The organism is Citrobacter sp. C6_1, assembly GCF_014596835.2.
Classification (GTDB): domain Bacteria; phylum Pseudomonadota; class Gammaproteobacteria; order Enterobacterales; family Enterobacteriaceae; genus Citrobacter; species Citrobacter pasteurii.
This window is the reverse complement of record NZ_CP115031.1, coordinates 2,933,289-2,990,959: the sequence shown is the minus strand read 5'-3', so window position 1 is coordinate 2,990,959 and position 57,671 is coordinate 2,933,289. Positions and strand designations below refer to the sequence as shown.

Genomic DNA, 57,671 nt, shown 5'->3' with positions numbered 1-57,671 from the left:
AAGCCTTCGAATTCGTAGCTTACAGAACCGCCAACACCGTCACCATTAGAGCGACGAACGTCATCACGCTCGTTTTTACCCAGGTACTGAACAGCGAAGTTCAGGCCTTCAACCAGACCGAAGAAGTTGGAGTTACGGTAGGTCGCGAGGCCACCGTTACGCTGAGAGAAGAACTGGTCGGAAGCCGCAGTATCGCCACCGAATTCTGGCAGCATATCGGTGTAACCCAGTGCATCGTATACGACGCCGTAGTTACGACCGTAATCGAAGGAGCCTGCGTCACCGAATTTCAGACCGGCAAACGCCAGACGGGTTTTGTTCCCATTCTGAGAGTCGTCACCGCCTTCGGAGTTATTGCCGCTGAACTGATATTCCCACTGGCCGTAACCGGTCAGTTGGTCGTTAATCTGAGTTTCCCCTTTGAAACCAAGACGGGCGTAAGTTTGATCGCCATTAGGTGCGTAGGCGTTGTCACCGTTGTGCTTGGAAAAATAGTGCAGACCTACAGCTTTACCGTAGATGTCTACTTTATTGCCATCTTTGTTATAAACTTCTGCAGCGTTAGCTGCCCCGGCTACCAGCAGAGCAGGGATAACCACTGCAAGAATATTGCGCTTCATCATTATTTATTACCCTCATCGGTTTTTATATGACACCTGCCACTGCCGCCAATAAATTCCGTCAATAAAAATTTACGGAACTATTGATGAGAGTTTGGTGTCTTTATGTGTCTGCAGGCATCTTTCCATTCAAACTACCGTTTCGCTACTCTCAAAGTGCTACAAATATAAAGATTTAGTTTCAAAAAGAAAAAATGTGTAACAAAATGTTATTTTTATGCAACTTTGTGAACGACTTCAAATTTCAGCTGTCCCTGCGATTGAATTTTGCTCAGTTTTATCTATTTATATGATTTTCTTATACTTAATTTTGCTAACGACATTTTTATCTAACCCCGCAAAAAAGAGCCATTTTTACAAATGCCTATTTTAGCCGTCCAGAATGCCGTGCGAATGGGGGATAAATGCTCTATTTGATCATGAAATGCTAATCCACAATAAAAATAGTGATTATTTTTTGTTCTCAAATGTTGCAGTGAAACATTGCGTAACAGGAAGGGGGAATTTACGGGTTGAGTTTAGTGCGGGATGAGAATTCATCTAAGGCGACAAATGCAGCAATGCGCTGAACGAAAAAAGGCCAGCAGTGCTGGCCTTTAAGGTTAAAGCGACAACGTTAGAAGCTGGCGTTACGCGGTGTACGCGGGAACGGAATAACATCGCGGACGTTCTGTACGCCGGTGACGTAAGCAATCAGACGCTCAAAGCCCAAACCAAAACCGGAATGCGGAACGGTACCGTAGCGACGCAGATCGCGATACCACCAGTAATCTTCTTTGTTCAGACCCATCTCCAGCATACGGGCATCCAGCACGTCCAGACGCTCTTCACGCTGAGAACCACCGATGATTTCACCGATTCCCGGTGCCAGCACGTCCATTGCCGCAACGGTTTTACCGTCTTCGTTAAGGCGCATATAAAACGCCTTAATATCTTTCGGATAGTTTTTAACAACCACCGGCGCTTTAAAGTGTTCTTCGGCAAGATAGCGTTCGTGCTCAGAAGACAGATCGACACCCCAGTAAACCGGGTTTTCGAACTGTTTGCCGCATTTTTCCAGAATGCTTACCGCATCGGTGTAATCCACCTGCGCGAAGTCAGCATCAATAAAACGTTCCAGGCGTGATACCGCGTCTTTGTCGACACGTTCGGCGAAGAACTTCATATCATCCGCACGCTCTGCCAGTACGGCTTTGAACGCGTATTTCAGCATCGCTTCAGCCAGACCTGCAACATCGTTCAGATCGGCAAAAGCGACTTCCGGCTCAAGCATCCAAAACTCTGCGAGGTGACGGCTGGTGTTGGAGTTTTCCGCACGGAAAGTCGGTCCAAATGTATAAATTTTGGACAGTGCGCAGGCATAGGTTTCGCCGTTCAACTGACCGGAAACCGTCAGGAAGGCTTCTTTACCAAAGAAGTCTTTATCGAAATCGACTTTACCCTGATCGTTGCGTGGCAGGTTTTCCAGATCCAGCGTTGATACGCGGAACATTTCACCGGCACCTTCGGTATCGGAAGCGGTGATCAGTGGAGTAGAAACCCAAAAGAAACCCTGCTCGTGGAAGAAGCGATGCAGCGCTTGCGCCAGCGTATGACGTACGCGCGCTACCGCACCAATCATATTGGTGCGCGGACGCATGTGCGCCACTTCACGCAGGTACTCAATACTGTGACGCTTTGCTGCCATGGGATAGGTGTCAGGATCTTCAACCCAGCCCGCGACTTCAACTTCAGTGGCCTGAATTTCAAAGCTCTGTCCTTGTCCTGGTGACGCAACGACTTTACCCGTCACGATAACCGAACAACCCGTCGTCAGGCGCAGCACGTCCTGATTGTAATTGGGCAGAGAATTATTGATGACGGCCTGTACAGGATCAAAGCAGGAACCGTCATAAACGGCAAGGAAGGAGATGCCAGCTTTTGAATCTCGGCGGGTACGCACCCATCCGCGCACGGTGACTTCGCTGTCAACGGCTACGCGGCCCTGGAGTACGTCGGCTACAGGCACAACGCTCATAATATTCTCTCTGTTAATAGTCGGATATATAAACACATGTCCACCCGTAATGGGGGGATACCTATGTTACCTGGCATCTGCAATCAGACAAGCAGAATTCGTAGCTGGAGTGAAAGATTTCGGAAATAAACGTGAAAAGGGAACCAAAGTGGCTCCCTGAAAGGACTAGCTGGCTTTTTTAATATGCGGAAGATCGAAAGCTTTACGCAGCGCACGAACAAATGCTTTATCGTGGCAAATGGTTTTACCTGGACTATCTGACAACTTGGCTACCGGCTTACCGTTACATTCGACCAGCTTGATAACGATATTCAGCGGCTTAACCTGGGGGATATTACACGTCAGGCGTGTCCCGATACCAAAGCTCAGTTGCACGCGAGAAGAGAAATGACGGTAGAGTTCAATCGCTTTATTCAGATCGAGGTTATCTGAAAACACCAGCGTTTTGCTTTGCGGGTCAATACCCAGTTTTTCATAATGGGCGATGGCTTTCTCACCCCATTCAACCGGATCGCCAGAGTCGTGGCGCAACCCCTGGTAGCGGGTTGCAAACTCAACGCCAAAGTCGCGCAAAAACGCGTCCATGGTGATGCAATCGGTCAGGGCGATGCCGAGCTGGTCGGGATATTCGTTCAGCCAGGCGGCCAGGGCAACGCGCTGGCTGGTAGCAAGCTCAGGGCTGATTTGCTGGTGTGCCTGGAACCATTCATGTGCCTGGGTTCCCATCGGCGTTAATGACAAACGACGGGCAAGATCGTAGTTGCTGGTGCCAACAAACCACGGTTCCTGCTGCAGACGCTGAACAATAGCTTGCTGCACTTCGCGTGAAAAACGACGACGCGTGCCGAAATCCATCAGATGGAAGCGGGACATATCGACATCTTTCGTTAATGTAGTGAATTCTGCTAATTTGTTTTCCAGCTCAGCCAGTGCCTGCGGCACGCCAGATTCTGGCGAACGGTAACGGTGCACCAGCTCACTAATTACCGCCAGCAGCGGAACTTCCCACATGATGACTTCACGCCATGGACCGGTTAAGCGGATGTTCAGCTTACCGTTATCATTGGTGACGCGAACCTGTTCCGGGTTGTAGCGGAAATCACGTAACCAGGTGAGGTAATCAGCTTTAAAGAAAGGCAGGCCGGAGAGCCACTGGTACTCGTCCTCATGAAGTCGCAGGTACTGCATAGCGTTAACCTGCTCACGAATAGTGTCGGCGTAAATACCGAGCAGGTCATCGCCACGGCAACGAAATTCAGCCGCTACTTGTACATCATAGTAGTGGTGAAAAACGGCTTGCTGCATATGCAACTTATAAGCGTCTGTATCCAGCAGCGAGTGCAGAACAGGAGAAGCGAATTGTGTCATAGGTGCGCAGTAGCATCCTCTCGCGGGAGCGTTTAGTACAATAAACAACTAAGAAAACCGCTGGAGTATACCCTGTTTAGCGATTTATTGAACCCCGATCACACCATAAGCTGTCTTTCTGGTCGAGGGCATTTCGTGCCGCGTGTTATTAAAATGTAGCAAAAAGGGTGTTTGTGCCTGAAAAGATGAACATTCTGCGTAGCGCGATTTACGCAACAGGAATAGACTGAAGCCGAGACTCTACCAAAGATGCTAAAGGTTTTTTATGACACAACAGCCACAAGCCAAATACCGTCACGACTATCGTGCACCGGATTACCAGATTACTGATATTGACTTGACCTTTGACCTGGATGCTGAAAAAACCGTGGTCACCGCAGTGAGCCAGGCTGTCCGTCATGGTGCGTCTGATGCTCCCCTTCGCCTGAATGGTGAAGATCTGACCCTGGTGTCAATCCACGTGAACGATGACCCGTGGACAGAGTATAAAGAAGAAGAAGGTGCTCTGGTCATCAGCCAACTGCCGGAACGTTTTACGCTGCGTATCGTGAATGAAATCAGCCCAGCGGCGAATACCGCGCTGGAAGGGCTGTATCAGTCCGGCGATGCGCTCTGTACCCAGTGCGAAGCGGAAGGGTTTCGCCATATTACCTGGTATCTCGACAGGCCGGACGTGCTGGCGCGTTTTACGACCAAAATTATTGCCGATAAAACCAGATATCCATTCCTGCTTTCCAACGGCAACCGTGTCGCGCAGGGCGAACTGGAAAACGGTCGCCACTGGGTGCAGTGGCAGGATCCATTCCCGAAACCGTGCTATCTGTTTGCGCTGGTCGCCGGTGATTTCGATGTGCTGAGCGATACCTTTACGACCCGATCCGGGCGTGAAGTCGCGTTGGAGTTGTACGTTGATCGCGGCAACCTGGACCGTGCGCCGTGGGCGATGACGTCGCTGAAAAATTCCATGAAATGGGATGAAGAGCGTTTTGGTCTGGAGTATGACCTCGATATCTACATGATTGTCGCCGTGGACTTCTTTAATATGGGGGCGATGGAGAATAAAGGTCTGAACATCTTTAACTCCAAATACGTGCTGGCGCGTACCGATACCGCCACCGACAAAGACTATCTCGATATTGAGCGCGTTATCGGCCACGAATATTTCCATAACTGGACCGGCAACCGTGTCACCTGCCGTGACTGGTTCCAGTTAAGCCTGAAAGAAGGTCTAACCGTATTTCGTGATCAGGAATTTAGCTCCGATCTTGGTTCTCGCGCGGTAAACCGTATTAGCAACGTGCGTACCATGCGCGGCTTGCAGTTTGCCGAAGACGCCAGCCCGATGGCCCATCCAATTCGTCCGGATATGGTCATTGAGATGAACAACTTCTACACCCTGACCGTGTACGAAAAGGGCGCTGAAGTGATTCGTATGATCCACACCCTACTGGGTGAGGCGAATTTCCAGAAGGGAATGCAGCTTTACTTTGAACGTCACGATGGTAGCGCCGCGACCTGTGATGATTTCGTGCAGGCAATGGAAGATGCGTCGAACGTTGACCTTTCACATTTCCGCCGCTGGTACAGCCAGTCCGGTACGCCGATTTTGACCGTGCGAGATGACTACAATCCAGCGACGGAACAGTACATGCTGACTATCAGCCAGCGTACGCCAGCCACGCCGGATCAGGCTGAAAAACAACCGCTGCATATTCCTTTCGCCCTCGAGTTGTATGACAACGAAGGGAAAGTGATCCCGCTACAAAAAGGCGGTCACCCGGTGAATTCCGTACTCAACGTGACCCAGGCAGAGCAGACGTTTGTTTTCGATAACGTCTACTTCCAGCCGGTTCCGGCACTGCTGTGTGAGTTTTCAGCGCCGGTGAAACTGGAATATAAATGGAGCGACCAGCAACTGACCTTCCTGATGCGTCATGCTCGCAATGATTTCTCCCGTTGGGATGCGGCGCAAAGCCTGTTGGCGACCTATATTAAACTGAATGTTGCCCGACATCAGCAGGGACTGCCGCTGTCACTGCCGGTACACGTTGCTGACGCATTCCGGGCGATTCTGCTCGATGAGAAAATCGATCCGGCACTGGCGGCAGAGATCCTGACGCTGCCTTCCGTCAACGAGATTGCTGAGCTGTTTGAGATTATCGATCCAGTTGCGATCGCCGAGGTTCGTGAAGCGTTAACCCGCACGCTGGCTGCTGAACTGGCAGATGAATTCCTGGCGATTTATAACGCCAATCATCTCGATGAGTATCGCGTTGAGCATGCTGATATCGGCAAACGTACGCTGCGCAACGCCTGCCTGCGCTTCCTGGCATTTGGCGAAGCCCATCTGGCTGACACGCTGGTAAGCAAGCAGTACCGTGAAGCGAATAACATGACTGATGCGCTGGCAGCGCTGTCTGCGGCGGTCGCAGCACAGTTGCCGTGTCGTGACGCGCTGATGCAGGAATACGACGACAAATGGCATCACGACGGTCTGGTGATGGATAAATGGTTTATCCTGCAATCTACCAGCCCGGCAGATAACGTGTTGGAGACGGTACGCGGCCTGTTGAAGCATCGCTCCTTCAGTATGAGTAACCCGAACCGCATCCGTTCGCTGATCGGTGCCTTTGCGGGCAGCAACCCGGCGGCATTCCATGCGGAAGATGGTAGCGGCTATCAGTTCCTGGTCGACATGTTGACCGAACTGAACAGCCGAAATCCACAGGTGGCATCTCGTTTGATTGAGCCGCTGATTCGTTTAAAACGCTATGATGCCAAACGTCAGGCGAAGATGCGTGCGGCGCTGGAACAGTTGAAAGGTCTGGAGAATCTGTCAGGCGATCTGTTCGAGAAGATAACTAAAGCATTAGCCTGATAATGTCGCCGGATGGGTCCGGCCTACCATTCACGTGTAGGCCGGATGGGTCCGGCCTACCATTCACGTGTAGGCCGGATAAGCGGTAGCGCCATCCGGCATTTTTAACCATGCCTTCGTAGCTGAACTTCATTTTCGCCGCGTTGCATCACCCGGTTCAACACCTCGGCTTCCAGTTCTGCCAGACGCACCGAACCAATCCGACGCGGTCGTGCAATATCCACCGTTAAATCCAGCCCGATTTTTCCATCCTCAATCAGCAAGACGCGATCGGCCATTGCCACCGCTTCGCTGACATCATGGGTGACCAGAAGTACGGTAAAGCCGTGCTCTTGCCATAAAGAGACGATCAGCTCCTGCATTTCAAGGCGGGTTAAGGCATCCAGTGCGCCGAGGGGTTCATCCAGCAGCAGCAGACCAGGGCGATGAATTAATGCCCGGGCAAGGGCCACGCGCTGTTTTTGTCCGCCAGAAAGCGCTGCGGGCCACTCCTGAGCACGATTCTCCAGTCCAACGGCGGCCAGCGCATCTCGGGCCGCATTGCGCCAGTGACCTTTCAGACCCAGACCGACGTTATCGATAACCGTCTTCCAGGGCAGCAGACGCGCATCCTGAAACATCATACGCGTATCATCCTGAATTTCCGCCAGTGGGGTGGTTCCGGCAAGTAATGCGCCTGAGGTGGGCGACTCCAACCCTGCCAGCAGACGCAGCAACGTGCTTTTACCACCACCGCTGCGGCCAACCACGGCAACGAATTGCCCGGCCTGTATATGCAAATCTAACTGATTGAGCACCGTATTGGCGGCGTATTGTTTCGTCACTGCGCTCAGCACAAGCGGAGTGCCCTGGTTCAGGCGAGCGGTGTTCATACAGTAGCCTCCTTCACATGGTAAGCCGGGTTCCAGCGTAGCCAGATTCGCTCCAGCAGTTGGGCACTGACATCGGCAAGTTTACCCAGCAGGGCGTAGAGAATAATGGCCACCACGACCACATCGGTTTGTAGAAATTCGCGAGCGTTCATCGCCAGGTAGCCAATACCGGCATTGGCTGAAATGGTTTCCGCCACAATGAGCGTCAGCCACATCAGTCCGAGAGCAAAACGCACTCCAACCATAATCGAGGGCAGGGCGCCGGGGAGGATCACATGAATAAACAGTGAAAAACCAGACAACCCATAGCTGCGCGCCATCTCAACCAGCCCGCGGTCAATATTACGGATGCCATGCCAGGTGTTGATGTAAATCGGGAACAGCGTGCCCAGCGCGACGAGAAAGATCTTGGCGGACTCATCAATACCGAACCACAAAATGACCAGTGGGATCAGCGCCAGATGCGGGACGTTACGCAGCATCTGCACCGACGTATCCAGCAGGCGTTCTCCCCAACGCGAAAGGCCGCTTATCAGTCCCAACGTCAGGCCAATCGATCCGCCGATGGAGAATCCGATCAGCGCCCGCCAGGCGCTGATCGCCAGATGCTGCCAAAGTTCGCCGCTGGCGGAAAGCGTCCAGAAAGCTTCGACCACGCCTTCCGGAGAGGGCAGGATGCGGGTGGAGAGCCAGCCCACTGATGATGCGAGCTGCCAGAGCGCCACCAGACCTACCGGTAAAAACCAGGGTGCGAGGCGCAATAACCATCTGTTTTTCGGCGTTGCCATTAGCCGCTCCTTAGCTTTGAGCGACTTTGCGCGGGATGAATTCGTTCGCAACCGCTTCGCCTTGCTGTTGCAGGCGCTGTGGTTGCGGAATTTCGGGTATCGCGACATCCAGATGCGGGAACAGCAGTTCACCAACCTTGTACGCCTCTTCCAGATGCGGATACCCGGATAGCACAAAGCTGTCTATTCCCAGCGCGGCATACTCGTTAATACGCGCTGCGACCGTAGGACCATCTCCGACCAGTGCGGTCCCTGCGCCACCGCGCACCAATCCTACCCCTGCCCACAGGTTCGGGCTAATTTCTAGTTTGTCGCGTTTACCGTTGTGCAGTGCAGCCATTCGCTGCTGACCGACCGAATCCGTTTTTGAGAAGGCGGCCTGGGCTTTGGCGATGGTGTCGTCATCCAGATGGGCTATCAGACGACCTGCGGCCTGCCACGCCTCTTGCGTTGTCTCCCGTACGATCACATGCAGACGAATACCAAAGCGGATCTTGCGGCCGAGCGCCGCCGCTTTGGCTCGTACTTGTTCAATCTTCTGCTTCACCTGTTCAGGCGGTTCACCCCAGGTCAGATAGAGATCAACCTGCCCGGCAGCCAGATCTTGTGCGACGTCAGACGAGCCGCCGAAATAGAGTGGAGGATGCGGCTGCTGGATCGGCGGGAAGAACAGTTTTGCCCCGCGAACATGAATATGTTTGCCGTTGAAATCCACGGTTTCACCTTGCAGTAAGCGTCGCCAGACCTGAGTAAATTCGCCAGAGGCTTCATAGCGCTCGGTGTGATCGAGGAACACGCCGTCACCAGCCAATTCCTGCGGATCGCTGCCGGTCACCAGGTTAAATAACGCCCGACCGTTAGAAAGTCTGTCGAGCGTTGCTGCCTGGCGCGCGGCAACCGTCGGCGAGGTTACACCTGGACGCAGCGCGACCAGAAATTTTAATCGCTGGGTGACCGGGATCATCGAGGCGGCGACCAGCCAGGCATCTTCGCAGGAGCGCCCGGTTGGGATCAACACACCGGTAAATCCCAGACGATCGGCCGTTTGCGCAATTTGTTGCAGATATCCGTGATCGACCGGGCGCGAACCTTCTTCCGTTCCAAGATAATGACCGTCACCGTGGGTGGGTAAAAACCAGAACATGTTCAGACTCATCATTTTTCTCCTGCCTGCTGAGTGGGTTGCCAGATACGCTGGCGAATATCGATTTTTTTCGGCACCAAACGGTTGTCATAAAACAGATCCGCGGTTTGTTGTTGCAGTGCGGCAACAGAGTCGCTGACGGGCGTAATGGTGGTTGGCGGGCGGTGATCCAGATAGGAGGCAATCACTGGCTCAGGCAGGCCCATGGTTTTAGCCAGCAGGGCAATGCTTTGCTGGCGCTGGCTGAGGGTTAACGCATCGGCCTGGCTAAAGGTATTCAGTACGCCAAGAACAAAAGCGCCATTTTTCTCGGCATAAGGACGTGCTGCGAGATAAAACGAACCGGTCTGCTTAAGGTCTGAGCCGTCTTTCAGCACGCGTACATCACCTTGCAATAACGCGGCGGAATAGTAGGGATCCCAGATAGCCCACGCATCAACGTTTCCTTGCTGGAAGGCCGCTCGCGCATCGGCTGGCGTCAGATAAGTCGGTTGAATATCGGTAAATTTCAGCCCGGCCTGTTGCAGTGCACGGAGCAGTAAATTGTGGGCGCTGGACCCTTTCTGGAAAGCGACTTTATGTCCTTTAAGCTGCGCGACGTTCTGGATCGGGCTATTTTTCGGCACCAGAATCACTTCGGCTTTCGGTTTGGGTGGCTCAACACCCACGTAAACCAGATCGGCTCCGGCAGCCTGGGCGAAAATTGGTGGAATGTCACCCGTACTGCCGAGATCGATACTGCCGATATTCAATGCTTCCAGCATTTGCGGCCCGGCCGGGAACTCAACCCACGAGATTTTGGTCTGCGGGTAGCGTTTTTCCAACAATTGATGGCTTTTTGCCAGCACCATGCTGACGCTTCCTTTCTGATAACCAATACGCAGGGCATCGGGTGCAGACTCAGCGGCATGCGTCAGCGTTGACAGTGACAGCAGCCCGGTTAGTGCCAGCCACGACCTGTGGCGCTTGAGCAGATTAAGCATGGGCAGTACCCCGCAGGGTATTCAGTTGAGGGAGTTGGATATCGCGACGATGCAATGCCAGCCAGAAAGTCTCGAGCGCACTATCCAGGCGCTGCTGCAGGTTGGGCGTAAACTGCGGTTTATGCTGATAATCGATGACCTGCGAATCATCGGCAAATACGCCGTGCAGGATCTCCTGGGCTTTTAACGCACTCAGTACCGGTTTCAGCGCGTAATCGACGGCCAGTAAATGCGCCACGCTGCCGCCGGTCGCCAGCGGCAACACCACTTTTCCTTCCAGCGCTCGCTCGGGGAGCAGATCGAGCAGCGTTTTCAGTGCGCCAGAGTAAGCTGCCTTGTAGACCGGCGTGGCGACAATCAGCCCGTCAGCATCCTGTAATTGTTCAATAAATGTCTTCAGCGCCGGACTATCAAAACGGGCATAGATCAGGTCTTCTGGGGCAAAATTGTGCAAGTTCCAGTGAAAGACTTCGACATCCTGACCGTTGAGCTTTTCTCGGGCATATTCCAGTAACGCGCTGGAGCGAGAGGGAAAGCGTGGGCTTCCCGCCAGAGTGATGACGCGCATAATTTCAATCTCCGCTTATAACTAATTGTTTGCTTTTATTTAACATTAATAACAATTTATGCAGTCTGGCAGAGAGGCTCTGTTTATCGAAATAATTTATGCGGGATAGAAAAGTTGAAAATTGCATAAAACGAGGAGCCGAAAGAAAACGTTTGCTTTTTATTGCCGCAGGTCAATTCCCTTTTTGCTCCCGATCGCACATAATACGCCCCCGGTTTGCACACCGGGAATCCAGGAGAGTTCATGTACTACCCCTTCGTTCGTAAAGCCCTTTTTCAGCTCGATCCAGAGCGCGCTCATGAATTGACATTCCAGCAATTACGTCGCATTACCGGCACGCCGCTTGAAGCGCTTGTGCGCCAGAAGGTACCTGCAAAACCGGTTACCTGTATGGGGCTGACGTTTAAAAATCCGCTCGGGCTTGCTGCCGGACTGGATAAAGACGGGGAGTGTATTGATGCGCTCGGCGCGATGGGATTCGGTTCCATTGAGATTGGTACCGTAACGCCGCGTCCTCAACCGGGTAACGATAAACCGCGTCTGTTCCGTCTGGTTGATGCAGAAGGTTTGATCAACCGTATGGGGTTTAATAACCACGGGGTTGATAACCTGGTCGAGAACGTTAAAAAATCGCATTTTGACGGTATTCTGGGAATTAATATTGGCAAGAATAAAGATACCCCGGTAGAGAATGGCAAAGATGACTATCTGATTTGTATGGAAAAAGTCTATGCTTATGCCGGTTATATCGCGATTAATATCTCTTCACCGAATACGCCGGGATTACGTACGCTGCAATACGGCGAGGCGCTGGACGACCTCCTGGCTGCAATTAAAAATAAGCAAAACGATCTGCAAGCGATCCACCATAAATATGTGCCGGTGGCGGTAAAGATCGCGCCGGATCTTTCTGTGGAAGAACTGATCCAGGTTGCTGACAGTTTAGTTCGGCATAATATTGATGGCGTAATTGCGACTAACACCACGCTCGATCGTTCTCTCGTTCAGGGAATGAAAAATTGCGATCAAATGGGTGGTCTTAGCGGGCGACCATTGCAATTAAAAAGTACAGAAATTATTCGCCAGTTGTCTCAGGAATTAAAAGGTCAACTGCCGATTATCGGAGTTGGTGGTATCGACTCGGTGATTGCCGCGCGGGAAAAAATGGCGGCCGGCGCAACCCTCGTACAGATTTATTCGGGATTTATTTTTAAAGGTCCGCCGTTGATTAAAGAAATCGTCAGCAATATCTGATCTATGCCTTAATCCGACAACCAGGGCTTTATTTCTAGCCCTGGTTGTTTTATATTCCTTTACTGTTGCTTATTTAAACATTCTGAGCTTTTATTATTAGGGCAATAAACGAAGCGGCAAAAGGATACTGTCGTAATGGCGATGATTAAGGAAAGGAGAGAAACTGATGCGAATTAAACCCGACGATAACTGGCGCTGGTATTATGATGAAGAGCACGATCGAATGATGCTCGATTTAGCCAATGGCATGTTATTCCGCTCGCGTTTTGCGCGTAAAATGCTCACTCCTGATGCTTTTTCTCCGTCTGGTTTTTGTGTCGATGACGCTGCGCTTTATTTCTCCTTCGAAGAAAAATGCCGTTACCTGGATTTAGCTAAAGAACAAAAAGCGGAACTGGTGCTAAATGCGCTGGTGGCTATTCGGTATCTTAAACCGCAAATGCCAAAAAGCTGGCACTTTGTCGCGCACGGCGAGAACTGGTCGCCAGTGGTCGGCGACGCTGCCTGTGTTTATTTGAGCGATACTGAAGAACAGGTAAATCTGTTAGTGGTAGAGCCGGGTGAAAATGCCGCACTGTGTTTGCTTGCGCAGCCGGGAGTGGTCATTGCCGGTCGCACCATGCAACTTGGCGATGCGATTAAAATCATGAATGACAGACTGAAACCACAGGCAATTGTCGACAGTTTCAGCCTTGAGCAGGCGGTCTAACTTTCCAGTCTGATTGCCGTTTTGGGTACACAACTGCAGCACAGAATCGTTCCGTCATCACCAATCGCTGATTTTTTCAGCGGGCTAACTTCGCCTTCTACCAGTCGAATTCGACAGCATCCGCAAATTCCTGCCCGGCATGAATAGGGAACCCGAATTCCCTGGTTTTCCAGCTGTTCAAGCAATACCTGCTGATTATTGCCACGAAAGGTCTGCCCCTGCCAGTCAATCAGTACCGTGGCATCGGGCTGCTGCTCGGCGACGGTATCATCAGATTCCGCTGCGCCGTATGCTCTGGCGGGGCCGGTTGCTAAAATTTCGACTTCATCGCCAACGCGAATCACGCCGCTGTTACGGGCGATGAGATTCTGGCCGAAATCAACATCGCCGTTATCCGCCGCCGTGCGGAAAGTTTGCAGCGTGGCGAGCGGCTCGCCAGACGGATGTTTCTGGCCTTTCTCTGGGCTGACGGTGGTGAATATGCAGCGGCTACAGGGTTTTGCCACATCAAAAATGACGTCGCCAATGCGAATCACTTTCCAGGTATCTTCTTCCCAGGCGCCAGCACCTGAAATCACCAGATTAGGGCGAAACTGTTCCATTTTGACGCTTGCCGGGCAGCGTTGCTGCAGATCGCGCAGCGACGCTTCGTTGGTCAGCAGGTAGGGATAACCGTCGGCGAAGGATAAAGGAACATCATCGTGGCGCTTCACCCGGCGCGTCAATTGTGGGCCAACCCAGCGCAACTGCACGTCACGGGAGAAAAAGCCGCTCAGCCATTGGTTGATAGCGGCTGGCGCGATACGCGCGGTAAAATGGTTTCCCCACACTTCTGTCGGCGCATCCTGGGTGGCGAAGTCGGCGAATCGCACCAGCGCGCTGCTACCGTCTGGCGCCGTAAGATGCAGTCCATCGTGAAAAGGGGAAGGGGTAAAGCGGACCATTTGCGGGAACTGTCGGGCGGTAATAAACGTTCCGTCAGGTTCGGTAATCATAAATATACGGTCAAAGGCGAGACCGCTGACGTCTGCCAGGGCGTGCGTGAGTCCAATTCCACGCATAGATTTAACCGGATGAATAAAAAGTCGGGTCAACGTTACCACTGTACAGCCCCTTGAACGAAAATAAGCCTTCAACTTTATGACATACAGCCCATATTAGCTATAATGCGCAGCAATTTTCTCGGAGTAAAAGTGACATTATGAATTCTCTGTTTGCCAGTACGGCCCGTGGGCTGGAAGAGCTGTTAAAAACTGAACTGGAAAACCTCGGCGCGCTGGAGTGCCAGGTCGTTCAGGGTGGGGTCCATTTTAAGGGCGACACGCGGCTTGTTTACCAGAGCCTGATGTGGAGCCGCCTGGCCTCGCGCATTATCCTGCCGATGGGAGAGTGCAAGGTCTACAGCGATCTTGATCTGTACCTCGGCGTTCAGGCAATCGACTGGACAGAGATATTTAATCCTGGTGCCACCTTTGCCGTGCATTTTAGCGGGCTGAACGAGACGATTCGTAATAGCCAGTATGGTGCACTGAAAGTAAAGGATGCGATTGTCGATGCCTTTACCCGTAAAAACCTGCCGCGTCCGAACGTAGATCGTGAATCACCCGATCTGCGCATTAACGTTTGGCTGAATAAAGATACCGCCAGTATTGCACTCGATCTTAGCGGTGACGGTTTGCATCAGCGTGGTTATCGCGATCGCGCTGGTCAGGCGCCGATCAAAGAGACGCTGGCTGCGGCTATCGTTATGCGTTCTGGCTGGCAGCCGGGTACGCCGCTGCTCGATCCGATGTGTGGTTCCGGTACGTTGCTGATTGAAGCAGCAATGTGGGCAACCGATCGCGCGCCGGGCCTGCACCGCGGGTACTGGGGCTTCAGTGGTTGGGCGCAGCACGATGAAGTCGTCTGGCAAGAAGTCAAAGCCGAAGCGCAGGTTCGTGCGCGTAAAGGGCTGGCTGATTACTCCTCGCATTTCTACGGCTCCGACAGCGATGCTCGGGTGATTGAAAAAGCGCGCAGTAACGCCCGCCGCGCCGGTATTGCCGATCTGATGACGTTTGAGGTTAAAGATGTCGCCAAACTGAGCAATCCGCTGCCGAAAGGACCGTATGGTACGGTTATCAGCAACCCGCCATACGGCGAACGTCTGGATAGCGAACCGGCGCTGATAGCCCTGCACAGCCAGCTGGGTCGGACGATGAAAAACCAGTTTGGCGGCTGGAATTTATCGCTGTTCAGCGCCTCGCCGGATCTGCTCAGCAGCCTGCAATTACGTGCCGACAAGCAGTTCAAAGCGAAAAACGGCCCGCTGGATTGCGTACAGAAGAACTATCACGTTGCAGAGACCACCGCAGACAGCAAACCTGCCACGGTGGCGGAAGATTATGCTAACCGCCTGCGCAAGAACATCAAGAAGCTGGAAAAATGGGCGCGGCAGGAAGGCATTGAATGCTATCGCCTGTATGACGCTGACCTGCCGGAATACAACGTTGCAGTGGACCGTTATGGTGAGTGGGTCGTGGTTCAGGAATATGCTCCGCCGAAGACGGTTGATGCGCAAAAAGCACGTCAACGCCTGTTCGACATTATCGCCGCAACGCTGTCGGTACTGGAAATTGCGCCAAATAAACTGGTGCTGAAAACCCGTGAACGGCAGAAAGGGAAGAATCAGTATCAGAAGATGAATGAGAAGGGTGAATTCATTGAGGTAAGCGAGTACAACGCGCGCCTGTGGGTCAACCTGACAGACTATCTTGATACCGGTTTGTTCCTCGATCACCGTATTGCGCGCCGCATGCTCGGTCAGATGAGCAAGGGTAAGGATTTCCTTAACCTGTTCTCCTACACCGGCAGCGCCAGCGTGCATGCCGGATTGGGCGGCGCACGTAGCACCACAACGGTAGATATGTCGCGTACCTATCTGGAATGGGCAGAGCGTAACCTGCGTCTGAACGGCCTGAGCGGTCGCGCGCACCGTTTAATTCAGGCCGATTGCCTGGGCTGGCTGCGCGAAGCCAATGAACAGTTTGATCTGATTTTCATCGATCCGCCGACGTTCTCTAACTCAAAACGTATGGAAGACTCGTTTGACGTGCAGCGCGATCATCTGGCGCTGATGAAAGATCTGAAACGCCTGCTGCGTAAAGACGGTACGATCATGTTCTCCAACAACAAACGTGGATTCCGTATGGATCTCGACGGTCTGGCTGCACTGGGATTGAAAGCACAAGAAATCACCCAAAAAACGCTTTCCCAGGACTTTGCCCGTAACCGACAGATCCACAACTGCTGGCTGATTACCGCAGCCTGAAAGGAAAATTAAATGTCATTAATCAGTATGCATGGTGCATGGCTGTCGTTCAGCGATGCGCCGCTTCTTGATAATGCTGAACTGCATATCGAAGATAACGAACGCGTCTGCCTGGTTGGCCGTAACGGCGCAGGCAAGTCGACGCTGATGAAGATCCTGAACCGTGAACAGGGTCTTGACGATGGGCGTATTATTTATGAGCAGGATCTGGTTGTGGCGCGTCTGCAGCAGGATCCGCCGCGCAACGTGCAGGGTAGCGTCTACGATTTCGTCGCCGAAGGGATTGCAGAACAGGCGGTTTACCTCAAGCGTTATCATGATATCTCGCATCTGGTGATCACCGATCCGAGTGATAAAAACCTCCAGGAACTGGCGAAGGTTCAGGAACAGCTGGATCACCATAATCTGTGGCAGCTGGAAAACCGTATTAATGAAGTACTGGAACAGCTTGTCCTGGAAGCAGACATGGAGCTGGCATCGCTTTCCGGCGGCTGGTTACGTAAGGCGGCGCTGGGTCGCGCGTTAGTGAGTAACCCGCGCGTACTGCTGCTGGATGAACCGACGAACCACCTGGATATTGAAACCATCGACTGGCTGGAAGGGTTCCTGAAAACCTTCAATGGGACAATCATTTTCATCTCCCACGACCGTTCATTTATCCGCAATATGGCGACGCGCATTGTCGATCTCGACCGCGGTAAGCTGGTGACCTATCCCGGGAACTACGATCAGTATCTGCTGGATAAAGAAGAAGCGTTGCGCGTAGAAGAGTTACAAAACGCGGAATTTGATCGCAAGTTGGCGCAGGAAGAAGTCTGGATCCGTCAGGGTATCAAAGCGCGTCGTACGCGTAACGAAGGTCGTGTGCGTGCGCTGAAAGCCATGCGTCGCGAGCGTGGCGAACGTCGCGAAGTGATGGGCACAGCGAAGATGCAGGTCGAAGAGGCTAGCCGTTCTGGCAAGATTGTCTTCGAAATGGAGAATGTTGATTACCAGGTTGACGGAAAGCAGCTGGTGAAAGATTTCTCCGCGCAGGTGCAGCGCAGCGATAAAATTGCCTTAATTGGGCCTAACGGCTGCGGCAAAACGACGCTGCTTAAGCTGATGCTGGGACAATTACAGGCCGACAGTGGTCGCATTCACGTCGGGACGAAGCTGGAAGTTGCCTATTTCGATCAGCACCGCGCCGAACTGGATCCGGATAAAACCGTGATGGACAACCTTGCTGAAGGTAAGCAAGAGGTGATGGTTAACGGCAAACCTCGCCATGTTCTGGGCTATCTCCAGGACTTCCTGTTCCATCCGAAACGTGCGATGACGCCAGTACGTGCGCTCTCTGGCGGGGAACGCAATCGCCTGCTGTTGGCGCGTTTATTCCTGAAGCCCAGCAATCTGTTAATTCTCGATGAACCAACCAACGATCTGGACGTCGAAACGCTGGAACTGCTTGAAGAATTAATTGATAGCTATCAGGGCACCGTGCTGTTGGTGAGCCACGACCGTCAGTTTGTTGATAATACCGTGACCGAATGCTGGATCTTCGAAGGCGGCGGTAAAATTGGTCGTTATGTCGGCGGTTATCATGATGCGCGCAGCCAGCAATCGCAGTATGTGGCGTTTAAACAGCCAGTTGCGAAAAAAACAGAGGAAACTGTTGCTCCTAAAGCAGAAATTGTCAAACGCGGCACGAGCAAACTAAGCTATAAACTGCAGCGCGAACTGGAGCAGCTCCCCGCGTTGCTTGAAGAACTGGAAGCTAAGCTGGAAGCCTTACAGGCTCAGGTTGCTGACGCCGCGTTTTTCAGTCAGCCTCACGAGCAAACGCAACAGGTATTGGCTAATCTGAACGAAGCGGAACAAGAACTTGAGCAAGCCTTTGAGCGCTGGGAGTATCTTGAGTCTTTGAAGAATGGCGCATAATTAAAGGAGCACATATGTGCGAACATCACCATGCCGCGAAGCATATTTTGTGCTCGCAGTGTGACATGCTGGTGGCGTTACCTCGCCTTGAGCATGGTCAGAAAGCGGCATGTCCACGATGTGGCACTACGTTAACCGTTGAGTGGGACGCGCCCCGGCAGCGTCCCACTGCCTATGTTTTAGCCGCATTATTTATGCTGCTGCTGTCAAATCTCTTCCCCTTTGTGAATATGAACGTCGCAGGGGTGAGTAGTGAAGTGACGCTGCTGCAAATCCCCAGCGTGCTCTTTTCTGAAGATTACGCCAGTCTCGGCACCTTCTTTATCTTATTCGTTCAGCTGGTTCCGGCCTTTTGTCTGCTGACGATCCTGCTACTGGTAAACCGGGTTCAGATGCCCGAGCGGCTTAAAGCATGGCTGGCGCGCATTTTGTTTCAGTTAAAAAGCTGGGGAATGGCGGAAATTTTCCTCGCGGGCGTGCTGGTGAGCTTTGTTAAGCTGATGGCCTATGGCGATATCGGTGTGGGCAGTAGTTTCATCCCGTGGTGCTTCTTTTGTCTTCTCCAGTTACGTGCATTCCAGTGTGTCGATCGTCGCTGGCTTTGGGATGATATTGCGCCGATGCCGGCTATCAAACAGGTCTTAAAGCCAGGTGTACCCGGTATCCGGCAAGGATTGCGTTCCTGCTCCTGTTGTACGGCTATTCTTCCGGCTGATGAGCTGGTGTGTCCGCGCTGTCAGACGAAAGGTTATGTGCGGCGTAAAAACAGTTTGCAATGGACATTAGCCTTACTGTTCACGTCGATCATGCTTTATCTTCCTGCCAATATTCTGCCGATTATGATCACCGACCTGCTGGGGTCAAAATTGCCATCGACGATCCTTGAGGGGGTGGTTTTAATCTGGAGTGAAGGTTCTTACCCGGTGGCAGCGGTTATCTTTATCGCCAGTATTATGGTGCCGACCTTAAAAATGATCGCCATTGCCTGGCTGTGTTGGGATGCCAAAGGGCACGGTAAACGCGACAGTGAACGGATGCATTTAATTTATGAGGTTGTGGAATTTGTCGGTCGCTGGTCAATGATCGACGTTTTTGTAATTGCCGTACTCTCTGCGCTGGTGCGCATGGGGGGATTAATGAACATTTATCCTGCAATGGGTGCTTTGATGTTTGCTTTAGTCGTCATTATGACAATGTTTTCTGCGATGACATTTGATCCGCGTCTGTCGTGGGACCGTGAACCAGAACCAGATCATGAGGAGTCCTGACAGCATGGAATCTAAAAGTGGGGAAGCCAAAGTGCAGAAGGTAAAAAACTGGTCGCCCGTGTGGATATTCCCTATCGTCACTGCACTCATTGGCGCGTGGGTTCTGTTTTACCACTACAGCCATCAGGGGCCGGAAGTCACGTTGATTACGACCAATGCCGAAGGTATTGAAGGAGGTAAAACGACGATTAAAAGCCGCAGCGTAGATGTCGGCGTGGTTGAAAGCGCTACTCTGACGGATGATTTGACCCATGTGGAAATTAAAGCACGCCTCAATTCCGGTATGGAAAAGCTGCTGCATAAAGATTCTGTTTTTTGGGTTGTGAAGCCGCAGGTGGGGCGTGCAGGTATCAGTGGCTTGGGAACGCTGTTGTCCGGGGCATATATTGAGCTACAACCTGGTAATAAAGGCAGCAAGCTGGAAAATTACCAATTGCTCGATTCTCCACCGCTGGCGCCGCCTGATGCGAAAGGGATCCGTGTGAACCTGGACAGTAAAAAAGCCGGTCAATTGAGTCCGGGTGACCCGGTGCTGTTCCGTGGATATCGCGTGGGCTCGGTTGAGACCAGCACGTTTGATGCGCAAAAACGCACGATCAGCTACCAGCTTTTCATCAATGCGCCAAACGATCGACTGGTAACCAGTAATGTTCGTTTCTGGAAGGACAGCGGTATTGCCGTCGATCTCACTTCGGCAGGTATGCGAGTGGAAATGGGCTCGCTCACCACGCTGTTTGGCGGCGGAGTAAGCTTTGACGTACCGGAAGGGCTGGAACAAGGCCAACCGGTTGAACAGCTCTCCTCTTTCAATCTGTATGACGATCAAAAAAGTATTCAGGATTCCTTGTATACCGATCACATTGATTACCTGATGTTCTTCAAGGATTCAATTCGTGGTCTGCAGCCGGGAGCGCCGTTGGAGTTCCGTGGTATACGCCTGGGTACAGTAAGTAAAGTGCCTTTCTTTGCGCCAAATATGCGCCAGGTATTTAACAACGATTACCGCATTCCTGTTCTGGTGCGTATCGAACCTGAACGGTTGAAAGCGCAGTTAGGCGAAGACACCGATGTGGGGGCTCATCTTGCTGAGTTGCTCAAACGTGGGCTGAGAGGGTCATTGAAGACGGGGAACCTGGTGACCGGCGCGCTGTATGTCGATCTCGACTTTTACCCGAAAGAGCCGCCAATTACAGGGGTACGCGAGTTTAATGGTTATCAAATTATTCCGACAGTGAGCGGCGGTCTGGCGCAGATTCAGCAGCGTCTGATGGAAGCGTTGGATAAGATTAATAGCCTACCGCTGAACCCGATGATTGAGCAGGCGACCACGACTCTGTCGGAAAGCCAGCGCACGATGAAACACCTGCAAACTACGCTGGATAACATGAATAAGATCACATCCAGCCAGTCGATGCAGCAGCTTCCTGCGGATATGCAGAATACGTTGCGTGAACTGAATCGCAGCATGCAGGGCTTCCAGCCGGGTTCTGCGGCCTACAACAAGATGGTGGCAGATATGCAGCGTCTTGATCAGGTACTGCGTGAACTGCAGCCGGTTCTGAAAACGCTGAACGACAAGAGCAACGCGCTGGTGTTTGAAGCGAAGGACAAAAAAGATCCAGAGCCGAAGAGGGCGAAACAATGAAAAAGTGGCTAGTGGTGATGATGGCGGTCTGGCTGACGTCATGTAGCTCCAGCGGAGAGAATAAAAGCTATTATCAGCTCCCCATTGCGCAAGGGGGGGGACAAAGTTCAGCTAATCAGGGCAACCGCCTGCTGTGGGTTGAACAGGTTGCCGTACCTGATTACCTGGCGGGGAATGGTGTGGTGTACCAGACCAGCGACGTGAAGTATGTGATAGCGAATAACAATCTCTGGGCCAGCCCACTGGATCAGCAGCTACGTAATACCCTTGTCGCCAATCTCAGTATGCAACTTCCTGGCTGGGTGGTTGCATCTCAGCCGTTGGGAAGCACTCAGGATACGCTTAACGTGACGGTGACAGGCTTTCACGGACGTTACGATGGCAAAGTGATTGTCAGCGGTGAATGGTTACTGAATCACCAGGGGCAATTAATCAAGCGTCCGTTCCATATCGAAGTTGTGCAGACGCAGGATGGCTACGATGAAATGGTGAAAGTTCTGGCCAGCGCCTGGAGTCAGGAAGCGACGGCTATTGCCCAGGAGCTGAAACGTATTCCATAAGCTTAAATAATTGTAAATTATGCCGCCTCAGGCTTATCGCCAGAGGCGGTTTTTTTTATTTTTTTAGCGGTTGAGGTAGCTGTTCTGACAGAGAATTTTTGTACAAATGATTTACCAGCTAGCTCACAATTATGACACTGGCGTGAATTTTGCGCATTGACGAGCCTGATGTTTAGGGGTATTCGTTTAGTGTGATTGCACACTTAGTAATCACTGTTTTCTTTTCCACCAGACCTAAAGATGAGGGAAACGAGGCATGAAGAGACAAAAACGAGATCGCCTGGAACGGGCACATCAACGTGGTTATCAGGCCGGCATTGCCGGACGCTCAAAAGAAATGTGTCCCTATCAGACGCTGAATCAGAGGTCATACTGGCTGGGAGGCTGGCGAGAAGCCATGGGGGATAGGGTTTTAATGGCCTGATTCTGTCTCTTTAGATAAAAGAAACCTCCGCAAAGCGGAGGTTTCGCCGTTTGTAGACCGGTAAATTAACGTACGCGGCCATTCGGCCATGTCGCACCACCAGTCCTACAGATGTCTGCGATTAGAACGCCGAGGTGTCCTGGAACAGACCCACTTTCAGATCATTTGCGGTGTAGATCAGACGACCATCAACCAGCACTTCACCATCAGCCAGACCCATGATCAGGCGGCGGTTAACGATGCGTTTGAAGTGAATGCGGTAGGTGACTTTCTTCGCGGTCGGCAGAACCTGGCCTGTGAATTTCACTTCGCCCACGCCCAGTGCACGGCCTTTACCTTCGCCGCCCAACCAGCCGAGATAGAATCCAACCAGCTGCCACATGGCATCCAGACCCAGGCAACCTGGCATTACCGGATCGCCGATAAAATGGCATCCGAAAAACCACAGGTCCGGGTTGATGTCCAGTTCAGCTTCCACATAACCTTTGTCAAAGTTGCCGCCGGTTTCGGTCATCTTGATGACACGATCCATCATCAGCATGCTTGGTGCAGGCAGTTGTGGGCCTTTAGCACCAAACAGCTCACCGCGACCAGAGGCAAGAAGGTCTTCTTTTGTATAGGATTCGCGTTTATCTACCATGTTCTCTGTAAGCCTTATTTTATTGAAGCACGCAGGATAGCTAACACGTGTACGCTGAACAAGTCCGATCAGTTCGGAATAATCCAATTCAGCCAACGTAGCGGCCATGGAAAACGGTGACGGCCTTCCTGTTGCGTTGCCGCAGCAATACGCTCCTGGATAGTTTGCATCAGCGTCGTCTGACCTTCGCCATCCCACACCAAATTTAATAGCAGCGGCAGCACATCGGTCACGTCGTCTACTGCCCAGATAGTGAATTTTTCTTCTTCAACAGCCTGCAGCAGTGCGGGTGGCAGGCTCAGATGTCTGACGTTGGCTGCAGGGATAATCACACCCTGAGTCCCTGTTAATTCACGCTGCTGGCAGATGGCAAAAAAGCCTTCAATTTTCTCATTCAGACCGCCGACAGGTTGAGCACGACCAAACTGATCGACAGAACCGGTTATCGCGATGCTTTGATTAACAGGAACGTCAGCGAGGGCGCTTATTAGCGCACACAGTTCTGCCATAGAGGCGCTGTCACCGTCTACTTCACTGTATGATTGCTCAAATGTCAGAGAGGCAGAGAACGGTATTTGCTGTTCAAGCTGGAGTTCCGACATCAGGAACGCCTGCATAATCATCATACCCTTGGCATGAATATTTCCGCCCAACTCGGCTTTACGTTCAATATCGGTAAATTCGCCATCGCCAATATGCACGACGCAACTGATACGTGAAGGTTCACCAAATGCGCGGGGATGACCTGGAAATTCGATCACCGACAGGGCGTTTATTTGCCCAATACGCTCGCCTTCCGTTTCAATGAGGATCTGCTCTTGCAGGATCTCATCCTGCATTCGTTCGGAGAGGAATCCTTCTCGCCATTCACGCTGAGCAAGCATCAGGCTCAATTGCTCCGCAGTGCAGGTATCACCGTCGCAAAGAGGGGCCACTTCTTTGAGCTGGCGAGTGATCCATAGCGGATTAAGCGGCAGCGTGTCCTGTTCGCCGGTATAGCGAACGGCTTCGCGGATGAGAACCTGCCAGGCATCGGTAGCGGGATAGGGCAGATTGTTGCGGCGGGCAGTATGCGTTACCCACTGACACCACTGTGTCATGGTTTCGGCATCCACTATCTGCAAGTTATCTTCAAATTCGCTGTAGATAGCCTGTTCTGCCAGTTCTGGTTCCATTTCCTGGAAGTCTGCCAGCGATTCACGTTCGCCGACCAACACCACTTTCAGTTTAAGCGGCATAGAAGGGACGGAGACTGGCAGGGGGCGAGACTCATCAAAGGCCACCCAGTCAAAACGCTCGTGGCTGACAATGGCTTTCAGGCGCATCCACAACAACGGCTGAGCCAGAAGTGTGCGTAATGAGATAACCAGCACACCGCCGTTGGCCTGATGAACCAGTCCCGGTTGCAGCGTAATTTCGCCATTGAACTGGCGCAGACAGCCAAACAGCTGTTCGGCCTCAGCCCAGTCAGCATTAACCACCTGAGTTAACGTCGCAAAGTTGTCGTCTGCTTTCTCCGCTGCGCGGTAACGAATAGTGTGGCCGGATACATCGTAATGCCCCCCGGTTAACCTATCGGCATCCGCATGCAAGGTACGTGCAGCCGTTGCAATAAGATTGAGATACTCCAGCTCTTCGGGCGCTTTCACCAGCATAAACGAGGACGTAGCCCAGTGCTGAAGAAGCTGCTCTAGCGCGAATTGTAAACGTGGCTGAGTATCACTGAGTAAGGTGTCGGTGTCGTCAGTGACGTGCGGCTGTGCAAATATTTCCTGATAGCTGTCGGTATCAGGAACCAGATCACGCCATGCAAGTTTCGTAATGGTCAAAGTTGATGTTTTTTAGTCTGTTGTAAAAAACGAGATTATACCGTAACCATCAGCACTGCACACGTGGAAAGCACCGCTAAACGGATGTGATGACGCGCGACAGTTCACAGGCTGGATATTCTTTTCTTCAGATGCTGAAAAAGCTGATATTCTGATAAGAGTTACACGGTAACATTGAGATCGCAATGAAATATCAACAACTTGAAAATCTTGAAAGCGGATGGAAATGGAAGTACCTGGTGAAGAAGCATCGCGAGGGGGAGTTGATTACCCGCTATGTGGAAGCCAGCGCTGCCAAAGAAGCCGTTGATTTGTTGCTAACCCTCGAAAATGAACCGGTTCGGGTCAACGCCTGGATTGAAGAATACATGAACCCTGCACTGCTCAATCGTATGAAGCAAACGATCCGGGCGAGGCGTAAACGGCACTTTAATGCAGAACATCAACATACGCGTAAGAAATCGATCGATCTGGAGTTTATGGTCTGGCAGCGTTTAGCCGGGCTTGCGCAGCGACGTGGTAAAACACTCTCAGAAACGATTGTGCAGTTGATTGAAGATGCGGAACATAAAGAAAAGTATGCGAACAAGATGTCGACATTGAAGCAGGATCTACAGGCGTTACTGGGTAAAGAGTAGGGTACGGGTAACGTCAATATGGAGTGTGTCTGTACTTTTGCATGATATGTAGATGAAAAAAAACCCCGCCAGGCGGGGTTTTTTTATAAGACGATAACTTAAGCCTGAGGCTGAGTTACAACGTCTTTGATACCTTTAACTTCGATCTCAACACGACGATCCGGAGCCAGGCAGTCGATCAGCGCAGCGCGAGCTTTCACGTTGTCACAGGTGTTACCAGTAACCGGGTTGGATTCGCCCATACCACGTGCGGAGATTTTGTCAGCAGGGATACCTTTAGAGATCAGGTAATCAACAACAGACTGAGCACGTTTCTCAGACAGACCCTGGTTGTAAGCGTCAGAACCGATGCGGTCAGTGAAGCCCAGAACAACGACGGAACCGTCTTTCGGATCCAGGTTGCTCAGCTGGCTGTACATCTGATCCAGAGCCTGTTGGCCTTCCGGTTTCAGAGTCGCTTTGTTGAAGTTGAACAGAACGTCAGACTTCAGAGTGAAGTGTTTGGTCTGTACTTCTGGAGCCGGAGCCGGAGCCGGAGCAACTACCGGAGCTGCTTCTTCCTGCTGGCCGAAACGGTAAGAAACACCAACGCTCAACAGACCGTTGTCTGGACGACCACCAACGGTGTTCGCGTCACCGATGTTGTTAGTCCACTGGTATTCCAGACGGGTAGCGATTTCAGGAGTAATTGCATACTCTACGCCGCCAGCGAATACTGGGGATACACCAGTGTCGTGGTCTTTGAAGCCGTCGTTGTTTTTAGCATCTGCACGCCAAACCATACCACCCAGACGGGTATAAACGTCCAGATCGTCAGTGATTGGGTAACCCAGTTTAGCGGTCAGCTGAACGCCCTGAGCTTTGAATGCGCCATTTTCAGTGTTGCCTTTGTACGGCATACGACCTAACCAGTCGTAACCCATTTCAAAACCAACGTACGGGTTAACCTGGTAACCACCGAACGCACCAGCACCCAGTTGGCTTTCGTGGGTCGGTCCGTTGTTGTTGATCTGATTGTTGCCGATGTCATGGAACTGGGACCAACCCAGTTTAGCACCAGTATACCAGGTGTTATCTTTCGGAGCGGCCTGCGCCACGGTAGCGAAACCAGCCAGTGCCACTGCAATTGCGATAGCTGTCTTTTTCATTTTATGCGCCTCGTTATCATCCAAAATTCGCCATGAATATCTCCAGAGAGATAACACGGTTAAATCCTTCACCCGGGGACCAGTTCAATAGTTACTCTACCGATATCTGCGGCTTACGCCGAGCACCCCTGGCGATGTAAAGTCTACAACGTAGTTGAAAACTTACAAGTGTGAACTCCGTCAGGCATATGAAAAAAAAAGGCTTGTATACACAATATTTAACATTTGTGGATGATTAATTGTACAGCTACTATCGCGGAAACCGCTTCACACAGGCGTTCTCGCAAAAAGTGTGTTAAAGCTCAAAGCCGAATTTGAGGATGAAAAAAAATTCCAGGATAAATCCTAATTTTACTTAATGATACAAATTCGAGTGAATTTTTAGCCCAGAATGCTGTCTCCCCGCAAGTGTCTGAGCGCGTACAGGACGCATGATAAACCCCATCGCATTGCCTTCATCTGCTGCTTTTACCAGCTCGGCATGTTCATCTTCGGTTAATTCTTCCGTCAGCCAGCCAATTACGACGCTGTAGTTACCCGTGCGTAGCGCACGAACCATAGATTCCAGCGTATTGCAGGGAGAGAGTTGGCTAATCTGCATGACTTTCGTCAATGGGAGTCCGGCCGACTGCACCCACTCCCGGCTTAGTTTTTGCTGAGGCGTCAGCCACAGCTGCCAGCGCGACTGCTGACCTAATTGCTGAAGCAGGGGAAGCAGCAGGAGCTGCGTCATCATGGGCTGGTCCTCGCGATAGACCACTTCACTGATAAGCCCAGCGGTAGTGTGCTCTGACGACACGCGCGCAATTTTGCTTGCTGTGGAAGAGAACGACGAAGAACGATTTGCATAGCCTGAAGTGTACATAATCAATCCAGCCCTGTGAGTTACTGTATGGATATACAGTAACCCTGCTATCACCAAAGATCAACCTTATTTTCTGAAACAGGTTCGCAGTTTTTGGTTGTTGTTACGGGAAAAACAAAATTCATCTTGCCCCTTGCGAATAAGTTGCCTATTTTCGTCATTAACGGATCCGCTACTGCAAATCATTTTATTACGTTATGATTTAAAAGGATTTTTATGAAAAAACTTTCTTATGCAAGGATCTATAAATCACAAGAATATCTGGAGTCACTGGGGACTATTCGTTATCGATCGCTGTTTGGGGGTTATAGCCTGACAGTCGAGGATACGGTGTTCGCCATGGTCGCCAGTGGCGAGCTATATCTTCGGGCCTGTGAACAGAGCGCGCAGTACTGTGTAAAACATTCCCCTGTCTGGCTGACATTTATAAAACGTGGACGTCCGGTGGTGCTCAATTATTATCAGGTGAACGATACGCTGTGGCAAAACCAGCAACAACTGGTGTCGCTATCACGGTATTCACTGGATGCGGCGTTAAAAGAAAAGCAAAGTCGTTTTGCACAGCATCGCCTGCGTGGACTGCCGAACATGACATTTCATCTGGAAACCCTGCTGAATGAAGCAGGTATAAAAGATGAAAGCACATTACGCATGTTGGGTGCAAAAATGTGCTGGTTGAAACTGCGACAGATTAATCCCGCCCTGACGGTGAAAATACTCTATGCCCTTGAAGGCGCGATTGGGGGCATTCATGAGGCGGCGCTCCCGGCGATTCGCCGCCAGGAGCTTGTGGAGTGGGTGAGTTCTCTTACGCCTGAACCGGTGTACTAGACGGTAATGCGGCAATTTGCTGCTGTAATCGTCGGATTTCTGGTAGTAGCGCTATCAATAGGCCAACTTGCTGTACGACCAGCGGTTCTTTACTGTCCGGGCGTGGTTCAAGATGCTGAATCCGTTGCTTCAGTCCTTCAAGCGCCTGGTATACGCGTTGCTCGTCAGCAGGTTGATGATGAAGTGCATCATCAACATAGCAAACGGCATCGTCCAGTAATGCCAGAACGTCCGGGTTGGTTAACTGTTCACGGTGTGCGCCCAGTGCCGAGATATAACTGGTAAAGGTATGGTTGAGGCACAGCAAGCGGAATGCCGTTTCGCGCGTTTGGGCGGTAACATCCGGTTCACTCGACATATTCGACACCACGGATGCCAGCTCCGCATCACGATTATGCGCATCGCGGCGCGCAATACGGTATGCCAGACGATTGTCTCGCCCCTGATGATATTGTTCGAGAATGGCGTCAAGGTAACGACAGTTTGCGTCGGTCGCCCGTTCAATCACCCGTGGCAGGTTGCGAAAGCGCCAGTCTGGCCAGATGAAACTGACGGCTGCCCATGCGATGGCACAACCTATCAGCGTATCGATGACGCGCGGCAGTGCGACTTCAAACCCTTCTCCAAGCAGGTTAAAGCACAGCAATACCAGCAGCGTGATAAACATTGTGGCATGTGCGTACTGAACATTGCGGAAAGCAAAAAAGAGCACGCCGGTGATCACCAGCAGTATTAATTGCCCTTCCAGCGATGGGACGAACCACAGGATGGGCAGTCCAATCGCTATCCCGACTAATGTGCCGATAATCCTTAACGCCAGACGATGTCGTGTGGCGTTGTAGTTGGGCTGGCAGACAAACAGGCTGGTCAGCAGGATCCAGTAGCCATGGTTCATGCCCGTTATCTGGATAATGGCGTACCCGACGCAGAGCACCAGCGACATGCGAACCGCGTGGCGAAACAGCGCCGACTCCGGCGTAAAATTGCGACTCAGACGCAGCCAGATATCACTGAATCCGTGCGGACTGTCATCGGCAAGCTGATTTTCTGACTCATTGCGCGAGAGTACCTGAGCCTGTTCAGACTCAATGGTGGCCAGTTGCGCATCGATAGCCCGCAGGTTCGATAGTAAGAATCCCAGCGTATTGAGCAGATCTGCAGGGGCACCGCTTGCACGCATACGCTCAAGGGCAGCATCTATATGTGTAAAGACTCGCTCAAAGTGTGGATCGTGCTGGTAAGGGGTGCGTAGCAAAATGCAGCGAGACAGTTGCGTACAGGCTTGCCCCTGCATCGACATTAATCGCTGGAAACGAAACATCACATCGCTGTGACGGAAATGGTCGCGTAGCGTCTGGTACTGAATATGTGAGGAACTTGCGCGTTCGTGAATATCCTGCGCGACAAAATAGTAATGCAGTGTGCGGCGGGTTCCTCGCTGTCCGCGGTCACCGCGCAGACGGGTCAGTAATGATACTTTTGTTTGGTTCAGCGTCGCCATCAGTTGCCCATTGGCCAGCGCTAACTCATACAGGGGGGCCTGACTTTCATCTTCGATGTCGGGATCAAAAAGGCGGGATTTCAGCTCCAGGTAGTGTGCCAGCTGTTCGTAGCTGCGTGCCAGATTGTCCTGCAGTGGACGAATCGGGAACAGAAGGTGACCGATGAGCGTCAGAAGGTTATACCAGATGGCGCCTGCAAGCAGCAGGATCGGTTGCTGATACCACTGATCGTAAAGTGATGTTCCCAGCATGGTGTAAATGGCGATCAGTAATGCACCAAAGGCTATGGTCGCATAACGCTGACCTAAGCCCCCCAGCAAAATAAAGCCGCTGGTGGAAAGCGTTAATCCAATTGCGAAAAGCCACGGCCAGGGGAAGAGCAATTCGACGGAAGCCGAAGCAATGAAAAAGCAGATCAGCGTAATGATCAAATTACGCAGACGACCCGCGAGCCGATCGTCCAGATCGGTCAGCGCGGCAGCAACCATGCCCAGCGTTAGCGGGATGGTCAGTTTGACGTCACCCAGCCACCACGGCAGTGCCGTTGTACCGCAAAGCGCGATAAAAATCCGCACGTAGTACAGCCAGGTGCTGTTCCAGGTGTAGCGTTTAAGCAGTGGACTTAACATAAAGGCCATCAGTTCCGATTATTCAAAGCGGCGACGCGCGTTGGCTTCGCGTGCGGCACGGGCAACTTCGACTGAAACCACGCGACGACCAACCGGCCAGAGTGCAATCGCGGCGATTTTAAAGTTCGCGATACCAACCGGAATACCAATAATCGTAATGCACTGGGCAATACCGGAAACAATATGCATCAGGCACAGCCACCAGCCGAAGAAAATCAGCCAGAAAATGTTGAGCAGCGTACCGCCGGTATTCAGAAGCACGTTTTTACCCGCCGGGTTGAGTTCATCAACGTGAATCGCCTCATTACCGTAGGGGAATAGCGACAAGCGTGTGATTTCCCAGCAGGAGCGGGTCAAGGGGAGTGTGAAGATAAGTACGATACTGACTAACGTCGCCAGTAGCCAGGCTAAGGTGGTGGCGAATCCCCCAAGCACAAAATTTAAAATATTCAGAACAGTACGCATAAACCCTCGGTTAACTCTGGTTTTCTGTGAGTTTGGCAATTGTAACGTTTTTTTGGGCTGGAGCACGTTTTCTCTGGCGGTTACACTGATAAGCAAACCTCTTCGTGTGGATCCGCGTAAGTCTTATGGAACTGAAAGCAACTTCTCTGGGAAAACGTCTGGCGCAACACCCTTACGATCGGGCCGTTATTCTCAATGCCGGCATTAAAGTCTCCGGCGACCGTCATGAGTATCTTATTCCATTCAATCAGTTACTGGCTATCCATTGTAAAAGGGGCCTGGTATGGGGTGAGCTGGAATTTGTGCTTTCTGATGATAAAGTTGTACGCCTTCACGGCACTGAATGGGCGGAAACCCAGCGTTTCCACCATCATCTGAGCATCCTCTGGCAGCAGTGGAGCCAGGAGATGAGTGACGTTGCAGCAGGGGTGCTGCAGGAACAGCTGGATACGATTGCCGCGCGTACAGGGGAAAACAGATGGCTGACGCGGAGCCAAACATCCGGATTGCAGCAACAGATCCGCCGTGCTTTTGACGCGTTGCCCCTGCCGGTCAATCGTCTGGAAGAATTTGATCATTGTCGTGAGGCGTTGCATCAATGTCAGGCGTGGCTGCAGGATATTGAAGCGTGTCGTTTGCAGCACAATCAGGCGTACACCGATGCGATGCTGGCGGAGCATACCGAGTTTTTCCAGAAGATTGAGTCCTCACCGCTGAATCCAGCTCAGGCTCGTGCGGTGGTGAATGGCGAGCAGTCGCTATTGGTGCTTGCGGGGGCAGGAAGTGGCAAAACATCCGTTCTGGTTGCGCGTGCGGGCTGGTTGCTGGCGCGGGGAGAAGCGGCTGCTGAACAAATCTTGCTGCTGGCGTTTGGTCGCAAAGCCGCTCAGGAAATGGATGAGCGCATTCGCGAACGACTGAATACGCAAGACGTCACCGCGCGGACGTTTCATTCACTGGCGTTGCATATTATTCAACAGGGTAGCAAAAAAGTCCCGACAGTCAGCAAACTCGAAAATGATACTGCCGCCAGAAATAAGCTATTTATCGCCACATGGCGTCAGCAGTGCAGCGAGAAAAAAGCCCAGGCTAAAGGCTGGCGACAGTGGCTGGAAGAAGAGATGCAGTGGTCCGTGCCAGAAGGCAATTTTTGGGACGATGAAAAATTACAACGTCGCCTGGCCTCACGTCTGGATCGCTGGGTTAGCCTGATGCGTATGCATGGTGGAGCACAGGCGGAGATGATCGCCAATGCGCCGGAGGCGATCCGCGATCTGTTCAGCAAACGTATAAAGCTGATGGCGCCGTTGCTCAAGGCCTGGAAGAGTGCTCTGAAAGAAGAGAATGCCGTTGATTTTTCTGGATTGATCCATCAGGCGATTGTCATTCTGGAGAAAGGACGCTTTATCAGCCCGTGGAAGCATATCCTGGTTGATGAATTTCAGGATATCTCCCCACAGCGCGCCGCCCTGTTAGCCGCATTGCGCAAGCAAAATTCACAGACCACGCTGTTCGCCGTGGGAGATGACTGGCAGGCCATTTACCGTTTCAGTGGCGCACAACTTTCGTTAACTACCGCCTTCCGGCAAAACTTTGGTGAGGGCGATCGCTGCGATCTGGATACGACATACCGTTTTAATAGCCGTATTGGCGAAATAGCCAATCGGTTTATCCAGCAAAACCCGCATCAGCTTAAGAAACCGCTCAATAGCCTGACAGCAGGCGACAGGAAAGCCGTCACTCTGCTCGATGAAAGTCAGCTGGATGCGTTGTTGGATAAGCTATCCGGCTTTGCGAAAGCAGAAGAGCGCATACTGGTGCTGGCGCGATATCACCACCTCAAACCTGTCAGTCTTGAGAAGGCAGCGACCCGCTGGCCCAAACTACAGCTGGATTTTATGACTATTCATGCCAGTAAAGGACAGCAGGCGGATTATGTCATTGTCGTTGGGCTTCATGATGGCAGCGATGGTTTTCCGGCCCCGGCTCGTGAGTCGATCATGGAAGAAGCATTACTGCCAATGGTCGAGGATTTTCCGGATGCAGAAGAGAGAAGGTTGCTCTACGTGGCACTTACGCGTGCCCGGCATCGGGTGTGGTTGCTGTTTAATAAAGACGCGCCATCCTGTTTTGTTGATGAACTAAAACAACTGGATGTCCCGGTAGCGAGAAAACCCTAAAGAACAGGCGGCGACGGCGGCCGCCTGTCTGGCGATTATTTGAGGCGCTCAGCCAGATAACGGGCGTAATCCGGGATCAGGATGTCCGCTGCATCGTTGAAATTTGGCGACTGGATAATAAAATCGGCGGTAGAGACGTTGGTGGCAACCGGAATATTCCAAACTGTGGCCAGGCGCAGAAGGGCTTTGACATCCGGATCATGAGGCACGGCGTTGAGTGGATCCCAGAAGAAGATCAGCACATCAATTTTCCCTTCAGAGATCAGTGCGCCGACCTGCTGATCGCCGCCCATTGGACCGCTAAGCATGGCGTTGACATCCATGCCGGTCGCGCGTTGAATGAGATTTCCTGTCGTGCCTGTCGCATAGAGGACATGCTTTTCTAACAACGGCTGGTGGCGTTCCACCCAGTTCATCAGCATCTGTTTACAGTGATCATGTGCAACCAGCGCAATATGCTTACGCGCCGGTAAAGTGCGAGTCGTCAGTTCCATAGTACAGCTCCCAAGTTAACCTTATTACAGAGTACTGGAAGCGCTTGAGGCTGCAAGAGAAAGACAAAAAAAATGCGTAGGTGGACATGAACGTCATGAGGGTGGTTGTTTCTCTGCCCATTGCAGAAAATTACTTCGCGTTTGCGCGTCAGCCTGCTGGAACCAATATTTTAAGCGCTGCTCGGTGAGTGTTTGCGACTGCGGCGGCACGCGATCCAGTTCAGAAACTCCAGATAGCAGAGAGCTGTCATCGGCCATCATAGTGGCAAATTGTGGGAGTGAAGCATGCTTAGACGATTTGTTATAGCGTTCAGTCTCGAGTTCATAATCCACGATTTTTGCCGATGAGGTAATCGACAAAATATCCAGTTTGACCGGAATAGGCATGGAATCGCCATCTAATAGTTCCACACGGGGAGCTTCATCGAAATGCGTTGCGTCACGTTCGTTGTTCAGACGGGGAAGATGAAAATTGACCTGACTAACCAACTGAGTATCAAAACTGATGACCAGCGGAGGAGAAATATACAGACGTTCTTCATGACTGGAGAGACGAATCGTTTTCTCAACGCGAAAGACAAGCTGATGCCGACCATTCTCCAGCTCAATACTGTCGGCACCGCGCAGTAATGAGCTGGAGACTTTTTTTCCGTCCAGCACCAGCAGGTCAATATCATTAGACAGACGCAAAGAGGTCGCACAAACGGTTACCGGCAAAAACAGAGCAATCAGGGCTGTTACAATGCCGGTTTTCATAAGGTTCTCCTGTCCAGAAAATTTCTGTATAAGATGTATCTAAATTTTTCGACAATCACGTTTACTAACATATAGACATATTTTCCAGTTTAGCTCTCATGCGCCAGTATGGGATAAATGGTTGCGACGTCACCTTTGTCGTACACTTTGCAAAACAGCCTGGAGGAAGACGATGAAAGAGACCGATATTGCTGGCATTTTGACATCCACCCGTACGATTGCGCTGGTAGGAGCAAGCGATAAACCCGATCGCCCGAGCTATCGGGTGATGAAGTATTTACTCGATCAGGGCTATCACGTTATTCCCGTTTCACCGAAGGTTGCCGGGAAAACGCTGCTGGGACAACAGGGCTATGCGACGCTGGCGGATGTGCCTGAGAAAGTGGATATGGTAGATGTCTTTCGTAATTCAGAAGCGGCGTGGGGCGTTGCTCAGGAAGCTATTGCCATCGGTGCGAAGACGCTGTGGATGCAGCTTGGTGTGATTAACGAGCAGGCGGCCGTGCTGGCGCGTGACGCGGGGCTGACGGTAGTGATGGATCGCTGTCCGGCGATTGAGATCCCGAGACTGGGGTTGGCGAAGTAAATACGTGCGGATGATTGGATACGAATCCGGCCTACGACTGGTATCGTTGTAGGCCGGGTAAAAGCGATCAGTTGCGCAGGCGTGGAGCCTGGAGTTGTTTACGGATTGTCCGTGCCAGTTCATCCATCGACGGTTGCTCTGGATGTTCTTCCTGTAGCTCGCTACTCAACTGTGCTTCAGCCAGATACGTATGTACTGGCAGGCCATTATCGTCTTCCATCACTACGTGATACCAGGGAGCGGCGCGAAGTTCGTCGTTAACCGCCAACTCATCAGGTGACGGGTCATCAAGCGAATATTCCGGGTCGATATCCACGACCACTCCGAGGTAACCTAACAGGGAATGGCGGACCTGCTGGCCGATACCGAATTTGCTGGCAATCATAGTCACCTCCCGGGAAATAGATACCCTCTATGTAAGGGTAATATTCCACTTTTCAAGTTACATGATGCGACAGGCAAACCCTTTCAGATACAGCCCTTCCGGGTAGGTAGCGATCACCGGATGATCGGCGGCCTGACGGAACTGCTCTATAAATTGTACATCACGCCCGGCATCTATTGCGGCATCGGCGATGATTTTCTGAAATAAATCGGTGGTCATCAATCCGGAGCAGGAGAATGTCAGCAGTACGCCACCCGGATTCAGCAACTGAATTGCCAGCATATTGATGTCTTTATAGCCGCGGCAGGCGCCCATCAACTGGCTTTTGTTTTCGACAAATTTCGGCGGGTCCATTACGATAACATCAAATTTCTCACCACGATCGCGATAGGCGCGCAGCAACTTGAACACATCATCACGCACGAACTCAGCTTTGCTCAGATCCAGCTTGTTCAGCTCTACGTTCTGGCGGGCGATGTCGAGAGCTTCCTGGGAAGTATCAACGCTGACGACCTGGCGGCAGCCACCCATTAATGCAGAGACGGCGAATCCACCAGTATAGGAGAAACAGTTCAGTACGCGCTGATTTTCCACATAACGACGCGTGGCCAGGCGGCTATCGCGTTGATCGAGGTAATAGCCGGTTTTGTGACCATGCTGAATATCAACCAGCAGCTTCATTCCGTGCTCTTCAATTGGCAGCAGTGCTGGCGGAAGCTCGCCCGTTACTGGCCCTTGAGTCAGCTCCATACCTTCTTTTTTACGCACGGCCACATCGCTACGGTCATAAATGGCGCAGTCCGGGAAAACAATTTGCAGAGCGCTAATCAGGGCGGCGCGTTGATATTCAGCACCGGCGCTGAGCAACTGCAACACCAGAAAGTTGCCAAAGCGGTCAATGGTGACACCCGGCAGACCATCGGATTCTCCGGCGATCAGACGGTAGCTGTCCAGCCCGTCTTTTTTCGCCAGCCAGTCACGCCATGTCTGCGCCTGCTGCAGACGACGGGTGAAGAAATCAATATCGATGGACTCAGACTTGTCAAATGTCCAGACGCGTGCACGGATCTGCGACGCGGGTGAGTACGCGCCGCGTGCTAACCATTTACCCTGATGGTCAACAATATCGATGGTTTCACCGAGGTTGGCTTTACCTTCCATACGTGCGACAGCACCGGAAAATACCCACGGATGGCGGCGCAGTAATGATTTTTCGCGCCCTTTGGCTAACACTAAACGTACACTCATAATTTACTATTCTGTCAATTCAAAGAAATGGGCGCCATTGTCCTGAGTTTTACGCATATTTGCAACGCGCGCTGTGATGATAAGGAGAACCGCAATGTCGAAAGTTTGCATAATCGCCTGGGTCTATGGCCGGGTTCAGGGGGTAGGATTTCGCTACACCACCCAGCATGAAGCACAACGGCTGGGATTGACCGGATACGCGAAGAATATGGATGACGGCAGCGTAGAGGTTGTCGCCTGCGGTGACAGCGAGCAGGTAGAACAACTGATGAAGTGGTTAAAAGCCGGGGGCCCGCGTAGCGCCAGGGTAGACAGAGTTCTCAGCGAACCGCATCGGCCTGGCGAAGCGTTAACGGGCTTTAGTATCCGCTACTAAATACATTTGACCGGTTTTGGCAGACCGGCAATTTTGGTGGCCTGCTTAGCTGGACCTTTTGGAAACAGGCGGTAGAGATAACGGCTGTTGCCTTTCTCTTCGCCAAACTTGTTGGCCATCGCTTTGACCAGCATACGAATAGCGGGGGAGGTATTAAACTCCAGATAAAACTCGCGGACAAAACGCACCACTTCCCAGTGTTCTGCTGACAGCGTAATTCCTTCGTTTTCAGCAATGGCAACTGCCAGCGGCTCGCTCCATTCGGTTGTGTCTTTTAAATAGCCTTCGCTATCAGTACTGATTTCTTTACCTTCAAAGATCAACATAATTCTTCACTGCGTTAGTCAAACTGGCGGCAGTTTACCAAAAAAGAAAGCCCCGCATAAGCGGGGCTGGATAATGCGTGTTGGTATCTTAATCGCGGCTGGCGAAGCCCAGAATGCTCAGCAGGCTGACGAAGATGTTGTACAGCGATACATACAGGCTGACGGTTGCACGGATGTAGTTGGTTTCACCACCACGGATGATGTTGCTGGTTTCAAACAGGATGGCACCTGAAGAGATCAGGATAAACACCGCGCTAATCGCCAGGTGCAGCGCTGGCAGTTGCAGGAAAATATTCGCAACCATACCAATCAGCACGACTACGATACCTGCCATCAGCATACCGCCGAGGAAGGACATGTCTTTACGCGTGGTCAGAACATACGCAGAACAGCTGAAGAAGACCAGCGCCGTACCACCCAGCGCCATACCGATCACGTCACCCATACCTGCCGACAGGTAAGTGTTCAGAATCGGTCCCAGGATGTAACCCAGGAAACCGGTGAAGGCGAAAGCAGACAGAATACCTACTGGTTTATCTGCCGTTTTGTAGGTCAGGAACATCAGACCATACATACCAACCAGCGTCAGAATCAGACCCGGAGACGGCAGCATCAGTACTGTACTGGCAGTTGCGGTGATAGCTGAAAACGCCAGCGTCAGGCTGAGCAGGAAATAGGTATTACGCAGCACCTTATGCGTGCTGAGTAGCGATGTACGATCGCGCGAAGAACTGATAATACGATCCATGAGTCACTCTCTTATGACAGATGTAATTAATGATGGAGGATAATGAAATCAACGGTAACGACCCAGCGGTTTTACCCATCTTTACGCATTTTAACCCGCCAGGCTTAAGCATATTATTTCAGCAAAAGCTTCTGGATTAGATGTTACCACTGTTTATGCAAAAATGTCAGATTGGTATCTGCCAGGTAACTGAAAAATATTGCGTTATTCCCTACATGCCTTTAAGAGTGACAGTGGTGTCAATATAAAACAGAACAATAAGGTAAAGGGAATGACTCAACATAAATCGAAGGTATTTACATTTACGCTGTTGGCTGCCTGTTTGATGTCTATCAACGGCATGGCGAGCGCTGCGACAGTTCCCGCGGGCACAGAACTGGCAGCTCAACAAGAACTGGTCAGAAATAACGGCAGTGAGCCAGCCTCACTGGATCCGCATAAAGTTGAAAGCAACGTTGAGTTTAATTTAATCAGCGATATGTTCGATGGACTGGTGGCCGTAAACCTGGATGGCACTATTGCGCCCCGTCTTGCTGCCTCCTGGGAGAATAAAGATAACACTGTCTGGATCTTTCATTTACGTCCAGGCATAACCTGGTCAGATGGATCGGCTATTACTGCACAGGATGTCGTCTGGAGCTGGCAGCGCCTGGTTTCACCGCAAACTACCTCACCCTATGCCTCTTATCTGGGCAATATGCATGTCGCAAATGCGGTTGATATTGCTCAGGGGAAAAAAGATCCCGCTACGCTTGGGGTCAAGGCACTGAATGACACCACGCTGGAAATTACCCTGACGCAGCCGACAGCGGCATTTTTAGCGATGCTGGCGCACCCATCACTGGTCCCGCTGGATAAAGTGCTGATTGGCCGCTTTGGCGATAAGTGGACTCGTCCGGAGCACTTTGTCAGCAGTGGTGCGTATAAGTTGTCGCAGTGGGTCGTCAACGAGCGGATTGTTGCCGTGCGCAACCCGCATTACTGGGACGATCAGCACACGGTCATTAATAAAGTGACGTATTTGCCCATCAGTTCAGAGGCTGCAGACGTTAACCGTTACAAAGCCGGGGAAATCGATATTGTTTTTAGTGTTCCGGTCAATCAGTTTGCTCAATTGAAAAAGACGATGGGTGATGAACTCCATGTCTCACCTCAGCTTTCAACCTATTATTATCAGTTTAATACCACGCGTGCGCCGTTTAACGACCCGCGCGTGCGTCGGGCGCTAAATATGGCGTTAGATAAAGACATCATTGCGCAAAAGGTGATGGGGCAGGGACAACGTGCGGCGTGGGTTATCAGCCAGCCTGAAATTGGCGGGGTAAAATTACACGCGCCAGACTACGCATCATGGCCACTCGACAAACGCATTGCCGAGGCAAAAAAACTGCTGGCGGAAGCGGGCTACGGTCCTGAGCATCCGCTTACATTAAATCTGCTCTACAACACTTTCGAAACGCATCAGCGAATCGCGATTGCCGCCTCGTCAATGTGGAAGAAAAATCTTGGTGTTGAGGCAAAGCTGCAAAACCAGGAATGGAAAACGATGCTGGATACCATGCACACCGGCAATTTTGACGTCGTACGCTATGCATGGATAGCGGATTACGACGATGCGTCGAGCTTCCTCAATATTTTCCGCACAGGCGATAGTGAAAATACCACCCGATACAGTAATCCAGCCTACGATGAAGCGATGCGTAATGCGGCAAAAGCCCGTTCTTTGCCAGAGCGCGGGAAATATTACCAGCAGGCGGAAGATGTGTTAGGCGAGGATGTACCGGCGATTCCGGTTTACCACTATGTCCGCACACACCTGGTGAAGCCGTGGGTAGGCGGATTTGCGCCGGATAATCGGGGGAATTACTTCACCAAAGATATGTACATCAAAAAACATTAAACAGCAGTAGCCCGGATTTGTGCTGAATAAACGGTCAATTTGTTGTTATTTAAGTCGATTAACGACATTTTGGCTGTTTTTCAGGCAAACGAACACATTGGTGCTTTACAGGTCCGTTCGGGATGTTTATAGTGCGCCTCATTGGAAGCGTGGCCGAGCGGTTGAAGGCACCGGTCTTGAAAACCGGCGACCCGAAAGGGTTCTAGAGTTCGAATCTCTACGCTTCCGCCAAACATGAAAAGGGGTTACCGAAAGGTAACCCCTTTTTGCTTTTGATGCATTAGAATAGACTTGCAATATTCGCCAATCCCCTCATGTAACATTCGAACACTTGCTTACCCCGAGTCCAGGTTTTTTCCTTTTAGTGCCATACGCTGCAATTTAACTGCACATCTAAAGTCTTTCCATATTGGCGTGGCTGAAGGCATGGTCATGATGTATTCATGACCTGTAAGAGCCTTAACTGAATCCAGGTCAGTCCAGGAGTGTTTCTCTGGGGGAGGCAAGTTCAGATCATCAGCAAATCGACGCGCTGTGCAGAAGGACATTGTCGGTACTGGTGAGATGGTTACCCATAAACGTTATTTCTGGCTAAAAAGCTGACGCGGATGGAGTCATTCATCCGCAGTTTTTCTGACTATCTGCCGGGCGGGTATTGAGCTCAACAATCCGTAACCGAGAAATCGAATCTGATGAGTGTGGTTCTTTATAAAAAATACGCCCTACTTACCTGTAGGTGCGGCTCATCACCGCACCCTTAACATATTCACGGATGGCAAATAAATCGGGACAGGCGTTGGCGCAAAAGGCGGTTTTCCTGCCGCAGTTGCGCGTTTTCCTCGAGCAACGTCAGTGCGACGGCAATTCCTGGCCAGTCAAGCGCCAGTTCATGGCGCAGACGCAGTGCGCGTTGCACCACGGTCAGCGCATGGTCATCAAAGGTCTCATCTTCACGGGGTTCGATTACCCCTAAACCGACAATTTCATTCAGTTCCTCTGCAGAAACACCGGTATGCAGACAAAACTCGGTAATGGTAAAGGTAACGGTCACGTTAGCCATTATGCTTTCCCCCACTCTTTACGCGGATCAAAGGACTTCTGCGCATCCGCCAGCTGTTGCCACAAGGCGGCGCTGTTGTCGTCAGGTTTCGGCGGCATCACGATTTTGATGACCGCGTACAGGTCGCCAGTATGTTTTTTACCGACCAGACCTTTGCCTTTGATACGTAATCGCTGTCCGGCCTGGCTTCCTGCGGGGATGGTCAGCAAAATACTCTCTTTGAGTGTTGGTACAGTTACTTTTGCGCCCAATGCAGCTTCCCATGGCGCAAGCGGAACGACAACTTCCAGATCCTGATTAACAATATCAAACAGCGGATGCGGCGCGATATGAATCACCAGCCACAAATCACCGTTCGGGCCACCGTTTTCACCAGGGGTTCCCTGACCTTTCAGGCGAATGCGCTGCCCATTGCCGACACCGGCCGGGATCTTAACGTTGAGGGTTTTGGGGATTTCTCGCTCGATCATGCCAAACGCATTGTATACCGGCAGGTTGTAACTGATGGTGCGGCTATGCTCAGCAAGGGTTTCTTCAAGGAAAACGGCGACCTCGATTTCAATATCATGTCCGCGACTGGCGTGGCGCTGCCGTGACTGATGTGCGTGCTGGCCAAAAATTGAAGAGAAGATATCGTCGAAATCTTCAGCGCTGTAGCTTTGACCTTCTCCTTGCTGGAACTGACGATTAAACTGCGGGTCGTTGCGATGCTGCCACAGTTGGTCGTATTCGGCGCGTCGCTGTTCATCGCTCAGTACTTCCCAGGCTTCGGCAACTTCTTTAAAACGGGCTTCAGCGTCGGGCTCTTTGCTGACATCGGGATGGTATTTTCGCGCGAGACGACGGTAGGCGGTCTTGATTGTCTTGAGATCGTCTGTCGGCTTCACGCCCATAATGGCGTAATAATCCTTTAATTCCATAGCGTTCTCTCGTGTAAATCAACACATGAAGAAGGCAATCCCTCTCAAAAGGTATCACCGTTAAGTTTAGGGTAATCCTGATAGGCGCGAATGCCAACCATGAAAAAGGGGGGCACAGGTCATAAAAGGGGCACCGGCTAATGTGGTGAGCCTGCTTGTTTATTTACATGTCACACTCACATTTTCCCTTTTCCCCAGACAGTTCGTTGTTGAGCGAAGCATGGCATTTAACCCGGTAATAGAGTAGCTGAAATTAACAAGGGAGAGATACTGAATGATCGCCGTTATTTTTGAAGCAGATGTGCATCCTCAGGCTGGAGAGCGATATCTTCAACTGGCCTCAGAGCTGAAGCCGTTGTTGGCAGAGATCTCAGGATTTATTTCTATCGAACGATTTCAGAGCATTAATACGCCCGGGAAAATGCTGTCACTTTCATGGTGGGAGGATGAGGATGCAGTGCTCAGATGGAAATGCAACATCAGGCATCAGGCCGCACAACAGGAGGGTAAGCAGTTGATTTTTTCATACTACAGAATACGTGTTGCCTCTGTTTTGAAGGATTACGCCTCTGAATAAGGTTCTGCCAGCGTATATGACAGTTGACAGTCAATAATGTCTGCCTGTAGCAACAGGAGCCAGAACAGGCTCTGGCTCCTGTTAATGGTGCGTCAGGAATATTAACGGCTTATCAAGGTCTGGAAAAAAGAAAACGAACGGTATCAGCGTAGTTCTGGACAAAAGCGTTAACGTTATCTGATTTTAATCCTTTCGGGTTAATCATATATTTACCCTTGATAAAGATAGCCGGTACACCTTTCAGGTCTACCGCTTTAGCCAACTCCTGTTGCTTCGCCGTTAATGATTTTACGGCAAAGCTATTCCATGCAGCATCATAGTCACTTGCACTGACGCCAGCGCGGATAAATACATTGCGAATATCATCTGCTGTTTTAACAGTTTGTTTTTTCTGCACGGCATCAAACAGTAAAGGTTTTACTTTATCTTCCACGTTTAACAGCATAGCGACAGACCATGCGTGCGTCATCTCCGGCCCCAACGGACCTAAGAAATCAACGTGATACTCAGTAAGTTTGACATCAGTAGGTAATGCTTTTTTCACATTATCAGTGACTTCCAGAACTTCATCGTATTGGTAGCATGAAGGGCAATAAAATGAAAAGAACTTAAGCGCAGCGGGCGCTGTCGCAACTGGCTTTTCAAGTGAAATATATTCCTTGCCATCGGTAAATATTGCTGCCTGAACGCTCATAGTAAAAATCAGGCCCAGAAGAGGAAGTAAGATTTTTTTCATTTCCATATACTCTAAATAACATTTAACAAACAATTTTTTTGATGATGAACATAACGTTCATTGCGGTAAGTTATAATACATTATTTATCCGAAAATGTGCTGGCCCTTACTTTCATTTACGTGGGAATATCCACTGGCGGATTTCTCATCCATTTTTATCATCAGTGGTGAAATATCTTTTGGGACGCTTTTGGAATGACTGATAATAAACCCTGTGATATTTCCAGTCTTGTTTTATTAGCACTATTATTTTGCAACAATGAAATTAATTAACAAGATTAATTATCATTTCTGGGCAGCGCTCTGGGGAGGAATGAGAATTGACCGGCCTCTGCCGACATAACTTTACAGGGTAAAGGTTGCCAAAACCTCGCCAGTGACTAAGATAACTCGCGTCAATCAGTGAGGGTATAATGGCGAAACGTCAACGGATGGGATGGTGGTTCCTCTGCCTGGCATGTGTTGTGGTGATGGTATGCACCGCGCAGCGCATGGCGGGTCTGCACGCGTTGCAGATGAACACCGCGACCACTGCTGTTGTCGCGAGCGCCCAGGCTGATACCGATGAGGCTTCACCCGTTACGCCTTGTGAGCTGAGTGCAAAATCATTGCTGGCTGCACCGCCAGTATTGTTTGAAGGCGCGATTCTGGTGCTATGTTTGCTCCTGTCGCTGTTGACGCCCGTGCGGGCATTTCGCCTCCCTTTTTTCCCTCCGCGCGCTATCTCGCCGCCCACACTTAGGGTTCATCTCCGATTTTGTGTCTTCCGTGAATGACAGCGCAGCCGTTGCTGACTGTTAGAAAATTATTCACGGAGAAAAAATATGAAGACTGTTTCCAGGCAGGCGCTGCTCTGCCTGTTATTGCTATGGCTGCCCGTATCCTGGGCGGCTGATATCGGTTGGCTGCGTTCACCCGATAACAATCACGCCAGTGTGCGGTTACGTGCCGATACAGCTGCAGACGGTGAAACCCGACTGCTGCTCGATGTTAAACTGGAGGATGGCTGGAAAACCTACTGGCGATCGCCGGGTGAGGGCGGTGTAGCACCGTCCATCGTCTGGAAAGATAAAATGCCTGCTGTTGATTGGTACTGGCCGACTCCCGCGCGTTTTGATGTCGCCAATATCACCACCCAGGGATATCACGATAATGTCACCTTTCCGATGGTAGTACGTGGCACAACGCCAGCCACCCTTAACGGTGTATTGACCCTATCAATCTGCAGCAATGTCTGCCTGTTAACGGATTTTCCCTTTTCTGTGACGCCGGGCGTCCAGGACCCGTCTTTTGCTCATGACTATGCGCAAGCGATGGGGCAGATACCGCTGGCCAGCGGGCTAACCGATGCGCTTAGTGCCGGGGCGCGAGCCGGAGAGCTGGTGGTTGAGGCGCGTCGTACGGGGGGCTGGTCTGCGCCAGGCCTGTACCTGGACACCGTTGATGATGCGGATTTTGGTATGCCGCAAATCCGTGTAGAGGGCGAAACACTATGGGCAACGGTTCCGGTTCATGACAGCTGGGGGGAAGGGGCGCCGAATCTTCGTGGTAAGCAACTTATACTGGTTCTGGCTGATAACGGCGTTGCGCAGGAAAGTCGTCTTGCCATTGGCGATGCGCCAGTGGTGCCGAATGCAGCGATCCCACTGTGGCAGGTGGTGCTGATGGCGCTGTCAGGCGGGTTGATCCTTAACTTAATGCCCTGCGTGCTTCCAGTGCTGGGCATGAAGCTGGGCTCGATTTTACTGGTTGAGGAGAAAAGCCGTCTTCAGGTTCGCCGCCAGTTTCTGGCATCGGTGGCTGGCATCCTGGTCTCTTTTATGGCCCTCGCGTTGCTGATGACGGTGCTGCGTCTGACCAATCAGGCGCTTGGTTGGGGGATCCAGTTCCAGAGTCCGTGGTTTATCGGCTTTATGATGCTGGTGATGCTGACGTTCAGCGCCAGCCTGTTTGGGCTGTTTGAATTTCGCCTTCCTTCAGCAATGACCACCATACTGGCAACACGCGGCGGTAACGGCTTGTCAGGGCATTTCTGGCAGGGCGCGTTTGCGACGTTGCTTGCCACACCGTGCAGTGCCCCGTTCCTGGGGACGGCAGTGGCGGTGGCGTTGACCGCCTCGCTGCCGACGCTATGGGGGCTGTTCCTCGCGCTCGGGCTGGGGATGAGCTTGCCATGGTTGCTGGTGGCACTGCGTCCGGGTCTGGCGCTGCGTCTGCCGCGTCCGGGGCGTTGGATGAATATCTTGCGGCGTCTTCTCGGCGTAATGATGCTTGGCTCGGCTATCTGGCTGGCAACCTTGCTGCTCCCGCATTTGGGGGTCGCAAGCCAAAGCGCAGCCAAAGAGAGTGTGAACTGGCAACCGCTGAGCGATCAGGCCATCGAAGATGCACTGGCCCAGCATAAGCGCGTATTTGTAGATGTGACGGCTGACTGGTGTATTACCTGTAAAGTTAATAAATTCAATGTGCTACAAAAAGAAGATGTTCAGACTGCACTGCAACAATCCGATGTGGTGGCTCTGCGGGGGGACTGGACGCTGCCCTCTGAAGCGATCACCGAATTCCTGAAAAAACGCGGCCAGGTTGCTGTGCCGTTCAACCAAATTTATGGCCCCGGCATGCCGCAAGGCCAGGCATTGCCAACGTTGTTAACCCGCGATGCGGTGCTGAATACACTGGCCGATGCCAAAGGAGTGAACCCATGAAAATGATGATTGCCCTGCTGCTAACCCTGTTTTCTGCCGTCAGCGTGGCGAAAGAACCTGCGCCATTTACGCCTGAACAGGAGAAGCAAATTGAAGCGCTGATTCAGGAAGCGCTGTTTAACGATCCCAATAGCCCTCGTATTGGTGCCAGGCAGGCTAAACTAACGTTGATCAATTTCACCGATTACAACTGCCCGTATTGCAAGCAGTTGGATCCGATGCTGGAAAAAATTGTACAGAAATATCCTGATGTGGCGGTGGTGATTAAACCGCTGCCGTTTAAAGGGGAAAGTTCGGTTCTGTCGGCGCGAACCGCACTGACGACCTGGCGTGAGCATCCGCAGCAGTTTCTGGCGTTACATGAGAAACTGATGCAGAAGAAGGGTTACCACACGGCAGTGAGTATTAAACAGGCACAGGAGAAAGCCGCTGCCAGCCCTGTGACGCTGGATGCACAAAGTGAAGAGACGCTGAGCACTAACCTGCAACTGGCGCGACTGGTGGGTGTGCAGGGAACCCCCGCAACGATTATTGGCGATGAGCTGATCCCGGGTGCAGTACCGTGGGAAACACTGGAAGAGGTGGTCAAAGAAAAACTGGCGGCCGCAAATGGTCAGTAAACTGCGCCGCTGGCTGCGCGAAGGACTGATCTTACTGGTGTTATTCGCCGGGGCGATGTTGTTGATGGATGTCTGGCGAGCACCTAAGCTTCCCGCTGCGTTTGACAGTACGCCTTTGCAGACGCTGGATGGTGAAAACGTTACGCTGGCCGCGCTCAGCAAAGAGGATCCAGTGCTGATCTATTTCTGGGCGAGCTGGTGTGGCGTGTGTCGGTTCACGACACCGGAAATCGCCAGACTGCACTCAGAAGGCGAGAACGTGATAACCATTGCGCTGCGTTCTGGTAATGAGGTGGAGGTGATGCGCTGGCTGGCGCGTAAAGGCGTAGACTTTCCCGTCATCAACGATGCCGACGGAACCATCTCCCGCAGCTGGGATATCAGCGTCACGCCAACGCTGGTGGTGATGTCGCACGGTCGCGTGGTGTCGACAACCAGCGGCTGGACCAGTTACTGGGGCATGAAGCTTCGGTTGTGGTGGGCGAAAATGTTCTGATATTTGTGCCGGGGAAACCCGGCATTTTTTTACGATAAAAAGGTAAGAAAAACATGTTGTTCTGATATTGGATCCTGAAATCATATACTAATAGCTATATATTTTTGATTTTTTCTGTAGTTGCAAATCCACAAAGGTAATGGCATATCTGATGGTGTTTTAAATATCTTATTTCTCGCAGGGATTATAGAATAATGCGCAAGGGTAAAGTTATTGTTATATCAATGATGTTTTTTTGTATCCTTATTTTTATTGCTGCTATTGTCTGGTTTATGATGTATCAGGGGGAACTCACTGAACCTACCAGTGAAGAGAAACATGCCGCCATTCTGCATGCTTCAGGCTTGTTGAAATCAGATGCGCAGGATAAAAAAACAATTAAAAATTTGTATCAACGTTATATTTTAGCGCGTAAGGTTAATCTGGATTCTGGTGAGTGGGTAGCTGATGACGTCCAGACGCAGGGATGTAAAAAACTCGCTCCGGAACATGATCCCGCGAAGATCCATCAGCGTTGTACGATTGCAGATGTATATCTGGTAAAAGATAAAAATAATAAAATTCAACAAATTATACTCCCTGTTTTTGGTAAGGGCGCGAAGTCAATGATGTATGCCTTTCTGGCTCTTGACCCAGACGGACGTACGGTTAAAAACCTGTATTACTATCAGCAGCGGGAAACTCCTTTTTTGGGAGCCAGAGTGGAAGATGAGAGTTGGCGCAAGCAATGGGCGGGTAAAAAAGTGGTTGATAATAACTGGATGCCAGCATTAAGAATAACTCAGGAGAAACCAGAGAATATCGATGAATATACAGTAGATGGTATTTCTGGTGCGACCCTGACATCGAGTGGGGTTGAGAGAAGCATCAACTACTGGACAGGCGAACAGGGTTACGGCCGTTTTTTGCAACGGATTACTCGTAGTCCTGATATAATAGTTCCCTGAACACTTTTGTTTTAAATAACGTTTATTTTCATACTCACTGTCGGCCTCATTTGCGTCAGTGAGTATGGGGAAACTCTATTCCATATCACCGATAAATTCTCCTGTATTGACGGCATCATTAATAAATCCCGAATGTCTCAATTTCGTATTCATCACATTTTCATGAGATAAATTTACATAACTTGTTACCTATTGACATTTTTATGATCCAGGTCATGTACAACGCAAGCTAAAATCAGTAATGATAATAATTATCATTTGTATTTTACGGGATGCGTACCGTGCGTAAGTTCTGTGTTTTCCTGCTGACCACTTTGTGTAGCTTGCTTGTAAGCCTTCATGTATGGGCTGCAACAAACTATGCTCCATTAATTGAGGATATTGAGCAACGTCTTGATAAAACAGCAGAACTTTACTCTCAACAACAAACTGATGAAGCACGGCGAACGGTGCAAATGGCTTACTTTGAGGTATTTGAAAACCTTGAAGGTCCTATCCGAATCAACATTTCCGCCAGCAAAAGTTATGAGATGGAAAGCGCTTTTGGTGAGATCCGTCGCATGATTGGCGAAAAAAAATCGTTCTCTGACGTGCAGTCTAAAATCGACTGGCTCAAAGCCTCGCTGCGCGAAGTTGAACCTGTGTTAGATGGCGGACATCGCCTGGTTGCCGAAGAGCAGCACAATGCGTTTTCCAGGACAGATATCGCCGTACACTGGCAAGAGAGTTTTCGCGTTATCGACGATTTGTTGGCCCAGGCAGTAAATAACTATCAGGCCGGGAATTTAAGCGTAGCCAGCCAGAACGTTCAACAAGCGCACTACCAGGGTTTTAAAAACTCAGAGATGGAAATGTCGGTCAGACAGAATCGATCGGCAAAAGACGCTGCTGCGATTAACCAGCAATTTTCTGCGTTGATTGCGCTCACCGCAGAATCGGATCGCCTTAATGATGTCTCTTATCAGGTCACTACGCTGTTACAGGATATTGAGGATCTTCTGCCTGGTCTGCCTACGACCCGTGACGAACAGCAGGTTACGGCGGTGCAAAATACGGGGAATAAGCCCACGGCACAGGATGATATAGCCCGCGCAGACTGGGCTGCCGTCTCGTTGGGTATCCACCAAAGTATTCAGAAAGCGATTGCCCGTTACCAGGAGGGCGATGCGAAAAATGCCATTCTGGATGTGCAAGACAGTTATTTTGACCGCTTTGAAGCTAGCGGTATGGAAAACAAAATCGGTTCTCGCGATTCGGCGTTTAAAACCTCTCTGGAGGCTTACTTCACGCGTCTGGTTAGTCTGATGAAAGCGGGTCAGCCAGTGGAAAGACTCAACGCCGAAGCCAGCGCACTGGAGCAGGATTTACAAAAAGCGGTGGTGATGTTGGGAGAAGGAGAAGAGACCCAGTGGAGCCTGCTGCTCTACAGCCTGATGATCATTGTCCGTGAAGGACTGGAGGCCCTGCTTATTGTGGCGGCCATCGTGGCTTATATGGTGAAAAACAATCACCAGGATAAACTTCCGTTAATTCGCCAGTCGGTGATTGTCGCATTAATCGCCAGCGTCATTACCGCTGTGATATTCCAACTCCTGTTCACGAATTCCGGCGCCAGCCGAGAACTGCTGGAAGGCGTCACGATGCTGATTGCCGTCGTCATGCTGTTCTTCATGAGCTACTGGTTACTGTCTAAAGTCGAGGCTCGCCACTGGAAAGCATGGCTGGAAGGAAAACTGTCCCACTCACTTTCCCGTGGTTCACTGGTTGGACTGTGGCTTACCAGCTTCCTGGCGGTTTACCGCGAAGGGGCGGAGACCGTGCTGTTTTACTACGCCCTGATCGGGGATGCGAATGATATTTCTGGGCATATGGCGATTGCGGCAGGTTTTGTTATCGGCTGTGTTGTTCTGCTGGTCGCCTGGCTCATTATGCGCTACTCGGTTGTACGCCTGCCTTTGAAGCCGTTCTTTATGTTTACCGGCAGTTTTATGTACCTGATGGCCTTTGTATTTGCGGGCAAAGGGGTTCTGGAACTGGTGGAAGGTAAGCTGTTCCAGCCAACGTTGATTAACGGCTTCCCTGAAATCAGCTGGTTGGGAATTTATCCCTACGTGGAAACGTTATTACCGCAGGCCCTATTGCTACTTGCGGCGCTGGTGGCGCTGTGGGTGATGCGGCGGAAAAGCACTGTTCCTGGGGAAACGATAAAAACTAATCTATAGCTGTTATTTGAGACGAGAGGATATGTCTGATGACCATGAAGAAAACCCTGATTGCCAGTGCAGTGATGGCCGGTATTTTCACTGCTCCGGCAGCGTTTGCCTTTAAGGAGTATCCGGCAGGCGAGCCTGTCACCATGAATGAGATGGAACTGGCCGCTGTGTACCTGCAGCCAATCGATATGGAACCGCGTGGCATGGGGTTACCGGCCGCAAAAGCCGATATTCACCTTGAAGCGGATATTCATGCCGTGGAAGGCAGTAAAAATGGTTTTGGCGCAGGCGAGTGGATCCCTTATCTGACTATCAGTTACACCTTGATTAACAGTGATACGGGTGAAAAACAAGAAGGTACGTTCATGCCGATGGTTGCCAGCGATGGCCCTCATTACGGTGCGAACATCAAAATGATGGGGGTGGGTAACTATAAAGTGACCTATCACATCGAACCGCCGTCAAAAGCAGGTATGCACCGTCATACAGACAGTGAGACCGGCGTTGGTCGCTGGTGGAAACCATTTGATGTGAGTTATGAATTTAAATACGTCGGCCTGAACTAAGCGCTTTTTCCATCAGGCTGCTTGATTTGCCATTTGGACCGGGCAGTGCTCACAATCTTACGTACGAAGTGTACCCACGATTTGTTTTGCACTGCTCATGTCTTAACTGACCGCGAACTTATCCCCCTGATGGGCAGGCTCTAAATTATCGATGTACCTGGATAGTTACATCATTCAATCCGCCGTACAGAGTCGATGTTATGAGTTATTTTTTTGTCACGACGCTACAGGTTTTTTTCTGCATTGCGCTGCTCTCCGGGGTTCTCTGGAGTCGCATCGATCCCCCTTCTTTACGCCCACTCGTCTGGACCTTACTCACAGGCTTAATCCTTGGCGTGCTGGTGGGACTTACCCTCCGTGGCTCGCAGCCAGTGCAATTGTTGCTGGTTGGCACAGAAGTGATGATTACGCTGCTGTTTGTGTTGAGCTTCTGGTGGGTATCAAAGCACATTCGCTACCTGTGGCAAGGGATTTTGGTGTTTGGCGCAGCCCGACATTGGGCTTTGGATCCCAATCTCGGCGGATTAACCAGCACCCATGTGCTAAATACCGATCTGCTGTTGAATCTGACGGCAATGCTATTGGCATTTGCGATCCTCTGCCTTGCGGGGGTTCTGAGCGCCATGCTGTTGCGTCGTATTCGTGGACTCTACTGGCCGTTGACGCTGATTCTGATGGTCATGATTTGGCTGCCATTAAGCGGTAATTTGTTGCTGCTGTTAATGAAACTGCAGGTGCTACCGCTGGCGAAATCGCTATTGAGTTTCGTGGCCAAAGTGACCAACAACGCGGCGATGTATAACTGGTTGGGGGCCGCCCTATTACTTGCTCTGGCACTGTGCTGGGTACCGGCATTGTTACGCGCGATCCGCCAGACGCGTAAAGCCGATGAGCCGATTGCTTATCGACTGGCGCTGGCGCATCGTCGAAATGCGTTTCGTCTTTGGCTGGTCACGCTAGGTTGTGCGGTGGTGGTGATCGCCGGACAACTGTGGTGGGAAAAAGTCGCCTCTCAACCGCCGCAGTTGTCAGAAGCCATTCCGGTACAACTTGCCAGTGATGGCATGGTTCATCTGCCAATAGAACAACTCCGTGATGGCAAGCTGCACCGCTTTGTTTGGGTGGCTGATGATGGTAAAGCGGTACGTTTTTTCGTGATTAACCGTTATCCCGACAAGTTGCGTTTGGGGGTAGTGTTTGATGCCTGTCTACTGTGTGGCGATCAGGGTTACGTGATGGAAGGTAATCAAGTTATCTGCGTGGCATGCGGGGTACACATTTTCATTCCTTCGATTGGTAAACCTGGTGGTTGCAATCCGGTGCCGATTGAAAACTGGCGTAATGATGAGAAAGAGCTGGTGATCCCAGGTAAAGAGCTGGCTGCTGGCGTGAATTACTTCTCGACGGTCATGACCATCAAGGTGACCGACCCGGTTGATGGTTCGACGTTGACGAATACCTCTGCTGACTACAAATACAGCTATGGTGGCAAAACCTGGTTTTTCTCGTCCGAGGCCAATTACGATCGCTTCCGTAAAACGCCGGAACAGTTCGTCCCTGCCGAATTGAGGGAGGAGTAACAATGCTGTGGCGAATGTTACGACAATCCTGGGGGCGTAATCTCCGACGCAAGGGGCTGGCTATTATGACCGTCTTTCTTGCGTCCAGCCTGATCTCCGCCCTGCTGGCGGTGTCGATTGATATTGGCGATAAAATGTCCAGAGAGTTGAAGTCCTATGGTGCCAATATTTTGATTGAACCTGCCGGACAGGCGGCGCTGCCTGCACTTTTCAGTGAAAACAGTAATCCACTATCAGGACAGGATTTCCTTGATGAAGCGGAACTCCCCAACATTAAGGATATCTTCTGGCGCAACAACATTGTCGGCTTTGCCCCTATGCTTGGCGGTGATGTCGACGTTAACGGCAAAGAAGTACGTATTCTCGGCACCTTCTTCAGCCAACCGGTAGATATTCCAGATGAAGAAGGGTTTGAGACGGGGCAAAAAACGGTAAGCCCGTTCTGGCAAGTGACTGGCGACTGGCCGCAAGAGCCTGCTGGTGATGCTCCTCAAACACTGGTAGGGCATGCGTTGGCACGACAAACGGGCTGGAAGCCAGGCGATCAACTGGTGATCCGTACCAGTAATACAACGTTGAATGTGACCGTCAGCGGCATCCTCTCCAGCGGCGGGGATGAGGATAACCAACTGGTTATGCCGTTGAGCACGGCGCAAACGTTGCTGGGTCTACCCGGCAAAGTGCAGGCCATTCGTGTCTCGGCGCTGACGGTGCCGGAAAATGAGTTGTCGCGCCGGGCGCGTGAAAATCTTGATGCACTGAATGCTGAAGAGTACGACCTTTGGTACTGCACAGCCTATGTCTCGTCCATTGCTCATCAACTGGAGGAGGCTATTTCCGGTGCAGAAGTTCGCCCTGTGTGGCAGGTTGCTGCATCTGAGGGGGTTGTAATCGATAAAATTCAGTTGCTGATGGCCGTCGTGACCGTCGCAGCACTGGCAGCTTCGGCTATGGGAATCGCGTCACTGATGACCAGCACCATTATGGAGCGCGCTAAAGAGATCGGCCTGATGAAGGCGCTTGGCGCGCATCAGTGGCAAATCATGCTGTTGTTCTATCTTGAAGCCGCATCCAGTGGACTGGCCGGAGGGGCATTGGGATGTGTTGCTGGATGGGGAATGGCGAAAGCGATTGGCCTGATGCTATTTGATGCGCCATTGAATTTTGCCTGGATTGTGGTGCCATGTGTATTGGTTATTGCGGTCCTGATTGCCCTGATTGGCACCTGGTTCCCGGCCCGCCGTATTGCCCGCCTGTATCCTGTGGAGGTGCTGTATGGCCGCTAAATGTACCATGCTCTGGCTACTGGTATGGCGGGCGCTGCGTCTGCGTTTTCAGCGAGTTAGCGTAGTATTTGCCGCATTGATGGTCGGGGCGACCATTGTGACCGCACTATCTGCGGTGTGGTTCGACATCAATACCAAAATGAGTGAAGAATTGCGAACCTTTGGCGCAAATTTCTACATCGGGCCTGGCCATGGCTCCAGCATGCCGCAGCAAGCGTTGCAGACTATTTTAGATCAGGCACCGCAAGGCCTGGTTCACGGAGCCAGTCCTTGGCTTTACGGTATGGCGCGTACCGAGCTGGAGAAGGTGGTGATTGTCGGCGTGTGGTTTGAATCCTTGCAAAAGCTGGTGCCGTACTGGCAGGTTCAGGGGAGTTGGATTGGTGTCAGCTTTGACGATCGCAATGCGATGATTGGCGTCAAATTGGCGGAGCGTCTTAACGTCCAGCCTGGCGATAACATCACCCTGGTGGATCACAATCAGCGCAAAAACTTACAGATAAAAGGCATTGTTGAAGCCGGTGATGCGACAGATAACATGCTAATTGTGAGTCTTGATGTGGCGCAGGCGTGGTTGCATCAGCCCGGTAAAATTAGCCATGGGCTGCTGAGTGTCAGTAACGATGTCGGTCAGGTGGAAAACTATGCCAGCCGATTGCAGGCTCAATACCCGGATCTGGAGATCCGTCCAATACGGAAAGTCTCCGCTTCAGAAGGACAGGTACTGGATAAAATAAAAGGGTTAATGGGGCTGGTATCGGTTGTGATCCTTGCGCTGTCCTCTTTGTGCGTGAATACCACGTTGATGGCCATTGTGGGTGAGCGGGCCAGGGAATTTGCGCTGCAAAAAGCGTTGGGAGCCAGCAACGGTGATATTGTCCGGCAAATTCTCCTCGAAACCTGCATTATCGCGCTGGCTGCAGTGGTTTGTGGGTGGATCTTAGGGTACATGTTGGCCCAACTACTGGGGCTGACCGTATTCAATGCCGCAATATCGCTACGCTGGCCAGTGCTGCCCGTCACCCTGACATTATCTTTACTGGTCGCCATTCTGGCGGCGATTGTTCCGGTCCGTCGCGCGGTTAGCGTCGAACCCGCAAAAGTGTTGAAAGGAGAGTAACGCCATGTCCGTTGTGCAGACCCCGTCAATGGCGATTGAAACCCGCCATTTATATAAACGGTTCGGCGATGTTACCGCCTTAGATGACATCAACCTGCAAATAGTGCAGGGGGAGTTTGTCGCGATTATGGGCGCTTCTGGTTCGGGTAAAACGACGCTGATGAATATTCTGACCTGCCTGGACACCGCGACAGAAGGTCAGGTGTTTTTAGATGGGATTGATGCTGCCGCACTGGATGAAGAGGGGCGTCGCCGTTTTCGCGCTGAGAAAATAGGGTTGGTATTCCAGCAGTTTCATTTGATCCCGTTTTTAACCGCGCTGGAGAATATCATGCTGGCGCAACACTACCATAGCGTGGTAGATGAAGCGGCGGCCAGAAAGGTTCTGGAACAAGTCGGTCTTGGGCATCGAGTAACGCACCTGCCGAGTCAACTTTCTGGGGGGGAGCAGCAGCGGGTGTGCATTGCCCGGGCGCTGGTCAATGAGCCGCCGGTGATTTTTGCCGATGAACCTACGGGTAACCTCGATGAAGAGAATGAACAGCGGGTGTTGGATCTACTCACTGACCTGCATCGGCAGGGGCGCACGATTGTGATGGTGACGCATAATCCGGCGCTGGGGTTATTTGCCGATCGTATTATCCGTTTGCAACATGGCAAATATCAGGGTGAGGAGGCTACTCAACATGCGCTGGATTAACGTATTAACTTTCGCCATTTTGGTTCTGATTAGTGGATGTAAAGAAGAAAAGTTGGTGGTTGGGCAGCAAGCCCCGGCGCTGGCAACATTCGACCTGCAGGGGGGAGAAGCTGGGCTTGAACGCTGGCGTGGAAAGGTTGTTTATCTAAACTTTTGGTCGGCGGGATGCGGTGGCTGTCTTGCCGAAATGGACTCGCTGGAAGCGTTAAGTAAAAAGTGGGGCGATAACGTTGTGGTCGTGGCTGTGAATACCGATCCGGCGACGGTTAACATAGATGACTTACTGGTGAAACATCAGGTTTCTTATCCGGTACTCCGCGATCAGCTTAAGATTTCCCAGGAGCGCTATCAGGTCATCGGCACGCCAACCTCGGTGTTAATTGACAGGGACGGTCGCGTGCTGGAATTACACCAGGGGATGCGGAAACCGCCTGAGTTAGATGCAACGTTTGCGCGACTGGCCGCCCGATGAACGCGATACAAAGAGAAACGCTATATGGCATTCAGGTGGAATAAAGAAAGTCTGGCCGTCCTGCGTGAAAACGCAGGCGTTCTCACGACGGAGCAGATTGCGGGGATGCTTCGCACTAATATTACGGTTGTGCGCAATATGGCGTATCGACTGAAACTCAGCCTGCGGGTATCCGCCTACAATCAAAAACGTATTGAGCAGGTACAAACTCTCTATACGTCTTCTGAACCACTAAATCTGAAAGAGATTGCTGCAAAAACTGGACTGACATTCAGTACGGTGCAATACATTGTGTATGTGAAATTAAAAAGTAAACCCTATACCAAACGGGAATACGTTTCCTTTGAAACTGATGATGCGGTTCATTATCGGATACAACGAGAGTTCATTGATACTGAGCGTTCCCTTTTACACAACATCCCAGATAACACGCGCTTTCATCAATTGTATCTGACAGACGGAACTTTATATTGTGCACGTAATATCCGCAGCGAAGTGATTATCTGCGAATAATTGGATGGCATATTTCGTCACCCGACGAAGCAAGTATTCATAGTCGCGTTTAACCTGGCTTATCTTTTTTTGTGGGAAAATAAAGAATGGCCAATGTATACGCATTTGAATCCTCCCTGGTGATGATGATTACCGTCACGTTTGTCCTCGCCGGGATGGTGAAAGGTGTCACCGGTATGGGGCTGCCCACCGTGGCGATGGGGATCCTCGGATCGCTTATTTCACCGGTTGCGGCGGCGGCCATGCTGCTGTTGCCTTCGCTGATCAGTAATCTGTTTCAGTTTGGCGGTGGCGGAAATACGCGTCAATTGCTCAAACGGCTGTGGCCTATGCTGCTGGCGGTGGTGATTGCCACTTTGCTTGCCAGTGTCTGGATCACCGGGGGCGACACAACCCGGACCCAGTTTGCGCTTGGCATGGCACTGGTTGCCTATGCCCTCTGGACGCTGGCGGGAAAGAAAATTGCGGTGGCCCCGCAGCGTGAAAAACCCTTTTCCCTTGTCATTGGATTCGTGACCGGTTTATTGACGGGGGGAACGGGGGTATTTGTGATGCCCGCCGTGCCATGGATCCAGTCTTTGGGCTTTGAAAAGGATGAACTGGTGCAGGCGCTTGGCATTTCGTTTACGTTTTCGACGCTGGCGTTAGCACTGGGTTTGTGGTGGCACGATGCGTTACCTGTTCAGTCCCTGAGTTTATCGACATGTGCCATTCTTCCTGCGCTACTGGGACAGTGGATAGGGACTCGTGTGCGGCGAGTGATTTCTCCTGTGGTGTTTAAACGCTGTTTTCTGTTCTGTCTGGTGGGGTTGGGCGTGGAGATGATGCTGCGCGCCGCGTAAGTCTCACTGTGACTTTACGCCAGTTTCATGCCATCGTTAATTCAGAGAGCAACGCCAAAGGAGGCGCTATGGCATCGGTGATACTGCACGAAGAAGAGGGTGAACTGGAGTCGCGAATGGCGCTTACTGCGGCAGTGATGGCGGATAAATCGCGTTCGCGTATGCTGTGTGCTTTGATGGATGGGCGCGCCTGGACCGCAACCGAACTTAGCGCCGTGGCGGACGTGTCAGCCTCGACGGCCAGCGCGCATCTGGCGCGTTTGTGTGAACAACGCTTTGTTGTGGCGCTTGCGCAGGGCAGGCATCGTTATTTTCGCCTGGCAGGTTCCGATATCGCCGAACTGCTGGAGCGCCTGATGGGCGTGGCGTGGAGCACATCCGTACCACGAAAAATTACTACGCCGCTAAGCTTGCGGCATGCCCGAACCTGCTACGATCATCTGG

55 protein-coding genes and 1 tRNA gene (2 of these 56 cut by a window edge) are annotated in these 57,671 nt (G+C 51.4%); 32 read left to right on the top strand and 24 right to left on the bottom strand.

Translation table 11 applies throughout. The features are described 5' to 3' along the window. The 3 genes from ompF to pncB form a co-directional block, all read right to left on the bottom strand. On the bottom strand, positions 1–623 hold the 5' portion of the coding sequence (gene ompF, locus IB196_RS14530; RefSeq protein WP_040231815.1) for a porin OmpF. 454 nt of this gene lie to the left of the window's left edge; 623 of the gene's 1,077 nt are visible here — the first part of the coding sequence; its start codon is at positions 621–623; the stop codon falls past the left edge of the window. Positions 624–1,236: 613 nt separating this feature from the next. Continuing rightward, a complete protein-coding gene (gene asnS, locus IB196_RS14525; protein ID WP_005123540.1) occupies positions 1,237–2,637 on the bottom strand; it encodes an asparagine--tRNA ligase in 1,401 nt (466 codons plus the stop codon). Positions 2,638–2,802: 165 nt separating this feature from the next. Further along, a complete protein-coding gene (pncB, locus tag IB196_RS14520) occupies positions 2,803–4,005 on the bottom strand; it encodes a nicotinate phosphoribosyltransferase (protein WP_188232531.1) in 1,203 nt (400 codons plus the stop codon). Positions 4,006–4,270: 265 nt separating this feature from the next. On the opposite strand from pncB, the gene pepN reads away from it, so the two are divergent. After that, positions 4,271–6,883 (top strand): aminopeptidase N, encoded by a 2,613-nt coding sequence (gene pepN, locus IB196_RS14515; protein WP_149691719.1) that lies wholly within the window; start codon positions 4,271–4,273, stop codon positions 6,881–6,883. 104 nt (positions 6,884–6,987) lie between these two features. On the opposite strand, the gene ssuB is transcribed toward pepN, so the two are convergent. Genes ssuB through ssuE form a run of 5 tightly spaced genes read right to left on the bottom strand, consistent with a single transcriptional unit; the run spans position 6,988 to position 11,238 of the window. Further along, complete coding sequence (ssuB, locus tag IB196_RS14510; RefSeq protein ID WP_040231817.1) at positions 6,988–7,755, bottom strand: aliphatic sulfonates ABC transporter ATP-binding protein; 768 nt, start codon at positions 7,753–7,755, stop codon at positions 6,988–6,990. Further along, a complete protein-coding gene (gene ssuC, locus IB196_RS14505; protein WP_040231819.1) occupies positions 7,752–8,543 on the bottom strand; it encodes an aliphatic sulfonate ABC transporter permease SsuC in 792 nt (263 codons plus the stop codon). The genes ssuB and ssuC overlap by 4 nt, the downstream gene beginning before the upstream one ends. 10 nt (positions 8,544–8,553) lie before the next feature. Continuing rightward, positions 8,554–9,699, bottom strand: a complete 1,146-nt coding sequence (ssuD, locus tag IB196_RS14500; RefSeq protein WP_005123535.1) for an FMNH2-dependent alkanesulfonate monooxygenase — start codon at positions 9,697–9,699, stop codon at positions 8,554–8,556. After that, positions 9,699–10,670: a sulfonate ABC transporter substrate-binding protein gene (locus tag IB196_RS14495; protein ID WP_149691716.1), complete on the bottom strand. Its 972-nt coding sequence runs from the start codon at positions 10,668–10,670 to the stop codon at positions 9,699–9,701. Before IB196_RS14495 ends, ssuD begins: the two co-directional genes overlap by 1 nt. After that, entirely contained in the window at positions 10,663–11,238 is a 576-nt protein-coding gene (ssuE, locus tag IB196_RS14490; protein WP_005123533.1) for an NADPH-dependent FMN reductase, read from the bottom strand. The genes IB196_RS14495 and ssuE overlap by 8 nt, the downstream gene beginning before the upstream one ends. 243 nt (positions 11,239–11,481) lie before the next feature. Here ssuE and pyrD point away from each other — a divergent pair, with 243 nt between their 5' ends. Then, positions 11,482–12,492: a quinone-dependent dihydroorotate dehydrogenase gene (gene pyrD, locus IB196_RS14485; protein WP_005123532.1), complete on the top strand. Its 1,011-nt coding sequence runs from the start codon at positions 11,482–11,484 to the stop codon at positions 12,490–12,492. A gap of 166 nt (positions 12,493–12,658) precedes the next feature. Then, positions 12,659–13,201 (top strand): cell division protein ZapC, encoded by a 543-nt coding sequence (zapC, locus tag IB196_RS14480; RefSeq protein ID WP_005123531.1) that lies wholly within the window; start codon positions 12,659–12,661, stop codon positions 13,199–13,201. Here zapC and IB196_RS14475 read toward each other — a convergent pair. Further along, a complete protein-coding gene (locus IB196_RS14475) occupies positions 13,198–14,304 on the bottom strand; it encodes a YcbX family protein (RefSeq protein ID WP_121584425.1) in 1,107 nt (368 codons plus the stop codon). The genes zapC and IB196_RS14475 overlap by 4 nt on opposite strands. Before the next feature lie 98 nt (positions 14,305–14,402). Here IB196_RS14475 and rlmKL point away from each other — a divergent pair, with 98 nt between their 5' ends. From rlmKL to rmf, 6 genes are all read left to right on the top strand, one after another. Then, on the top strand, positions 14,403–16,511 hold the full coding sequence (rlmKL, locus tag IB196_RS14470) for a bifunctional 23S rRNA (guanine(2069)-N(7))-methyltransferase RlmK/23S rRNA (guanine(2445)-N(2))-methyltransferase RlmL (RefSeq protein ID WP_188232530.1): 2,109 nt from the start codon (positions 14,403–14,405) through the stop codon (positions 16,509–16,511). 12 nt (positions 16,512–16,523) lie between these two features. After that, a complete protein-coding gene (locus IB196_RS14465) occupies positions 16,524–18,431 on the top strand; it encodes an ABC transporter ATP-binding protein (RefSeq protein ID WP_188232529.1) in 1,908 nt (635 codons plus the stop codon). Positions 18,432–18,445: 14 nt separating this feature from the next. Next, on the top strand, positions 18,446–19,699 hold the full coding sequence (gene pqiA / locus IB196_RS14460; RefSeq protein ID WP_005123525.1) for a membrane integrity-associated transporter subunit PqiA: 1,254 nt from the start codon (positions 18,446–18,448) through the stop codon (positions 19,697–19,699). 4 nt (positions 19,700–19,703) lie between these two features. Further along, the gene (gene pqiB / locus IB196_RS14455) at positions 19,704–21,344 is read left to right on the top strand and encodes an intermembrane transport protein PqiB (protein ID WP_005123524.1); all 1,641 of its coding nucleotides are present in this window, start codon (positions 19,704–19,706) and stop codon (positions 21,342–21,344) included. Beyond that, the gene (gene pqiC, locus IB196_RS14450) at positions 21,341–21,904 is read left to right on the top strand and encodes a membrane integrity-associated transporter subunit PqiC (protein WP_040231826.1); all 564 of its coding nucleotides are present in this window, start codon (positions 21,341–21,343) and stop codon (positions 21,902–21,904) included. Before pqiB ends, pqiC begins: the two co-directional genes overlap by 4 nt. 256 nt (positions 21,905–22,160) lie before the next feature. Next, a complete protein-coding gene (gene rmf / locus IB196_RS14445) occupies positions 22,161–22,328 on the top strand; it encodes a ribosome modulation factor (protein ID WP_003035871.1) in 168 nt (55 codons plus the stop codon). Between the two features lie 121 nt (positions 22,329–22,449). On the opposite strand, the gene fabA is transcribed toward rmf, so the two are convergent. Together fabA and IB196_RS14435 are read right to left on the bottom strand one after the other, a co-directional pair. Further along, on the bottom strand, positions 22,450–22,968 hold the full coding sequence (gene fabA, locus IB196_RS14440) for a bifunctional 3-hydroxydecanoyl-ACP dehydratase/trans-2-decenoyl-ACP isomerase (protein ID WP_003035875.1): 519 nt from the start codon (positions 22,966–22,968) through the stop codon (positions 22,450–22,452). Between the two features lie 68 nt (positions 22,969–23,036). Beyond that, positions 23,037–24,797: a Lon protease family protein gene (locus IB196_RS14435; RefSeq protein WP_188232528.1), complete on the bottom strand. Its 1,761-nt coding sequence runs from the start codon at positions 24,795–24,797 to the stop codon at positions 23,037–23,039. A 185-nt stretch (positions 24,798–24,982) separates the two neighbouring features. On the opposite strand from IB196_RS14435, the gene matP reads away from it, so the two are divergent. After that, complete coding sequence (gene matP, locus IB196_RS14430) at positions 24,983–25,435, top strand: macrodomain Ter protein MatP (protein ID WP_005123520.1); 453 nt, start codon at positions 24,983–24,985, stop codon at positions 25,433–25,435. Between the two features lie 98 nt (positions 25,436–25,533). On the opposite strand, the gene ompA is transcribed toward matP, so the two are convergent. Both ompA and sulA read right to left on the bottom strand, forming a co-directional pair. Further along, entirely contained in the window at positions 25,534–26,583 is a 1,050-nt protein-coding gene (ompA, locus tag IB196_RS14425) for a porin OmpA (RefSeq protein WP_005123519.1), read from the bottom strand. A gap of 355 nt (positions 26,584–26,938) precedes the next feature. After that, positions 26,939–27,448, bottom strand: coding sequence for an SOS-induced cell division inhibitor SulA (gene sulA / locus IB196_RS14420; RefSeq protein ID WP_040231828.1), 510 nt, complete (start codon positions 27,446–27,448; stop codon positions 26,939–26,941). A gap of 216 nt (positions 27,449–27,664) precedes the next feature. Between sulA and IB196_RS14415 the strand changes: the two genes are divergently transcribed. After that, positions 27,665–28,279, top strand: a complete 615-nt coding sequence (locus IB196_RS14415) for a TfoX/Sxy family DNA transformation protein (RefSeq protein ID WP_005123517.1) — start codon at positions 27,665–27,667, stop codon at positions 28,277–28,279. Here the strand turns inward: IB196_RS14415 and yccS are convergent. Next, positions 28,257–30,410: a YccS family putative transporter gene (gene yccS / locus IB196_RS14410; RefSeq protein ID WP_005123516.1), complete on the bottom strand. Its 2,154-nt coding sequence runs from the start codon at positions 30,408–30,410 to the stop codon at positions 28,257–28,259. The genes IB196_RS14415 and yccS overlap by 23 nt on opposite strands. An 18-nt stretch (positions 30,411–30,428) precedes the next feature. Then, entirely contained in the window at positions 30,429–30,875 is a 447-nt protein-coding gene (locus IB196_RS14405; protein ID WP_005123514.1) for a YccF domain-containing protein, read from the bottom strand. A gap of 125 nt (positions 30,876–31,000) precedes the next feature. On the opposite strand from IB196_RS14405, the gene helD reads away from it, so the two are divergent. Further along, positions 31,001–33,055 carry a DNA helicase IV gene (gene helD / locus IB196_RS14400; protein WP_155020872.1) on the top strand — a complete coding sequence of 685 codons (2,055 nt, stop codon included), beginning with the start codon at positions 31,001–31,003 and terminating at the stop codon, positions 33,053–33,055. 35 nt (positions 33,056–33,090) lie between these two features. Here helD and mgsA read toward each other — a convergent pair whose 3' ends face one another. Next, positions 33,091–33,549: a methylglyoxal synthase gene (gene mgsA / locus IB196_RS14395; protein ID WP_005123511.1), complete on the bottom strand. Its 459-nt coding sequence runs from the start codon at positions 33,547–33,549 to the stop codon at positions 33,091–33,093. 93 nt (positions 33,550–33,642) lie between these two features. Then, positions 33,643–34,305 (bottom strand): DUF2057 family protein, encoded by a 663-nt coding sequence (locus IB196_RS14390; RefSeq protein ID WP_149691713.1) that lies wholly within the window; start codon positions 34,303–34,305, stop codon positions 33,643–33,645. A 172-nt stretch (positions 34,306–34,477) separates the two neighbouring features. Between IB196_RS14390 and IB196_RS14385 the strand changes: the two genes are divergently transcribed. Beyond that, positions 34,478–34,891, top strand: coding sequence for a CoA-binding protein (locus IB196_RS14385; RefSeq protein ID WP_188232527.1), 414 nt, complete (start codon positions 34,478–34,480; stop codon positions 34,889–34,891). A gap of 67 nt (positions 34,892–34,958) precedes the next feature. On the opposite strand, the gene hspQ is transcribed toward IB196_RS14385, so the two are convergent. Continuing rightward, complete coding sequence (gene hspQ, locus IB196_RS14380) at positions 34,959–35,276, bottom strand: heat shock protein HspQ (RefSeq protein WP_005123508.1); 318 nt, start codon at positions 35,274–35,276, stop codon at positions 34,959–34,961. 57 nt (positions 35,277–35,333) lie between these two features. Continuing rightward, a complete protein-coding gene (rlmI, locus tag IB196_RS14375; RefSeq protein ID WP_032936284.1) occupies positions 35,334–36,524 on the bottom strand; it encodes a 23S rRNA (cytosine(1962)-C(5))-methyltransferase RlmI in 1,191 nt (396 codons plus the stop codon). 94 nt (positions 36,525–36,618) lie between these two features. Here rlmI and yccX point away from each other — a divergent pair, with 94 nt between their 5' ends. Then, positions 36,619–36,900: an acylphosphatase gene (gene yccX, locus IB196_RS14370; protein WP_005123507.1), complete on the top strand. Its 282-nt coding sequence runs from the start codon at positions 36,619–36,621 to the stop codon at positions 36,898–36,900. On the opposite strand, the gene tusE is transcribed toward yccX, so the two are convergent. Continuing rightward, positions 36,897–37,226 carry a sulfurtransferase TusE gene (gene tusE / locus IB196_RS14365; protein ID WP_005123506.1) on the bottom strand — a complete coding sequence of 110 codons (330 nt, stop codon included), beginning with the start codon at positions 37,224–37,226 and terminating at the stop codon, positions 36,897–36,899. The two genes, yccX and tusE, sit on opposite strands and share 4 nt — an antisense overlap. A gap of 88 nt (positions 37,227–37,314) precedes the next feature. Further along, a complete protein-coding gene (yccA, locus tag IB196_RS14360; protein WP_003035917.1) occupies positions 37,315–37,974 on the bottom strand; it encodes an FtsH protease modulator YccA in 660 nt (219 codons plus the stop codon). A gap of 271 nt (positions 37,975–38,245) precedes the next feature. On the opposite strand from yccA, the gene IB196_RS14355 reads away from it, so the two are divergent. Beyond that, on the top strand, positions 38,246–39,874 hold the full coding sequence (locus tag IB196_RS14355; RefSeq protein WP_005123504.1) for an ABC transporter substrate-binding protein: 1,629 nt from the start codon (positions 38,246–38,248) through the stop codon (positions 39,872–39,874). 143 nt (positions 39,875–40,017) lie between these two features. After that, positions 40,018–40,105 (top strand) — tRNA-Ser (locus IB196_RS14350). A 535-nt stretch (positions 40,106–40,640) separates the two neighbouring features. On the opposite strand, the gene cbpM is transcribed toward IB196_RS14350, so the two are convergent. Continuing rightward, on the bottom strand, positions 40,641–40,934 hold the full coding sequence (cbpM, locus tag IB196_RS14345) for a chaperone modulator CbpM (protein ID WP_005123502.1): 294 nt from the start codon (positions 40,932–40,934) through the stop codon (positions 40,641–40,643). Then, positions 40,934–41,854, bottom strand: a complete 921-nt coding sequence (cbpA, locus tag IB196_RS14340; protein ID WP_005123501.1) for a curved DNA-binding protein — start codon at positions 41,852–41,854, stop codon at positions 40,934–40,936. Before cbpA ends, cbpM begins: the two co-directional genes overlap by 1 nt. 274 nt (positions 41,855–42,128) lie before the next feature. Here cbpA and IB196_RS14335 point away from each other — a divergent pair, with 274 nt between their 5' ends. Then, on the top strand, positions 42,129–42,431 hold the full coding sequence (locus IB196_RS14335) for an antibiotic biosynthesis monooxygenase (RefSeq protein ID WP_005123500.1): 303 nt from the start codon (positions 42,129–42,131) through the stop codon (positions 42,429–42,431). 112 nt (positions 42,432–42,543) lie between these two features. Here the strand turns inward: IB196_RS14335 and dsbA are convergent, their stop codons facing one another. Then, positions 42,544–43,167: a thiol:disulfide interchange protein DsbA gene (dsbA, locus tag IB196_RS14330; protein WP_005123499.1), complete on the bottom strand. Its 624-nt coding sequence runs from the start codon at positions 43,165–43,167 to the stop codon at positions 42,544–42,546. A 413-nt stretch (positions 43,168–43,580) separates the two neighbouring features. Here dsbA and IB196_RS14325 point away from each other — a divergent pair, with 413 nt between their 5' ends. The 15 genes from IB196_RS14325 to IB196_RS14255 all read left to right on the top strand — a co-directional run. Then, complete coding sequence (locus IB196_RS14325) at positions 43,581–43,943, top strand: copper resistance protein (protein WP_149691709.1); 363 nt, start codon at positions 43,581–43,583, stop codon at positions 43,941–43,943. Positions 43,944–43,991: 48 nt separating this feature from the next. Continuing rightward, positions 43,992–45,872 (top strand): protein-disulfide reductase DsbD domain-containing protein, encoded by a 1,881-nt coding sequence (locus IB196_RS14320; RefSeq protein WP_188232526.1) that lies wholly within the window; start codon positions 43,992–43,994, stop codon positions 45,870–45,872. Next, positions 45,869–46,492, top strand: coding sequence for a DsbA family protein (locus IB196_RS14315; RefSeq protein ID WP_040231839.1), 624 nt, complete (start codon positions 45,869–45,871; stop codon positions 46,490–46,492). Before IB196_RS14320 ends, IB196_RS14315 begins: the two co-directional genes overlap by 4 nt. Further along, positions 46,482–46,988 (top strand): protein disulfide oxidoreductase, encoded by a 507-nt coding sequence (locus tag IB196_RS14310; RefSeq protein WP_040231840.1) that lies wholly within the window; start codon positions 46,482–46,484, stop codon positions 46,986–46,988. Before IB196_RS14315 ends, IB196_RS14310 begins: the two co-directional genes overlap by 11 nt. A gap of 194 nt (positions 46,989–47,182) precedes the next feature. Then, a complete protein-coding gene (gene nqrC / locus IB196_RS14305; protein WP_040231841.1) occupies positions 47,183–47,935 on the top strand; it encodes an NADH:ubiquinone reductase (Na(+)-transporting) subunit C in 753 nt (250 codons plus the stop codon). Positions 47,936–48,207: 272 nt separating this feature from the next. After that, entirely contained in the window at positions 48,208–50,157 is a 1,950-nt protein-coding gene (locus tag IB196_RS14300) for an FTR1 family protein (protein ID WP_040231842.1), read from the top strand. Positions 50,158–50,186: 29 nt separating this feature from the next. Beyond that, entirely contained in the window at positions 50,187–50,714 is a 528-nt protein-coding gene (locus IB196_RS14295) for an iron transporter (RefSeq protein WP_003035987.1), read from the top strand. Positions 50,715–50,914: 200 nt separating this feature from the next. Beyond that, positions 50,915–52,294, top strand: a complete 1,380-nt coding sequence (locus tag IB196_RS14290; RefSeq protein ID WP_188232525.1) for a Fe-S-containing protein — start codon at positions 50,915–50,917, stop codon at positions 52,292–52,294. Positions 52,295–52,296: 2 nt separating this feature from the next. After that, positions 52,297–53,580 carry an ABC transporter permease gene (locus IB196_RS14285; protein ID WP_149691705.1) on the top strand — a complete coding sequence of 428 codons (1,284 nt, stop codon included), beginning with the start codon at positions 52,297–52,299 and terminating at the stop codon, positions 53,578–53,580. Then, entirely contained in the window at positions 53,570–54,700 is a 1,131-nt protein-coding gene (locus IB196_RS14280; protein WP_188232524.1) for an FtsX-like permease family protein, read from the top strand. The genes IB196_RS14285 and IB196_RS14280 overlap by 11 nt, the downstream gene beginning before the upstream one ends. Positions 54,701–54,704: 4 nt before the next feature. Further along, a complete protein-coding gene (locus IB196_RS14275; protein WP_005122130.1) occupies positions 54,705–55,400 on the top strand; it encodes an ABC transporter ATP-binding protein in 696 nt (231 codons plus the stop codon). Beyond that, a complete protein-coding gene (locus IB196_RS14270; protein WP_188232523.1) occupies positions 55,387–55,872 on the top strand; it encodes a TlpA disulfide reductase family protein in 486 nt (161 codons plus the stop codon). Before IB196_RS14275 ends, IB196_RS14270 begins: the two co-directional genes overlap by 14 nt. Positions 55,873–55,896: 24 nt before the next feature. Continuing rightward, complete coding sequence (locus IB196_RS14265; protein WP_005122128.1) at positions 55,897–56,385, top strand: hypothetical protein; 489 nt, start codon at positions 55,897–55,899, stop codon at positions 56,383–56,385. An 86-nt stretch (positions 56,386–56,471) separates the two neighbouring features. Further along, positions 56,472–57,227: a sulfite exporter TauE/SafE family protein gene (locus tag IB196_RS14260; RefSeq protein ID WP_005122127.1), complete on the top strand. Its 756-nt coding sequence runs from the start codon at positions 56,472–56,474 to the stop codon at positions 57,225–57,227. 68 nt (positions 57,228–57,295) lie between these two features. Beyond that, positions 57,296–57,671 carry the 5' portion of a winged helix-turn-helix domain-containing protein gene (locus IB196_RS14255; protein ID WP_005122123.1) on the top strand. It continues 332 nt past the right edge of the window, so only the first 376 of its 708 coding nucleotides appear in the window; its start codon is at positions 57,296–57,298; its stop codon lies beyond the right edge, outside the window.

Coding starts and splice junctions, on each gene's coding strand:
- rlmKL (WP_188232530.1), top strand. CDS start 14,403: ATGAATTCTCTGTTTGCCAGTACGGCCCGTGGGCTGGAAGAGCTGTTA.
- IB196_RS14385 (WP_188232527.1), top strand. CDS start 34,478: ATGAAAGAGACCGATATTGCTGGCATTTTGACATCCACCCGTACGATT.
- rmf (WP_003035871.1), top strand. CDS start 22,161: ATGAAGAGACAAAAACGAGATCGCCTGGAACGGGCACATCAACGTGGT.
- rlmI (WP_032936284.1), bottom strand. CDS start 36,524: ATGAGTGTACGTTTAGTGTTAGCCAAAGGGCGCGAAAAATCATTACTG.
- IB196_RS14335 (WP_005123500.1), top strand. CDS start 42,129: ATGATCGCCGTTATTTTTGAAGCAGATGTGCATCCTCAGGCTGGAGAG.
- ssuC (WP_040231819.1), bottom strand. CDS start 8,543: ATGGCAACGCCGAAAAACAGATGGTTATTGCGCCTCGCACCCTGGTTT.
- IB196_RS14465 (WP_188232529.1), top strand. CDS start 16,524: ATGTCATTAATCAGTATGCATGGTGCATGGCTGTCGTTCAGCGATGCG.
- nqrC (WP_040231841.1), top strand. CDS start 47,183: ATGCGCAAGGGTAAAGTTATTGTTATATCAATGATGTTTTTTTGTATC.
- IB196_RS14265 (WP_005122128.1), top strand. CDS start 55,897: ATGGCATTCAGGTGGAATAAAGAAAGTCTGGCCGTCCTGCGTGAAAAC.
- ompA (WP_005123519.1), bottom strand. CDS start 26,583: ATGAAAAAGACAGCTATCGCAATTGCAGTGGCACTGGCTGGTTTCGCT.
- pyrD (WP_005123532.1), top strand. CDS start 11,482: ATGTACTACCCCTTCGTTCGTAAAGCCCTTTTTCAGCTCGATCCAGAG.
- IB196_RS14325 (WP_149691709.1), top strand. CDS start 43,581: ATGGCGAAACGTCAACGGATGGGATGGTGGTTCCTCTGCCTGGCATGT.
- cbpA (WP_005123501.1), bottom strand. CDS start 41,854: ATGGAATTAAAGGATTATTACGCCATTATGGGCGTGAAGCCGACAGAC.
- hspQ (WP_005123508.1), bottom strand. CDS start 35,276: ATGATTGCCAGCAAATTCGGTATCGGCCAGCAGGTCCGCCATTCCCTG.
- IB196_RS14295 (WP_003035987.1), top strand. CDS start 50,187: ATGACCATGAAGAAAACCCTGATTGCCAGTGCAGTGATGGCCGGTATT.
- IB196_RS14260 (WP_005122127.1), top strand. CDS start 56,472: ATGGCCAATGTATACGCATTTGAATCCTCCCTGGTGATGATGATTACC.
- tusE (WP_005123506.1), bottom strand. CDS start 37,226: ATGTTGATCTTTGAAGGTAAAGAAATCAGTACTGATAGCGAAGGCTAT.
- ssuE (WP_005123533.1), bottom strand. CDS start 11,238: ATGCGCGTCATCACTCTGGCGGGAAGCCCACGCTTTCCCTCTCGCTCC.
- ssuD (WP_005123535.1), bottom strand. CDS start 9,699: ATGAGTCTGAACATGTTCTGGTTTTTACCCACCCACGGTGACGGTCAT.
- pqiB (WP_005123524.1), top strand. CDS start 19,704: ATGGAATCTAAAAGTGGGGAAGCCAAAGTGCAGAAGGTAAAAAACTGG.
- pepN (WP_149691719.1), top strand. CDS start 4,271: ATGACACAACAGCCACAAGCCAAATACCGTCACGACTATCGTGCACCG.
- IB196_RS14405 (WP_005123514.1), bottom strand. CDS start 30,875: ATGCGTACTGTTCTGAATATTTTAAATTTTGTGCTTGGGGGATTCGCC.
- pqiA (WP_005123525.1), top strand. CDS start 18,446: ATGTGCGAACATCACCATGCCGCGAAGCATATTTTGTGCTCGCAGTGT.
- IB196_RS14355 (WP_005123504.1), top strand. CDS start 38,246: ATGACTCAACATAAATCGAAGGTATTTACATTTACGCTGTTGGCTGCC.
- IB196_RS14415 (WP_005123517.1), top strand. CDS start 27,665: ATGAAAAAACTTTCTTATGCAAGGATCTATAAATCACAAGAATATCTG.
- fabA (WP_003035875.1), bottom strand. CDS start 22,968: ATGGTAGATAAACGCGAATCCTATACAAAAGAAGACCTTCTTGCCTCT.
- yccS (WP_005123516.1), bottom strand. CDS start 30,410: ATGTTAAGTCCACTGCTTAAACGCTACACCTGGAACAGCACCTGGCTG.
- IB196_RS14315 (WP_040231839.1), top strand. CDS start 45,869: ATGAAAATGATGATTGCCCTGCTGCTAACCCTGTTTTCTGCCGTCAGC.
- IB196_RS14495 (WP_149691716.1), bottom strand. CDS start 10,670: ATGCTTAATCTGCTCAAGCGCCACAGGTCGTGGCTGGCACTAACCGGG.
- sulA (WP_040231828.1), bottom strand. CDS start 27,448: ATGTACACTTCAGGCTATGCAAATCGTTCTTCGTCGTTCTCTTCCACA.
- IB196_RS14310 (WP_040231840.1), top strand. CDS start 46,482: ATGGTCAGTAAACTGCGCCGCTGGCTGCGCGAAGGACTGATCTTACTG.
- zapC (WP_005123531.1), top strand. CDS start 12,659: ATGCGAATTAAACCCGACGATAACTGGCGCTGGTATTATGATGAAGAG.
- cbpM (WP_005123502.1), bottom strand. CDS start 40,934: ATGGCTAACGTGACCGTTACCTTTACCATTACCGAGTTTTGTCTGCAT.
- IB196_RS14300 (WP_040231842.1), top strand. CDS start 48,208: ATGCGTACCGTGCGTAAGTTCTGTGTTTTCCTGCTGACCACTTTGTGT.
- yccA (WP_003035917.1), bottom strand. CDS start 37,974: ATGGATCGTATTATCAGTTCTTCGCGCGATCGTACATCGCTACTCAGC.
- dsbA (WP_005123499.1), bottom strand. CDS start 43,167: ATGAAAAAAATCTTACTTCCTCTTCTGGGCCTGATTTTTACTATGAGC.
- IB196_RS14390 (WP_149691713.1), bottom strand. CDS start 34,305: ATGAAAACCGGCATTGTAACAGCCCTGATTGCTCTGTTTTTGCCGGTA.
- yccX (WP_005123507.1), top strand. CDS start 36,619: ATGTCGAAAGTTTGCATAATCGCCTGGGTCTATGGCCGGGTTCAGGGG.
- ssuB (WP_040231817.1), bottom strand. CDS start 7,755: ATGAACACCGCTCGCCTGAACCAGGGCACTCCGCTTGTGCTGAGCGCA.
- IB196_RS14275 (WP_005122130.1), top strand. CDS start 54,705: ATGTCCGTTGTGCAGACCCCGTCAATGGCGATTGAAACCCGCCATTTA.
- mgsA (WP_005123511.1), bottom strand. CDS start 33,549: ATGGAACTGACGACTCGCACTTTACCGGCGCGTAAGCATATTGCGCTG.
- IB196_RS14320 (WP_188232526.1), top strand. CDS start 43,992: ATGAAGACTGTTTCCAGGCAGGCGCTGCTCTGCCTGTTATTGCTATGG.
- IB196_RS14290 (WP_188232525.1), top strand. CDS start 50,915: ATGAGTTATTTTTTTGTCACGACGCTACAGGTTTTTTTCTGCATTGCG.
- asnS (WP_005123540.1), bottom strand. CDS start 2,637: ATGAGCGTTGTGCCTGTAGCCGACGTACTCCAGGGCCGCGTAGCCGTT.
- IB196_RS14285 (WP_149691705.1), top strand. CDS start 52,297: ATGCTGTGGCGAATGTTACGACAATCCTGGGGGCGTAATCTCCGACGC.
- pqiC (WP_040231826.1), top strand. CDS start 21,341: ATGAAAAAGTGGCTAGTGGTGATGATGGCGGTCTGGCTGACGTCATGT.
- pncB (WP_188232531.1), bottom strand. CDS start 4,005: ATGACACAATTCGCTTCTCCTGTTCTGCACTCGCTGCTGGATACAGAC.
- matP (WP_005123520.1), top strand. CDS start 24,983: ATGAAATATCAACAACTTGAAAATCTTGAAAGCGGATGGAAATGGAAG.
- IB196_RS14270 (WP_188232523.1), top strand. CDS start 55,387: ATGCGCTGGATTAACGTATTAACTTTCGCCATTTTGGTTCTGATTAGT.
- helD (WP_155020872.1), top strand. CDS start 31,001: ATGGAACTGAAAGCAACTTCTCTGGGAAAACGTCTGGCGCAACACCCT.
- IB196_RS14280 (WP_188232524.1), top strand. CDS start 53,570: ATGGCCGCTAAATGTACCATGCTCTGGCTACTGGTATGGCGGGCGCTG.